The organism is Salinisphaera hydrothermalis C41B8, from assembly GCF_000732535.1.
In the GTDB taxonomy this organism is placed as follows: domain Bacteria; phylum Pseudomonadota; class Gammaproteobacteria; order Nevskiales; family Salinisphaeraceae; genus Salinisphaera; species Salinisphaera hydrothermalis.
In genome coordinates, this window is record NZ_APNK01000028.1 from 1 (window position 1) to 46,580 (window position 46,580).

At 63.9% G+C, this 46,580-nt stretch carries 37 protein-coding genes and 1 pseudogene; 6 read left to right on the forward strand and 32 right to left on the reverse strand.

Translation table 11 applies throughout. The annotated features are described in order from the left end of the window. Positions 1 to 76: 76 nt before the first annotated feature. The 3 genes and pseudogenes from C41B8_RS14615 to C41B8_RS21200 form a co-directional block, all read left to right on the forward strand. Positions 77 to 433, forward strand: a complete 357-nt coding sequence (locus C41B8_RS14615) for a hypothetical protein (protein WP_269634497.1) — start codon at positions 77 to 79, stop codon at positions 431 to 433. After that, positions 420 to 1,220: a thioesterase family protein gene (locus C41B8_RS14620; RefSeq protein ID WP_037339792.1), complete on the forward strand. Its 801-nt coding sequence runs from the start codon at positions 420 to 422 to the stop codon at positions 1,218 to 1,220. The genes C41B8_RS14615 and C41B8_RS14620 overlap by 14 nt, the downstream gene beginning before the upstream one ends. 36 nt (positions 1,221 to 1,256) lie before the next feature. Further along, positions 1,257 to 1,431 (forward strand): annotated as a pseudogene (locus C41B8_RS21200) (IS630 family transposase); the annotation flags it as partial. Positions 1,432 to 1,443: 12 nt separating this feature from the next. On the opposite strand, the gene C41B8_RS14625 reads toward C41B8_RS21200, so the two are convergent. From C41B8_RS14625 to C41B8_RS14660, 8 genes are all read right to left on the reverse strand, one after another. Then, entirely contained in the window at positions 1,444 to 2,349 is a 906-nt protein-coding gene (locus C41B8_RS14625) for a ribokinase (protein WP_037339795.1), read from the reverse strand. 96 nt (positions 2,350 to 2,445) lie between these two features. Then, a complete protein-coding gene (locus C41B8_RS14630) occupies positions 2,446 to 3,264 on the reverse strand; it encodes an ATP-binding cassette domain-containing protein (protein ID WP_037339798.1) in 819 nt (272 codons plus the stop codon). Next, positions 3,261 to 4,223: an ABC transporter permease gene (locus C41B8_RS14635; protein ID WP_037339801.1), complete on the reverse strand. Its 963-nt coding sequence runs from the start codon at positions 4,221 to 4,223 to the stop codon at positions 3,261 to 3,263. Before C41B8_RS14635 ends, C41B8_RS14630 begins: the two co-directional genes overlap by 4 nt. 6 nt (positions 4,224 to 4,229) lie before the next feature. Beyond that, complete coding sequence (locus tag C41B8_RS14640; RefSeq protein ID WP_198025224.1) at positions 4,230 to 5,231, reverse strand: sugar ABC transporter substrate-binding protein; 1,002 nt, start codon at positions 5,229 to 5,231, stop codon at positions 4,230 to 4,232. 181 nt (positions 5,232 to 5,412) lie between these two features. After that, positions 5,413 to 6,159: a DUF429 domain-containing protein gene (locus C41B8_RS19765; RefSeq protein WP_051883589.1), complete on the reverse strand. Its 747-nt coding sequence runs from the start codon at positions 6,157 to 6,159 to the stop codon at positions 5,413 to 5,415. Positions 6,160 to 6,206: 47 nt separating this feature from the next. Then, on the reverse strand, positions 6,207 to 7,460 hold the full coding sequence (gene ectB, locus C41B8_RS14650) for a diaminobutyrate--2-oxoglutarate transaminase (protein ID WP_037339803.1): 1,254 nt from the start codon (positions 7,458 to 7,460) through the stop codon (positions 6,207 to 6,209). Positions 7,461 to 7,483: 23 nt separating this feature from the next. After that, positions 7,484 to 8,941 carry an NAD-dependent succinate-semialdehyde dehydrogenase gene (locus C41B8_RS14655; RefSeq protein ID WP_037339805.1) on the reverse strand — a complete coding sequence of 486 codons (1,458 nt, stop codon included), beginning with the start codon at positions 8,939 to 8,941 and terminating at the stop codon, positions 7,484 to 7,486. Between the two features lie 684 nt (positions 8,942 to 9,625). Continuing rightward, positions 9,626 to 9,826: a hypothetical protein gene (locus tag C41B8_RS14660; protein WP_037339807.1), complete on the reverse strand. Its 201-nt coding sequence runs from the start codon at positions 9,824 to 9,826 to the stop codon at positions 9,626 to 9,628. A gap of 543 nt (positions 9,827 to 10,369) precedes the next feature. On the opposite strand from C41B8_RS14660, the gene C41B8_RS14665 reads away from it, so the two are divergent. Continuing rightward, positions 10,370 to 11,386, forward strand: a complete 1,017-nt coding sequence (locus tag C41B8_RS14665; protein WP_037339809.1) for an alcohol dehydrogenase — start codon at positions 10,370 to 10,372, stop codon at positions 11,384 to 11,386. A 189-nt stretch (positions 11,387 to 11,575) separates the two neighbouring features. On the opposite strand, the gene C41B8_RS14670 is transcribed toward C41B8_RS14665, so the two are convergent. The 5 genes from C41B8_RS14670 to ddlA form a co-directional block, all read right to left on the reverse strand. Further along, positions 11,576 to 14,641 (reverse strand): efflux RND transporter permease subunit, encoded by a 3,066-nt coding sequence (locus C41B8_RS14670; RefSeq protein ID WP_037339810.1) that lies wholly within the window; start codon positions 14,639 to 14,641, stop codon positions 11,576 to 11,578. Next, entirely contained in the window at positions 14,638 to 15,582 is a 945-nt protein-coding gene (locus C41B8_RS14675) for an efflux RND transporter periplasmic adaptor subunit (RefSeq protein WP_198025225.1), read from the reverse strand. Before C41B8_RS14675 ends, C41B8_RS14670 begins: the two co-directional genes overlap by 4 nt. Positions 15,583 to 15,660: 78 nt before the next feature. Further along, complete coding sequence (locus tag C41B8_RS14680; RefSeq protein WP_084189047.1) at positions 15,661 to 17,070, reverse strand: TolC family protein; 1,410 nt, start codon at positions 17,068 to 17,070, stop codon at positions 15,661 to 15,663. Positions 17,071 to 17,324: 254 nt separating this feature from the next. Then, positions 17,325 to 17,741 carry a hypothetical protein gene (locus C41B8_RS14685; RefSeq protein ID WP_037339812.1) on the reverse strand — a complete coding sequence of 139 codons (417 nt, stop codon included), beginning with the start codon at positions 17,739 to 17,741 and terminating at the stop codon, positions 17,325 to 17,327. 65 nt (positions 17,742 to 17,806) lie between these two features. After that, complete coding sequence (gene ddlA, locus C41B8_RS14690) at positions 17,807 to 18,898, reverse strand: D-alanine--D-alanine ligase (protein ID WP_037339852.1); 1,092 nt, start codon at positions 18,896 to 18,898, stop codon at positions 17,807 to 17,809. 173 nt (positions 18,899 to 19,071) lie between these two features. Between ddlA and htpG the strand changes: the two genes are divergently transcribed. Together htpG and C41B8_RS14700 are read left to right on the forward strand one after the other, a co-directional pair. Then, positions 19,072 to 21,021: a molecular chaperone HtpG gene (gene htpG, locus C41B8_RS14695; protein WP_084189049.1), complete on the forward strand. Its 1,950-nt coding sequence runs from the start codon at positions 19,072 to 19,074 to the stop codon at positions 21,019 to 21,021. Between the two features lie 71 nt (positions 21,022 to 21,092). Continuing rightward, complete coding sequence (locus C41B8_RS14700) at positions 21,093 to 21,695, forward strand: hypothetical protein (protein ID WP_037339815.1); 603 nt, start codon at positions 21,093 to 21,095, stop codon at positions 21,693 to 21,695. A 949-nt stretch (positions 21,696 to 22,644) separates the two neighbouring features. Here C41B8_RS14700 and coaD read toward each other — a convergent pair. The 19 genes from coaD to mobH all read right to left on the reverse strand — a co-directional run bounded on the left by coaD (position 22,645) and on the right by mobH (position 46,504). Next, positions 22,645 to 23,139 (reverse strand): pantetheine-phosphate adenylyltransferase, encoded by a 495-nt coding sequence (coaD, locus tag C41B8_RS14705; protein WP_037339817.1) that lies wholly within the window; start codon positions 23,137 to 23,139, stop codon positions 22,645 to 22,647. After that, positions 23,136 to 23,771 (reverse strand): 16S rRNA (guanine(966)-N(2))-methyltransferase RsmD, encoded by a 636-nt coding sequence (gene rsmD, locus C41B8_RS14710; RefSeq protein ID WP_037339820.1) that lies wholly within the window; start codon positions 23,769 to 23,771, stop codon positions 23,136 to 23,138. The genes coaD and rsmD overlap by 4 nt, the downstream gene beginning before the upstream one ends. Before the next feature lie 13 nt (positions 23,772 to 23,784). Beyond that, positions 23,785 to 25,239, reverse strand: coding sequence for a metalloprotease TldD (tldD, locus tag C41B8_RS14715; protein WP_051883592.1), 1,455 nt, complete (start codon positions 25,237 to 25,239; stop codon positions 23,785 to 23,787). Between the two features lie 165 nt (positions 25,240 to 25,404). Beyond that, a complete protein-coding gene (locus tag C41B8_RS14720; RefSeq protein WP_037339822.1) occupies positions 25,405 to 26,379 on the reverse strand; it encodes a quinone oxidoreductase family protein in 975 nt (324 codons plus the stop codon). 29 nt (positions 26,380 to 26,408) lie between these two features. Then, positions 26,409 to 27,254, reverse strand: a complete 846-nt coding sequence (locus C41B8_RS14725; RefSeq protein WP_051883593.1) for a carbon-nitrogen hydrolase family protein — start codon at positions 27,252 to 27,254, stop codon at positions 26,409 to 26,411. Positions 27,255 to 27,311: 57 nt separating this feature from the next. Continuing rightward, positions 27,312 to 31,283 carry a YhdP family protein gene (locus C41B8_RS14730; protein ID WP_037339825.1) on the reverse strand — a complete coding sequence of 1,324 codons (3,972 nt, stop codon included), beginning with the start codon at positions 31,281 to 31,283 and terminating at the stop codon, positions 27,312 to 27,314. Between the two features lie 145 nt (positions 31,284 to 31,428). Continuing rightward, positions 31,429 to 32,895 carry an Rne/Rng family ribonuclease gene (locus C41B8_RS14735; RefSeq protein WP_037339860.1) on the reverse strand — a complete coding sequence of 489 codons (1,467 nt, stop codon included), beginning with the start codon at positions 32,893 to 32,895 and terminating at the stop codon, positions 31,429 to 31,431. Positions 32,896 to 33,085: 190 nt separating this feature from the next. Further along, positions 33,086 to 33,556 carry a 23S rRNA (pseudouridine(1915)-N(3))-methyltransferase RlmH gene (gene rlmH, locus C41B8_RS14740; protein WP_037339828.1) on the reverse strand — a complete coding sequence of 157 codons (471 nt, stop codon included), beginning with the start codon at positions 33,554 to 33,556 and terminating at the stop codon, positions 33,086 to 33,088. Between the two features lie 22 nt (positions 33,557 to 33,578). Beyond that, positions 33,579 to 33,986, reverse strand: coding sequence for a ribosome silencing factor (rsfS, locus tag C41B8_RS14745; protein WP_232226087.1), 408 nt, complete (start codon positions 33,984 to 33,986; stop codon positions 33,579 to 33,581). Continuing rightward, positions 33,983 to 34,672 carry a nicotinate-nucleotide adenylyltransferase gene (gene nadD / locus C41B8_RS14750; RefSeq protein ID WP_051883594.1) on the reverse strand — a complete coding sequence of 230 codons (690 nt, stop codon included), beginning with the start codon at positions 34,670 to 34,672 and terminating at the stop codon, positions 33,983 to 33,985. Before nadD ends, rsfS begins: the two co-directional genes overlap by 4 nt. After that, the gene (locus C41B8_RS14755; RefSeq protein ID WP_037339831.1) at positions 34,662 to 35,954 is read right to left on the reverse strand and encodes a glutamate-5-semialdehyde dehydrogenase; all 1,293 of its coding nucleotides are present in this window, start codon (positions 35,952 to 35,954) and stop codon (positions 34,662 to 34,664) included. The genes nadD and C41B8_RS14755 overlap by 11 nt, the downstream gene beginning before the upstream one ends. After that, positions 35,951 to 37,006 carry a DNA polymerase III subunit delta gene (holA, locus tag C41B8_RS14760; protein ID WP_051883595.1) on the reverse strand — a complete coding sequence of 352 codons (1,056 nt, stop codon included), beginning with the start codon at positions 37,004 to 37,006 and terminating at the stop codon, positions 35,951 to 35,953. The genes C41B8_RS14755 and holA overlap by 4 nt, the downstream gene beginning before the upstream one ends. Continuing rightward, entirely contained in the window at positions 37,006 to 37,767 is a 762-nt protein-coding gene (speD, locus tag C41B8_RS14765) for an adenosylmethionine decarboxylase (protein ID WP_037339834.1), read from the reverse strand. The genes holA and speD overlap by 1 nt, the downstream gene beginning before the upstream one ends. A 77-nt stretch (positions 37,768 to 37,844) precedes the next feature. Beyond that, positions 37,845 to 38,264, reverse strand: coding sequence for an OsmC family protein (locus C41B8_RS14770; protein ID WP_037339836.1), 420 nt, complete (start codon positions 38,262 to 38,264; stop codon positions 37,845 to 37,847). Between the two features lie 503 nt (positions 38,265 to 38,767). Next, positions 38,768 to 41,008, reverse strand: a complete 2,241-nt coding sequence (locus tag C41B8_RS19770; RefSeq protein WP_084189051.1) for a thrombospondin type 3 repeat-containing protein — start codon at positions 41,006 to 41,008, stop codon at positions 38,768 to 38,770. A gap of 331 nt (positions 41,009 to 41,339) precedes the next feature. Beyond that, positions 41,340 to 42,137 carry an indole-3-glycerol phosphate synthase TrpC gene (gene trpC / locus C41B8_RS14780; RefSeq protein ID WP_037339838.1) on the reverse strand — a complete coding sequence of 266 codons (798 nt, stop codon included), beginning with the start codon at positions 42,135 to 42,137 and terminating at the stop codon, positions 41,340 to 41,342. Positions 42,138 to 42,206: 69 nt separating this feature from the next. Continuing rightward, complete coding sequence (gene trpD, locus C41B8_RS14785) at positions 42,207 to 43,244, reverse strand: anthranilate phosphoribosyltransferase (RefSeq protein WP_051883597.1); 1,038 nt, start codon at positions 43,242 to 43,244, stop codon at positions 42,207 to 42,209. Further along, a complete protein-coding gene (locus C41B8_RS14790) occupies positions 43,241 to 43,846 on the reverse strand; it encodes an anthranilate synthase component II (protein ID WP_037339840.1) in 606 nt (201 codons plus the stop codon). The genes trpD and C41B8_RS14790 overlap by 4 nt, the downstream gene beginning before the upstream one ends. An 870-nt stretch (positions 43,847 to 44,716) precedes the next feature. Next, positions 44,717 to 46,504: a MobH family relaxase gene (gene mobH, locus C41B8_RS14795; protein ID WP_084189053.1), complete on the reverse strand. Its 1,788-nt coding sequence runs from the start codon at positions 46,502 to 46,504 to the stop codon at positions 44,717 to 44,719. Positions 46,505 to 46,580 lie beyond the last annotated feature (76 nt).

Genomic DNA, 46,580 nt, shown 5'->3' on the forward strand with positions numbered 1-46,580 from the left:
CCCAGGGGGGGGGCAAAATTATGTCGGCGTCAGGGGGTCATTTTTACATCGGCGGTAACAAGTACGCCCCGGTTTCATTCAGACAACGCTCTATGGCCCCTATCTAGCCATCGTTCGGTTTCGCATTGCTGATCTCGCCGAGATGGTTTTCATCGATGCCGTTACCCCCATCGATCCCGGAAATGTCGCCGTAACCTTCAGTCTGACGGCCCGTTTAACCGATATCCAGGATCCGGATATGAGTCTTGAGCTCGTCGAGGAAGGTGTGCGCCAAGTTAGCGAAGATGTGCCGATCTGGAGTCACAAAACACGTTGGGACAGACCGAGCCTTGCACGCGGCGACGGGCCGATCATGAAATTCCGGCGATGGGCCGACCAGTTCTATATAAAGGACCACACTTCACGGCCTGCCGATACTCATGCCACAGCCTGATCCACCAAGCATCTTCAGGAGAGTCGGGTACCGCATCGAGCCCACCGGGCTGACGCGCGGCCCTTGGCATCCAAACGCCCAGCATGGCGGGGCTCCGGCCGGTCTGCTCGCACAGACCGCGATCGAGGCCGTCAACGACAACGCCTTTGTACTGCAGCGCGTAACGCTCGACATCCGCAAGCCGGTCCCAATCGAGCCTTTGACTGTACAGTGCTCGCGCGACGGTGGCCGCTCGACACAACGCGTCCGGCTCGAGCTGATTCATGACGGACAACCGCTTTGTGTGGCCCACGTTCTTTTCGGTCGCTCAGATGCGATAGGCGATTGGCGAGTGGATGCGCATGTGGCGCGGCTGAAGTCGGTAGCGGATTCGACCCCCGGCGCCGTATATATCCCTGGTACCGACCCTGATGCCGAGACGTTTCACTATCGTGCTCTGGAGTCGCGCCTAGCGGCCGGCAGTATCGAGAGCGAGGGACCGGCAGCGGCTTGGTTCCGGTTTCGCTATCCATTGATTGAAGATCACGAGCCCGCGCTGTCCGCGCAAGCGGTGGCTATAGCCGATCTGGGTAATGGCATTAGCTGGTCTGTCCCTCTTGAGACTTATTCTTTCGCGAGTACCGATCTGACCGTCAATCTCTGGCGCCAACCGACGACGGAGTGGATCGGTGTCGATAGCGGTACGCATATCTCGTCACTTGGCCACGGTTGCACGCTAAGCGATCTTTATGACGAAAACGGCCTGATCGGTGCGGCCTCACAGACGCTCCTAGTACGTAAACTCTGACAGAACACCCGCCGAATTTTCTACCGGGTTATTATTGCCCCCGACCTGAATCCAGCCGAGCTGGTATGGAGCTATACCAAGCTCTCCGCTGCGCCAGGGTGAAAAATTGGCAGATCGCGTGGAGGCCCAGCTGGCCGATATCGCTGTCTGGCCTGAGTTGGTGCGATCTTTCTTCAAGCATCCAAGTGTCGCCTATATTTCTGACTTATAGATAAATAACGCCTTACTCACCCATCGCGGCACGTACCGCAGACCGATCCGGCATGCCGGCCCGCGCACCAGCAGCGCCGACCGAGAGCGATGCGGCGACGCCGGCCATGCGAATGGCGTCTTCGACCGATTGCCCTTCAGCGCGGGCGGCGGCAAAGGCCCCGGCGAACGTGTCGCCGGCGCCGGTGGTGTCCACCACGGTCGTCGGCCGGCCCGGGACATGCCCTTGGCTGCCATCGCGGCCGATCCAGAGTGCACCGTCGGCGCCCAGCGTCACGATCACGCCGATGTCGTACTGCTTGGCCAGACGTCGCGCCTGATCGGCAGTTTCGTCGCGTGTGGCGCCCTCGCGCTCGCCGAGCACGAAGGCCGCTTCGCCGGCATTGACCATCAGCCAGTCGACGGCGTCCATGGCGAACGCCTTGAGCGGCGCGGCGGGCGCGGCGTTGAGAATCACTTCCGCGCCGGCGGCATGCCCGGCGGCCAGGGCCGCGTTGACGAAGGCCGTTGGGGTTTCGAGCTGAACGAGCAATGCGGTGGCGCCGCCCATGGCGCCCGCCAAATCCCGCGAGTCGTCCAGTTGCCCGTTGGCGCCCGGGACCACGACGATCCGGTTCTCGCCGTCGTTATCGACCGTGATCAGGGCGATGCCGCTGCTGCCCGGGAAGCGCTGCACGCCGTCGGCATCAATGCCCTCGGCGGTCAGATTGGCCACGATCTGGTTGCCGAAATCGTCGTCGCCGGCCGCGCCGAGAAACCGTACCGGCGCGCCGAGCCGCGCGGCCGCGACCGCCTGGTTGGCGCCCTTGCCGCCCTGGTGCACCGCATAGCCGGACGCCATCAGCGTCTCGCCGGGCTCGGGGTGATGCGATACGCGGGCCACCAGATCGATGTTTGCACTCCCGGCCACCACGATCATTGCGAGGCTCCGGTCGGGGTGAGCGCGGTCTGGGCCGGAATAGCGCGGGCGTGGAGTGTGGTCATGAAATGCGTGGGACGATAGGGAACGAGTCGACTATTCGACCACAGTTGTGGGCGCCTCGGCAGTAGTCGCGCGATGATTGCCGCCGTCCGCGCCGGTGATCGCCGCTACGATGCGTTCGCGGCTGACGTCGGCCACCCGCCAATGCGCAATGGTCGTGCCGCGCCGCATGATCCACACCGTGTCCGCCACGCGCATCACCTGCTCCAGATCGTGGCTGATGATCAGCTGGGCGATATGGTCGTCGCGCAGGCGGCCGATCAGTTGCTCCACCGATTCACGCTCGCGTACGCCCAGCGCGGCGGTCGGCTCGTCCATGATCACGAGCGTGGAGCCCCAGCTCGCGGCCCGGCCGATGGCAATCGACTGGCGTTGGCCGCCCGACAGGCGACGGACGCGCGAACGCACCGGCGGCATATTGACCAGCAATCGCTCCAGCCGGCTCTGGCTCTCGGCAATCATGCGGCGTCGGTCGAGCATGCCGAAGCGGCCGATACCGCGTTTGAGCTCGCGGTTGAGGAACATGTTTTGCCAGACCGTCAGATCCTCGACCAGGGCGAGATCCTGATACACCGTTTCGATGCCGCGAGCGCGCGCCTCGGTCGGTGACGACAGCCGCACGGGCTCGCCGTTGAAGCGGACCTCGCCGTCGTCGAACGGATGCACGCCGGTGATGCAGCGGATGAGCGTCGACTTGCCGGCGCCGTTGTCGCCCACCAGCGCCGTGACCTCGCCGCGCGGGCAGACCAGGTCGGCGCCGGACAACGCCTGGACGGCGCCGAAGGCTTTGGTGAGTCCCGTGACCTCCAGAACCGGTGCTTTCGTCTGGGTGTCGTGGTGGCGTGCACTCATTGCTGAAACCGGCTGAGAACGGCCGCCGCGATCACCACGACGCCGACCGCGATCGGCTGATAGAACGACGAGACCTGCAGCAGGGTAAAGCCGTTGAGCAGGGTGGTGAGCACCAGCGCGCCGGCGACCGTGCCGAGCATCGAGGCCCGCCCGCCGAACAGGCTGGAACCGCCGAGCACCACGGCCGCGATCGAGCTCAGCAGTTCGTCGGTGGCGATGGACGGATCGGCGCCGCCGGTACGCGAGACCAGCAGCACGGCCGCCACGCCGACCAATGCGCCGTTGATGGCATACACCGCCACCCGCATGCGATCGATCGGAATGCCCATGTTGCGCGCGGCTTCGCGATTGCCGCCGGTCGCCAGCACATGGGTGCCGAATGCGGTGTACTTGAACACGATATGGGCGGCGAGTACCACGACCAGCGCGATCAGGTAGAAATACCGGATCGGGCCGATCGAGCCCAGCGCCAGCGTCTGCAGAAACGTGCTGAATACCGAGAACGACTGGCCGTTGCTCGCGATCAGCGCCACGCCGCTCATCACGCCGAGCATGCCGAGGGTGGCGATGAAATCGTTGACCTTGAGCTTGGCGATGATCAGCCCGTTGAGCGTGCCCACCAGCGCGCCGGCCGCGATCGCCGCGACAATGGCGCCGGCCGTGCCCCAGCCGGCGTTATAGGTCAGGCCGAACACCACGGCCGACCACGGCAGGTTGGCCGCGATCGACAGATCGATGCCCGCGGCCACGATCGTGAACTGCTGTGCGGTGGCCAGCACGATCAGGATCGAGGCCGACACCAGCAGCGCCGTGATATTGCCCCAGGTCAGAAAATAAGGGGTAAGCAGCGAAAACGCCGCGCCGATCAGGATCAGCCCGATCAGCGCGGCATTGTCGCCCCAGAACGTCGGATCACGCAGCCGGGCACCGGGCCCGGCTGCCGTTGCGGTTTCAGCCATAAACGATTACGGCTGCCCGAACGGGTCGTTGAACGAGAAGAACGGCTTGGGGAACGCCTTGAGGGCCTGATCGGCGTTGTCCTGGGTGATCAGCTTGATCGGCGACGTGATATGCGCCGGCACCTGCTTGCCCTGCACCAGTTTCTGACAGGCCTGCACGGCCATCTCGCCCTCGGCATAGGGGTACTGCGAGATCGTGGCCGACAACGAGCCGTTCTTCACCGATTTGATCGCCTCGGTCACGCCGTCGATGCTGACCACGGTGATCTGCTTGGTCTTGCCGGCATTGAGCACCGCCCGGGCCGCGCCCAGGCCCATCATGTCGTTGGCGGCGAAAATGCCCTTGATGTTCGGATGGGCGCGCAGCATGGCTTCCGTTTTGGTGAGCGCCTTGTTGCGCTCGTAGTCGGCCGGCGTGGCCTGCACGATATCCAGCTTGCCCTTGACCGTGTTGCGGAACGCCGTTTCGCGGTTGATGCCGTTCTGCTCGCCCGGAATGCCTTCCAGAATCGCGACTTCGCCCTTGCCGTCGAGGGCCTTGAGCATGTGATGCGCGGCGATACGGCCGGCCTCGCTGTTATCCGAGCCGATGAACGACGTGATCTTCAGGCCGGATTGCTTGACCGCCTTGGCATCGAGAGCGGTATCGAGATTGATGATCGGCGTACCGCGTTTGGAAATCGGCAGCAAGGGCGTGATCACGTTGGTGCCGTTGACCGGCACCACGCCGTAGCAGTTGTACGGTTGGCTGGCCATGGTCGAGATCTTGTTGTTCTCGCCCACGGTGTCGGTTTCGTTGTTGCCGGCCTGGACCGTCACCGGAATGCCCAGCTTTTTGCCCTCGGCGATGGCACCGTCACGCAGGGCTTGCCAATACGGGTTGGAAAAATCGCGCACCACGATGGCCACGTTGGCCTGATCCGGCGCCGCGCTGGCGGCCCCGGCGGCCAGTACGCCGACGGCGGTGGCCGCCACGGCCACGGTGCGAAGCACGTTCGATGGTTTCACGGCATCTCCTCGGTGTTGTTCTTGTGATGTACGTCCGGTATCGGTCTCGGCCGATCCGAACGCATTTGCGCATTCCAGCATGCGGCGTGCGCGATGGTCTGTTAGCTATTGGGTTAAGCCGTGATCGGCCGGGATGCGTGTCGCGTTGTTGTGGCAACCCGCGGTCGGCGAAGGCGAACGGCTAGAAACAGATCCGCATGGGCAGCCCGGTTTCGTCGCGCGGCGCTGGGTGGTGCGGCAGAGTCACATGTGCGCCGCGGGCGATGCGCTCGGCCGAGTAGAGCGCGGCATAGGCATCGGCGATATCGTCGTCGGCGACCCGGGTCGTCGCATGATGCTGCCGTGTCTGCTCGAATGCGTCGCGGCCGTAGCGATCAAAAACTAGGCGAAGTCGATCGTAGGCGCCGAGGCCGGATTTCTTCGGATGCGGCATCGGGCGCAGCGTGTGTGGTGCTTCGGCGTTCCAGGCCGCGAAGGCCAGCTCGGGGTGCACCTCGAAGATCGCGCCCTGAAGTGCCGGACTGGTGGCCAGCAGTGCGTCCACCTCGCGGATCTTGGGGAACAGATTGAACGCCTGCGCCGACACGCCGCCGGCTGCGTTGGCGATATTGGCTCGGCTGGCTTCGGTATGCGCGGAACGCGGGTCGCGATCGTCGCCAGGGACGTAGACCGCACCGCGTGTCGCGGTCCAGAACACGCTGTTGCCGCGGGCCGTGCCCAGTCGGCGACGGGCCTCGGCATCGCAGGCGCGTTGGTCGGTGGCGGCGAGGCCGATCGGCATATCGATGGCGACCACGCTGGGCTGCGATAGCACATCGAGCTGTTCGAGCAGTGCGCCCAGTGCCTCGTGTACGGTTACGCCATCGCGGGTGGCTGCCACCCAGCCCGCGCGGCAGCCGTCGATGCCGATGCAGTTCAATTCCGCCATCGCACCAGCCTAGCTGATGCGATGGCGCTTCGGGCAGCCCGTGGTTTTCAGGCCGCGAGTGCGGCGCCGATGGCCTCGTCGATGATCGCCAGGCCTTCGTCGATATCCTCGGCGGTACTGATCAACGGCGGCATGACCTTGATCACGCGATCGCCGGGGCCGGTGGTTTCCATGATCAGGCCGCGCTCGAAGCATTGCTTGATCACGGCGTTGCCATGGTCCGGCTCGGCGCAGTCCAGGCCGATGAAGAAACCACGACCGCGGACTTCGCCGTCGAAACCATCGTGCTTGTCGATGATCTCCTGCAGCCGAGTCCGGATGCGCTCGCCCTGTTCGTCGACGTGCCGGGTGAGCTGGTCGTCGCGCCAGAACTTCTCGAGCGCGGTCGCGCCGGTCACGAAGGCGTGGTTGTTGCCGCGGAACGTACCGGTATGTTCGCCGGCGTCCCAGACGTCGATTTCCGGGCGCATCAGCACCAGCGACATCGGCGAGCCCATACCCGAAATCGATTTCGCGAGCGTGACGATATCGGGCTGGATATCGGCCGGCTCGAACGAGAAGAACGGGCCGGTGCGGCCGTAGCCGGCCTGGATGTCGTCGACGATGAACAGCAGATCGTGTTCGCGACAAACCCGGGCGACCTCGCGCAGCCAGTCGAAGCCGGCCGCATAAATGCCGCCTTCGCCCTGCACGGTTTCCACGATCACCGCGGCCGGCTTGTCGACGCCGGAAAACGAATCCGCGAGTAGCGCCTCGAGATCGGCGATCGTGTCGCGACCGTCGCGATAATAGCCGTCGAAGGCCGCGGTGGTGGTGTCCGACAAGCCCACGCCGGCACTGTTGCGGATCGCCGCGTTGCTGGTCACCGACGTGGAGCCCAGCGTCATGCCGTGGAAGCTGTGGGTGAAGTGGATCATGCCCGAGCGGCCGGTGTACTTGCGCGCGAGTTTGAGCGCCGCTTCTACCGCGTTGGTGCCTGTTGGCCCGGGAAACTGGAACTTGTAGTCCAGCTTGCGCGGTTTGAGGATGATCTCCTCGAAAGTTTCCATGAACCGGGTCTTGGCCTCGGTGGCCATGTCCAGGCCGTGGTTGATGCCGCCCGACTTGATGTAGTCGAGCAGGGTGGCCTCCATGTCCGGATCGTTATGGCCGTAGTTCAGCGCGCCGGCACCGGAAAAGAAATCCAGATACTCGTGGCCGTCCACGTCCGTCATGCGGTTGCCGCGGGCGGTCTTGAACTCGGTCGGAAACGAGCGAACGTAGCCGCGGACTTCCGATTCCAGGCGATTGATGATGTCCATGCTCATGACGTCGTTCCCTCGTTTCAGACCTTGGGCAGGTTGCCCATGCAGTAATATTTCGTCTCCAGGTATTCGGCCATGCCGACATGGCCGCCCTCGCGACCCAGGCCGGACTGTTTCACGCCGCCGAACGGCACATGCGGGCCGGTGATGTCCATGGTGTTGATGCCGACCATGCCGTACTCCAGTCCGCGCAGGTATTTGCGGATCCGGGCATCGCTCGGCGAGAACACGTACGACGCAAGGCCATAGATCGTGTCGTTGGCGGCCGCGAGTGCTTCGTCGTCGGTATCGAACGGCGTGATCGGCGCCACCGGGGCGAATTGTTCCTCGGCCGCCACGCGCATGGCCGATGTGAAGTCGGCGACCACCGTCGGCATGAAGAAATTTTCGCCGGGCGCCTCCGACTGCTCGCGCCCGATGATACGGGCGCCGCGCTCGCGCGCGTCGTCGACCAGCGACTGTGCTTTCTCGACCGCGTCGGCATGGATCAGCGGGCCGATCTTCGTATCTTCGTTCAGGCCGTGGCCCACCGGCATCGCGTTCATCTTCTCGACGAAGCGATCGACGAAATCCTCGTACATCGAGCGGTGGACGTAGATGCGATTCGCGGCCACGCAGTCCTGGCCGGTGGTCTGGAATTTGGCGGCGATGGCACCGTCCACGGCGGTTTCCAGATCGGCGTCCTCGCAGACGATGAAGGGCGCGTTGCCGCCGAGCTCCATGGCGTTCTTCTTGACCGTGGCCGCGCTCTGTTCGATCAGCTTGCGGCCGACCTCGGTGGAACCGGTGAACGACAGGGCGCGTACGCGATCATCAGCACAGACGCGTTCGCCGAACTGTTTGCCCGAGCCCGGCACGACATTGAATTCGCCGTTGGTCAGGCCGGCTTTCTCGGCCAGATCGGCGAGCGCCAGCGCACAGAACGCGGTTTCGGTGGCCGGGTTGACCAGCGTCGTGCAGCCGGCCGCGAGAGCCGCGCCGACCTTGCGGGTGATCATGGCCAGCGGGAAGTTCCACGGCGTGATGATGGCCGCCACGCCGACCGGCTCCTCGACCGTGCCGACGGCCATGGTCGGGTCTTCGGCCGGGATGGTCTTGCCACGGAAGCGACGCGCTTCCTCGGCGAACCACCGGAAAAAGCTCGACGCGTAGTCGACTTCGCCGCGCGCCTCGTTGATCGGCTTGCCCTGTTCGAGCGTCATCAGACGCGCCAACGCCTCGCGATTGTTCTGCATGCCTTCGTACCAGGCGTACAGACGATCGGCACGGGTCAACGGGGCGGTATGCCGCCACTCGTCGAACGCGGCGGATGCGGCATCGATCGCCGAATCCATCTGCTCGGCATCGAGCGCGGGGACATGCCCCAGCAGTTCGCCGTTGGCCGGGTCGCGGACGGGGTTCTTCTCATCCGGGCCGGCCTGAATCCACTGGCCGCCGATATAAGCGGCCTCGTGCATGAGTGCCTGATAGTCGGACATAAATTCGTGCTCATGGTCGAATGGTCCAGACCCAGCACGCTACCAATTTGACGGATTCAGCTACATCAGTAGTCGTTCGGACGGTGAAATACGGGCGTCCGGCTCGATTGGTATTTTGGGTTCGATTGGAAAACAACCGAGAAGCCGGAGCCGCGATGTCTTCAAGTGTGGAGAGAACACCCGCATGGCGTCTCGGAAATTTCGATATCGGGAAGCAGTCCGCTAATAAACACGAACCATGCTCACGACAGATTTAGTGTTGCGGCCTGACCGGCGCGTGCCGCCGTTGTGTTTTTTGGCCTCGTTATCAAGAAAAAGGTGCGTAGATGACGCAGATTACACAGATCGCGGTAGTATTTCGCCGTGGGAGAGGTTTGAGGTGCGAACGGCAGCCGTGTCTAACAAATCTGCAGCTCGAATGATGCGTTGGGAACAAAGCGCACACAGCCGTTCGCGCCACTTCAGAACCCGTGCCCACAGGGATTAACCGCGATCCGTGCGCATCCGCGTTGATCTGCGGACCAATGCCTCAAGGGAACGAAGAAATCAGGCGCGCAGCGCGTAATCCGAGGCACAATCGGCGAGCTCTGCAGCTTGTCTATCGGATCACGCTGCAAGCGCCCAATCCGCCCTACGCAACTAAGCGATGGCTGTCATGGCGTGTACGCTGTTCTGGCTGCGTTATTAGCGCTCCATCGGCATCATGCTGTTGACCATATAAGCCAGCAGCGCAGCTAGGAACACGACCGCCAGCGTCATCAGCGAGCGCCAGAGAAAGGCTTGATCAGCCACGACATGCCATATGGCCAGAATCGAGATGGTCGTGCCCGTGATGATGCAGAGGATGCAGACGACAAAACACAGCCAGTTGACGAATTTCTTCATATTGCCTCTCGAAGCCGGGGTTGCCGGCGCGGCCGGGCCGCCTCGAATACGCGCCGCGAGCCGCAGTATGGGCTCGCGCCGGGCCGCGGCCAAGTCGCGTGCGTCGGATTAGCGAAGCGTGCTCCGATAATGTGTTTGGGAACGCAGATCACAAAGCTGCTCTTGTCACTTTCGAACCAACGCGCCCAGGGATTCGCCGCTATCTGCGCGAATCTGTGTAGATCTGCGGATAAATGCCTTGACGAGCGAAGAGAAAGGCCACAAGGCGCCCCAAAATTATGGCGGTTGCAAACCCGGTCCGTCATTTGCGCTTTCTGTGTTCATTGGCGGACTGGAGACGTCAACCGCCGACGAGTCAGGCCCTGGAGACCAACGCCATCTGTGTAATCAGCGCAATCTGCGGATCAGCGCCTTAAGGAACGCAGCCAAAGGCCATGCGGCGTCCCGAACCGATATGAGCTTGCGCTGGGTCGGGGCCAAATGTGGTCGAGGCCCGTGGTTTCTTGTAGTTTCGACAGAACTTGCCAACCCACTGGATTTAACATGTCCCAGATGCGTGTAGCACAGATCAACAAGGCGGGCGCCGAGTTCGAGCTTGTCTCCCGCGGTATTCCCGATCCCGGCCCGGAGCAGGTTCGCATCCGCGTCGCGGCCTGCGGGATCTGCCATTCCGATGCCTTCGTCGTCGACGGCGGTTTCCCGGGATTGCAGTATCCCCGCGTGCCGGGGCACGAAGTCATCGGCACCATCGATGCGCTTGGCGACGATATCGACCACTGGCAGTCGGGCCAGCGGGTGGGCGTCGGCTGGCACGGCGGGCATTGTTTTTCCTGCGAGTCCTGTCGCTCGGGTGATTTCGTGACCTGCGAGAACCAGCAGATCTGCGGGATCTCCTATGACGGCGGCTATGCTGAGTACATGATCGCGCCGGTCGAGGCGCTGGTGGCGATTCCGGAGGCGCTGTCGTCGGTCGAAGCCGCGCCGCTGCTCTGTGCCGGGGTGACGACCTATAACGGCATGCGTCATACCGGCGCCAAGGCGGGCGATGTCGTCGCCATCCAGGGCATTGGCGGGCTCGGCCATCTGGCCATCCAGTATGCCCACGCCATGGGCTTTCATACGGTGGCGCTATCGCGCGGCACCGACAAGAAGGATCTGGCGCTCGAACTGGGGGCCGATACCTATATCGATACCGAGGCCGAGAACGCGGTCGAAGCGCTGCAGAAGCTTGGCGGTGCGCGCGTGATCGTGGCGACCGCGCCTAACCCGAAATTGATGAGTTCCGTCATCGACGGCCTGGGCGTGAACGGCCAGCTGCTGGTGCTCGGCGCTTCACCGGAGCCGATCGAAGTGTCGCCGTTTCAGCTGCTTATGGCCCGTCGCAGCGTGGCCGGGCATCCGAGCGGCGCGCCGCACGACTCCGAGGACACGCTCAACTTCTCGGCGCTGCGCGATATCAAGACGCGGATCGAGACGTATCCGCTCGACGAGGTCAACGCGGCCTACAAGCGCATGATCGAAAACGAAGCGCGCTTTCGCGTCGTGCTGACGATGGCGTGATGCCATCCGGCAACCCTGCGCAACCCGTCGCGCGGGGTCGCCGGGTTTGCAACGCCCGGCATAGCGAACCGGAGCGGCATGACCGCGCCGGGCTCAGGGTATGCTCAGGGCGGGCCGCCAGGCTCGCTACTCGAGGTCAACAGCCGCGGGATCGAAGTTGCCCACCGGCCGGCCATGAGCGCGCCGGCGTCAGCCGTTCGCGGGCGCTGCTGTACGTCGCTCGGCACGCCCGCTCAGCAATCGATACAACACGGGCATGACGATCAGCACCAGCGGGATCTGCACCAGTAGCCCCGTGATGATGGCGATCGCCAGTGGTTGCTGCATCGACGACCCTTGGCCGAGACCCAGCGCCAACGGCAACAACGCCAGCATGAAGGCCAGCGCGCTCATCACGATCGGGCGCATGCGATTGCGCCCTGCACGGATCAGGCTCCAGGCCAATGGCATGTTCTGATCGATCAATCGCAGTTCCGAGAAATAGAAAATAGCGATTTCGGTGACGATGCCGATGACCATCGTCATGCCCATCATGGCTGTGATGTTGAGTTCCACGCCGGTCAGCCACAGTCCGATGAACACCGCGCCGGCCGCCAGCAGCGGCTGCACCAGGATCGCCAGCGCGATCCGGAAGCGTTCATAAAGAAACAGCAACAGGAAGAAGACCAGAGCGACCGCCGCCACGAAGACCTCGATCAGGCCACGGAAGGCTTTTTGCTGCGTCTTGTATGTGCCGCCCAGCTGGTAGTAGACGTTTTTCGGTATCAGGCCCGGCTTGTTCAGCACCTGCTTGATATCGGCGATGGTGTTGCCCAACGAGCGGCCGCTGATACGGGCGGTGACTGCGACATCGCTCTTCAGGTTGTAGCGGGTCAGTTCCGGCTGCCCGGAGACGATTTTCACCGTGGCCACGCGCGATAGCGGTACCAGATGTCCATCGGGCGCTCGCAATAGCAGCTTGCTGATGGCGCCGGTGCGATCGCGCAGGCTTTGCGGGCCCCAGACGCGCACGCCGACAAACTTCACGCCTTTGCGCACCTGAGTCGTCAGCTTGCCGCCGATATCGGTTTGCAATTGCTGTGTGATGCTTTGTGGCGACAATCCTTCAATCGCAGCTTTGACGCGATTGACGTGCACGTCCAGCGAGTCCCCGGCGATGACCACGCCGTTCTGGATGCCGACCACCCCATGAACACTGCCGATCGCCTGGGCCACGTGGTTGGCGACCTGACGCAGCTTGGCGACATCGTTGCCGAACAGTCGAATATCGATGGGTTGGGGCACGGCGGTCAGATCGCCGATTTCATCCTCGATGGGCTGGGCGAATTCGACGTCCAGCCCCGGAATGCGGGCATTGACCTTCTTCCGTACCTGGGCCATCACGGCTTCGGTCGATGGTCGTGACGACTTCAAGCGGACGAAAAAGTCGCCGGTATTCGGTTCGGCCAAGCGTCCGCTGAGCTGTGCGCCGGTACGTCGAGACCAGGTGTCCACGTACGGGTTTTTCTTGAGAATCGTGGCGACCTGTTCCAGCAAACGATTGGTTTCGTCCAGCGATGTGCCGGGCGCGGAACGATAGTCGAGAATGAAATTGCCCTCGTCGAGATGCGGCAGGAACCCCGATCCTACCTGCCCGAAGGCGATGTAGGCCACCGCCACGAGCGGCACCAGACCGACCAGCAGCCAGGCCGGCCGCCGCATCAGGCGAACCATCAACCGGCTGTAGCCGCGATACACGCGACGCCCGATGCGGCCTATTTTTTCGCGTCCGACATCCTTGGGGCCGAGCATGAAATCCGCCAGCAGCGGGACCACCAGCCAGGCCACCAGGAACGAAATGAACAGGCTCACGGCCATGGTCAGCGACAGTTCCTTGAAAAACGCGCCGGTGATGCCGCTCAAAAACGCCAGCGGCAGGAAGATGATGATGGTCGAGGTCGACGAACCCACCTGGGGCTGGGTGAATTCGCGTGCCGAGGCGAGTACGCGCTGGATGCCGTGCTCTCCGGTTTCCTGCACTCGCCGCACGACCTGTTCGACCATGACGATGACGTCGTCGATGATCAGCCCGACAGCCGCGGCCATGCCCCCTAGCGTCATCATGTTCAGGCTCATGCCCAGGGCATAGAGCACCAGCATGGTGGCCGCCAGCACGGCGGGCACGGCGATCACCGCCACGAGGGTGATCTTCCAGCTGCGCAGGAACAGCAACAGCACCAGTGCGGCGAGGATGACGCCGATTACGATGGCATCGACCACGCCACTGCGGGATGCCTTGACCAGCACGCCCAGATTCCGCCACTGGTGGAGCTGGACCCCCTTGGGCATCTGCGACTGGAACTGCTTGAGCCGTGCCTTGAGGTCTTTCGACATCTGCAGCACGCTCGCGCCCGGCTGCTGGTATACGTTCAGAAGTACAGCACGTTGCCCGTCGGCAGTCATGCGCTGGTATTCCGGCGCCGTACCGAGCTTGACGCTGGCGACGTCCTCGAGCTGCACTTCGCCGTCGCTGCCGCTCTTGAGCACCGTGTGGCGGATCTGGTTGATGCTCTTGAAGCGGGTATCCGAGACGGTCAGGTACAGCTTGTAATGGTCCTGCACTTTGCCGACCGCGTTGAGCACGTTGGACGCCGATAGCGCCTTGGCCACATCGCGGATCGAAAGCCCCAGCGCCTGCAGCTGGTCGGGTTTCACCGTCACCTGATATTCGGCTTTTTCGCCGCCCTGGACGGTGACCTTGGCGACGCCTTTGACGCTGGAGAGGAACGGCACCATCTGGTACTGCGCCAGATCGTGCAGCTTGACCTGGCTCAGCTTGTGCGAGGTCAGGCTGTAGGCGATCACGCCGCTGTAATTGGCGGGATACATGCGCTTGGCGGTAAAGCGCGTCCCCGGCGGCAGATCGGGCTTGATCTGGTTGACTGCCGATTCGACCTGCAACAGCGCGTTGAGCATATCGTGGCCCCACGCGAAGTTGATCGAGATATCGGTCGAGCCGCGGCTGGTCGTCGAGCGCACCGAGTGCACGCCGGGTACGGCCCGTACCGCGCGCTCCACTGGCCGCGTGACCTGCAGCATCATCTCCTGGGCTGGTCGTGCCCCTGCGTTGAGCGACACCCGTACCCGCGGGAACTGGACTTGCGGAAACAACGATTCCGGCAGCTGAGTGAAGCTGGCAACGCCGCCCACAACAAGCAGCGCCAGCAAAAACAGGATCGAGCGACGATGATTCTGGACCCAGGCAGCGAAATTCACGACCGGCTCCGCACCGCCATGCCGTCCGACAGCTCGTAGTTGCCCTTGACCACCACCTGCTGGCCGGCCTTGAGCGCCCCGTTGACGCCGAGCCGTCCGTCATTTTCCGCACCGGTTTTCACGTTCACCCGATGCGCCGCGCCGTTGTGCACGATGAATACGTAATCGCCGTGGTTATCGTGCAGCACGGCAGAGCGCGGCACCGTGAGCTGGGACTGCGACGCCAGCGTCAAGACGCCCTTGACCCGCATGCCCGGTAGAAAAGGTTGGGCCTGTTGCCCGCTCAGGCGGACGACGATATTGACCAGCCGCGTACTCGGATCGACGACGGCATTCACGCGGGCCACCTGGGTGGCGACGCCGTTGCCGCCGGCGAACAGCGGAATCACCCGGATCGACATGCCTTTCTTGACCCGGCTCGCTTCGTCCGGCTCGATGCCGAGCGCGACTTGCAGGCTGTCGCGTTTGGCCAGCTGAAACAGGCGGGTGCCGGTTTGGACTTCGTTGCCCGGCTGCACCGGTAGCTGGCTGACGATGCCACTGAACGGCGCTTTGATCACCCGGGTTGGGTCGCCGGTGCCCAACGCCTTCTGGGTGGCGAGCGCGGTCTGCGCTGTGGCCAGCGCCTGCTCCGCGGCATCGACATCGGCGTGCGTGGCCAAGCGCTGCTTGAGCAGTTTTTTCTTACGCGCCAGGCTCTTTTGGGCGAAGCGAACCTGAGCCTTCGCGCTCAGATATTTGGCGCGCGCCGCAGGCGCCGTGCGCAGGGTCAGCAATGGGTCGCCCTTATGGACCGGCTGGCCGAGCGTGACGTCGAGCTGCTCCACGAAGGCCGCGTACGCCGCGTCCCGCGTAATCTGCGACTGCGGATCCGGGCGTACCTCGCCGAAGGCGTTGATGGTCTGGTTGACATGCTGGCGCTTGACTGCGACCGTTTGCACCAGCGCGCTGGGCTGCGTCGCGGCCCACAGCGCCGACGACACGCACAAAAGAGCTATCCCGATCGTTATTCGCATCACTTAACTGGTTCCGGCGGCTTGGTTGGCAGACGGTGTATCGAGCGTCATGCCCAGCAGGGTTTCCAGGTTGGCCTGGGCTTGCTGCAGCGAACTCTTGAGTCGAATCGCTTCGATCTGCTTCGAAAGCAGACTCGTACGCAGATTGATATAAGTCCCGGCGCTCATGTTGCCCTCGGCGAAGCTGCGCTCGGCGGCATCGGTGGTCTGCTCCAGGGCCGGTAGATGGCTTTGAAGCTGACGCAGCTGCCGGCTGCGGATATGGACTTCGCGCCACAGCTTGTGCGCCTGGTTGGCAGCCTGGTCCAGACGGGCCTGATAGGTCTGACGCAGGGCCGCGCGCGTCGCCCGGGCAACGGCGATGCCGCCCTGGTTATGGTTGAACAGCGGCAGGGTCAGATTGATGCCAACGCCTAGTGTCTTGACTTGACTGGTATCGCTGCCACGCGAGGGGCCAACGGACAGCGCTGGAAACTGCTTGAGAATGGCCTTGCGGACCTTGGCTTCCTGGCTCTTGTAGCCGGCGCGCAGGGCCAGCAGATCGGGGCGGCGTTTGGGCAGCTTCGCCAGTGCCGCTTCGAACGCCGGCCGCGACAGCGTCTGCAAATGAATGGCGCCGGTGAGCTTGGGATGCACGCCCGGTTTCAGGCCGAGCAGGGCATCCAGCGCATGCCAGGTCTGATTGCGCTGACGCTGGAGCTGACGCAGCTGGGTATTGGCGTTGACCAGCGTGACCAGGTCGGCCGATGTGGTCGACAGCGTGGTATTGCCCTGCTTCAGGGCCTGGCGATCGCGTTGATAATGGCGGGCGTCGAGCCGGTGCTGTTTTTCCAGCAGATCGGCGAGTGTGGCCTGGGCCCGGGCCTGAATGAACAGCTGGCGTGCCTTCTGGGCGACTTGCCATTCCTGCCAGAGGATATTCAGATTGACCTTGGCCTGATTTGAACGGGCAGCGTCCTGTGATGCACCCCGGGTGACCAGGCTGGTCAGGTCTTCCATCAAACTCACGCTGTAACCGTTGTACAACGGCGGTGGCCCACCCGTGGGGTGGATGAAATTCGCGCTCACCTGCGGATTCGGCAACAGCCCGGCCTGTAGCAATTGCGCCTTGGCAACGCCCGCCTGGGCTCGTTTGGCCTTGAGATCCGGGTTATCGAGAACGGCCAGGATGACCACGTCGGTCATGTCCAGGCCGTGAGCCGGCTGGACGACATGCGGTTGCAGCCCGGGGATCTCGAGTTGCTGGGCCGGTATCTCGAGATCCGGTGTATTCGCAAGGTCCGGTTCGTCCGGCAGCGGCTTGGCATGGTAGGTGGCGCAGGCCGAGACCAGCATCACCGGGGCGACGACAAGCGCCAGACGAATTGTGCGAACCCAGGAGCGGCCCGGGCCCGTGACGGGAGACTGGATCATCAGAGCGCCATGCCGCTAACGGCATTAAAGCCATATGTGGGATCGCAGTCTAATCAGGCCGATGTAATGGCCATGTTAGTTATAAGCGCCGGCATTATGGGGCTCGTATGCGGCATGTCGCGCCACTAAAAAGCCCGGGCGACGGCACGCCGGTGCGCCAAGCCGTCGCCCGCCATGCGATGCGTCGGGCGGGATCGAGTCCCGGGCGTGGCCCCGGTTTCGAACCAGTGCTTAGAGCCTATTCCAATAGGTTCTTAGAACAAGGGCTGCTGCGGATCGGGTGTGCGAGCACCGAAACGACGCAGCTGTTCGCAGGCCTGGCTCAGATAACTGGCGATGCTCGACAGCGCCGTGATGTCTGCGAACGACTGCTCGGCGATTAGGGCGGCGCCGGTCTCGCGGTCGTTTTCCGAGGCGGCCTGCAACAGTTGCGTGAGGACCTCGGTATCAATCGGCGTGAAGGTTTCGGGATATTTCCAGGCCAGAAGTTCGTCCGGCCGCTCGAGCTGGGCGGCGAATGCCAGATCGTGAATCAGCGCGGCCGCGGTTGCTAGATCCGGCCCGTAGCCGGCGACGTGCTGACGACGGGCGAATTCGTGGCAGGCGTCGGCATCGACCGACGCCATGCCGGCCAGCAGCGCCTTCATCGGGGTGTCGTCGGTGTAGGCCATGAGCGCGTGCAAAGCTGAATGGATCGCGCATCATCCGGACCCGATGCGCGCGGTGCAAGACCCGGCTACATGGATGTCGCCAGGGCCCGGTCTGCCGTGTGCTGCTCGAGCGCCAGTCCCACCAGCCGCGCAACGAGGGCGGGATAGGCGATGCCGGACTCGGCCCACAGCTTGGGATACATCGAGATCCGCGTGAACCCGGGCAATGTATTGATTTCGTTGACCACGACATGGTCGTCGGGGGTGACGAAAACATCCACCCGCGCCAGACCTCGACAGTCGAGCGCGCGGTAGGTCGCCAACGCCACGCGCCGAACCGCGTCGATGGTGTCGGCATCGAGCTCCGCCGGGATCACCACGCGGGCCGTGTCATCGACGTATTTTGTGTCGTAGGCATAGAAGCCGCCCTCGGCGACCACCACTTCGCCCACCGTGCTGGCCTCCGGTTCGGCGTTGCCCAGCACTGCGCATTCGATCTCGCGTCCGGTCACCGCGGACTCGATCAGCACCTTGTGATCGAACGTGAGGGCGAGATCGACCGCCGCCGCCAGTTCATCCGCGCTGGCCGCGCGGCTCACGCCGACCGACGAGCCCAGATTGGCCGGTTTGACGAACAGCGGGCTGCCCAGACGCGCGGTCAGCGCGGCATGATCCAGCGGCAGGTCGGTGGCGGTAACCACCTCGAACGGCGCGATGGCGAGCCCGGCATCCCGGAGCAGGCGCTTGGTGATGTCCTTGTCCATGGCCGCAGCCGAGGCGAGCACGCCGGCGCCTACACAAGCGATGTTCGCGGCCCGCAGCATTCCCTGGAGCGTGCCGTCCTCGCCGGTCGGGCCGTGCACGATGGGGAAGGCGACATCGATCTCGAGCGCTACGCGCCCGGTCTCGGCGTCGATGATCTGGCCGGACTCGCGGCCGGGCACGATCGCCAGCGCGGCGTCACTCGCCTTGAGCGCGATGCGTTTCGGGTCGTCCGGGTGATGCACGAAATCGTCCGGATCGGCGGCATGCCAGACGCCGGCCTTGTCGATGCCAATCACCGACACCTCGAAGCGTTCGCGATCCAGCGCAGCGACGATATTGCGCGCCGATTGCAGCGATACCTCGTGTTCGGCCGAGGCGCCGCCACAGATCACGGCCACTCGCGTTCGGGCCATCGTCTTCTCCATTCACAGGGTGGTCGTTTCGAACGCTGCCAAGGATGCCACGAAAGCGCCTCGCGCTCACCGGCGACGCGGCTGCGCTTGAAAATCGCCCTGTCGGGCCGCATTCAAGGCAATCAAGCGGCTCGGCCGCATTGATTTGTCATCCACCATCGATCGAACACGCCATGAGCGACGAGAACACGAACACACAGGGGGCCGCACAGGCCGGCACCAACGCCGAGAAGCACGGGTTCCAGGCCGAGGTGAAGCAGCTGCTCCAGCTGATGATTCACTCGATGTATTCCAACAAGGAGGTCTTTGCCCGTGAGCTGATCTCCAACGCCTCGGACGCGCTGGATACGCTGCGCTTCGAAGGCCTGAAGGACGACTCGCTGTTTGAAGGCGACTCTGATCTGCAGATCTGGATCGAGCAGGACAAGGGCAATCGCACCGTCTCGATCTCGGACAACGGCATCGGCATGACGCGCGACCAGGTCATGGAGCGCATCGGCACCATCGCCAAGTCCGGTACCCGCGCGTTTCTCGACTCGCTCTCCGGCGACGAGAAGAAGGACGCCAAGCTCATCGGCCAGTTCGGCGTCGGGTTCTACTCGGCCTTTATCGTGGCCGATCAGGTCGTCGTCGATACCCGCCGTGGCGGCGAATCAACCGGCGTGCGCTGGATTTCCGACGGCGGCGGTGAATATACGCTGGAAGAGATCGATAAGCCCCGGCGCGGCACCACCGTCACGCTGCATCTGCGCGAAGACGAGGATGAGTTCCTCGAGCCGTATCGCATGCGGCATCTGGTCAAGACCTATTCCGACCACATCGCCTTCCCGATCAAGATGCGCGAGCAGCTGTCGGAAGAGGACGAGAAAGAAGGCAAGGAAGCCGGCTGGGAACAGGTCAACCGCGGCGCGCCGCTGTGGGCTGAGCCGAAATCGAGTCTGTCCGACGAGGACTACGTCGAGTTCTACAAGCACACGTCCCACGACTTCGAGGACCCGCTGACCTGGACCCACAACAAGGTCGAGGGCTCGCAGGAATACACCAACCTGCTTTTCATCCCGAAGCGGGCGCCGTTCGATCTGTTCGATCCGAACGGCAAGGCGCACGGCGTGAAGCTGTACGTGCAGCGCGTGTTCATCATGGACGACGCCGACAAGCTCATGCCGCGCTATCTGCGCTTCGTGAAGGGCGTGATCGATTCCAACGATCTGCCGCTCAACGTCTCGCGCGAGATCCTTCAGAACAATCGCTTGCTGGACAAGATCCGCGCCGGTTCGGTGAAGAAGGTGCTAGGCCTGATCGAGTCCATGGCCAACGACGAGGACGATCCGGAGAAATTCAAGACGTTCTCCAACGAGTTCGGCACGGTGCTCAAGGAAGGCATCGTCGAGGACTACGAGAACCAGGCCCGAATCGCCAAGCTCCTGCGCTTCAAGACCACGACCGACGAGACGGCCGATCCCGGCGTGTCGCTCGATGAGTACATCGCACGCATGCAGCCGGGGCAGGAGAAGATCTACTACATCACCGCCGATACGCTGGCCGAGGCCAAGCACAGCCCGCATCTCGAGATCTTCAAGAAGAAGAACATCGAGGTGCTGCTGCTGACCGACCGCGTCGACGAGTGGGTGATGGCCCACATGACCGAATACGAGGGCAAGGAATTCTCGTCGGTCGCCAAGGGCGCGCTCGATCTCGGCGACGCCGAATCCGAGGAAGAAAAAGAGCAGCAGAAGAAGCTCGAGGAAGAATCCAAGGATCTGGTCGAGCGCATCAAGGAAGCCCTGGGCGAGCGGGTCAACGAAGTGCGGGTCACGCATCGTCTGACCGATTCGCCGGCCTGCCTCGTGGCCGACGAGCACGGCATGTCGGCGCATCTGGAGCGCATCCTCAAGGAAGCCGGCCAGGCCATGCCCAACTCGGCGCCGCATCTGGAGATCAACCCGACTCATCCGCTGGTGGAGAAGTTGGCCAGCGAGCAGGGCGAGGACGAGTTCAACTCGTTCTCCCAGATGCTGTTCGAGCAGGCCGTGCTGGCCGAAGGTGGCGAACTGGAGGATCCGGCATCGTTCGTGCGACGCATGAACCAGATGCTGCTGGCCGTCTCTCGCGGAGCGGCGTAGCGTGGTCCCGGGGCCGGCGCCCGGCCGTCGGCCCCATTGCCATGCGGCAAGAACGAACAAGGAGAACACGCATGAATCTGGATCGACTGAAAAAAACGGCCCCCTGGGCGCTGGCGTTGATGATCGCGACGGCGACTCCGGCGGCGTTCGCCGAGCAGCAGCATCACGAGAGCGTCAGCATCGGCAGCACCACGCTGCAGCTCGGGACCAATCAGACGGCGGCGCTCGGCGAAGCCCGATCTGTATTCAACGTATCTCCCGGTAGCCGCAACGGCGAGTATTTCCTGTATCCCAAAGCGGTCCCGCTGGGCAAGAACGGCGAATCGAAACAGCCGGACGCGGTCGGTTCGATCACCTTCGCCAACGGACGTCTGGTGCGCGTGACGCGCAATCTGGGCTCTTTCCGCAGTGCCGATGGACAGGCTGCGATCCAGAACATGATCCAAGCCTTCTCCGATGCACCGAGCCAGGGACAGCGCCCGGCCGTGCATACCGACTCCAGCATGTCCGGTGATGCCAGCACCACGCGGGTCTATTTCAGCTACCCGGACCGCGTGATCCAGGTCCTGGTATTCCAGCCGGCCGATACGTCGGAACTGGCCACGGTGGACATTACCGAGCAGTACGCGCTGTCGGGTAACCCGGCGCCGAATAACCAGACCATGTCGCAATAAGAGCTTCGAGCCGCGCGACGATCGACCGTCGGCCCGCTGACTGTGGGTCGGCGGTTTTTTTGGTTCATCGCAGGTTAGCGGGGGCCATGATTCCGGCGAGTCCCGGGGGTTCAGGCATGGGTAGATCCGACTAAGCGATGCACTGGGTCAGCACCGCCGACCTCGCACTCGAACAGTCTAGCCTGCGGGTCTTGGCCGGCCTCTGGTTTCGCGCTGCAGCGCGAGTCACTTCTCTTGCTTGCTCGGCAGATGTAACCAAGAGAAGAGCACCCGGCACGGCGCCGGCTTCGCCGGTTCACGGAGAGGCGCGGTGCCGGCGGGATGCGCCCACCTAGTCGATGACAATGGCGCATCGCTTTGGCGATGCTCAAACAGGCTGGCCGCACCGGCGCTGTGCGAGGACACCCGCCGACACCACGCCTCGCCGTCGCCGCACAACGGGACTGGAATACAGACGCGGCGCATTAGGGCGTGTTGAGGTTTCGTGCGAGCGCCGCGTTGGCGTCCGCAAATCGTGACCGGCAAGGCGCGAGTCGCCGCGTCGTGGCGTGCCACGACCCAGACTCGCAACGCCGCCGGGCGGCCCTGGTTAATTTTTTATGGGCGGCCCAACCCGAAGGGACAAGCGCTGTTTTGCGGCAATCCAGCGTTGTTGCTCTCTCGCGTAGGCCCACTACGCCGCGTTCGCTACGCCTCGTCTTGCCGCAAAACAGCGCTTGGCGCGGACTCGGACGAAACCTCAACACGCCCTATGGCTTGGCGCATTCCGTGAACCGTGGCACCGCAGTCCACCTAACCATCCAGCCGAGACTATGATCCGGTTTTGCATCGGCCCCGCTAATATGCGAAGAGCCTTTTCTTTTGCCCGACGCCGGCAGCATTCAGCGCCCCGGTGCGCCGGTTCCTCGCATCGTATCCGCCGTAGAACGGCGGTGGCGGGCAGCGGCGGTCAGCCGCTGGTTTTCTCGTGAAGGCGCTTGGCGACCACTTCGGGCACCAGCCCGGTAATTCGGCCGTCTAGGAAAGCGATCTCGCGCACGAGCGTCGACGAGATGTGCGCATATTCGGGTGAGGGCGCCAGCAGCACGGTCTCGATTTCCGGCGCCAGATGTCGGTTCATCACCGCCATCTGTTTTTCGTATTCGTAGTCGCCTACACCGCGCACGCCGCGCACCAGCACGGCGACCCCATGTTTGCGTGCGAAATCCACAATCAGGCCTTGCGCCGACATCACCGTGACGTTGTCCACGTCGGCCAGCGCCAGCTGGGCCAGCTCGACCCGTTCGGCATGGTCGAAGATCGATTTCTTCGAGGAATTGCTGGCCACCGCCACGATCAGTTCGCTGAACATGCCGGCCGCGCGGCGGATCACGTCGGCATGGCCGTTGGTGATGGGGTCGAACGTGCCGGTATAGGCCGCGCGTACGTGTTTTGCCTCGCTCATGACGCGCCATGGTCGCCCGCGGGGCGAACGCGCGCAAGACAATACCCCACACCGGCCGAGCGCGACTGGCGCAGAATCTGATAGCGGGCGGCCAACTGTTCGCCGATCGCGGCTTCGTCATACGCCGGATATTCCACGTAGACGCGCGATTGGGGGTGGACCAAGTCGTCGATCCCGGCCAGCGCGGCGGCGTGCAGATTCGCGTCGAAGGGCGGGTCGACGAACACGATATCGGCACGCTCGCCGGCCAGGTGGCGGGCCGGCTGGGTGCCGTCGGCGATCAGCACCCGGCCGCGATCGGTCGCGCCCAGCGTAGCCAGCGCGGCGTCGATCGCCGCGGCAGCGCGACGATCGCGTTCGATGAATACGGCATGGGCCGCGCCGCGCGACAACGCTTCGATGCCCAGTGCCCCGGTGCCGGCGAACAAGTCGACACAGCGTGCCCCGGCGAGCATCGGGGTCAGCCAGTTGAACAGCGTTTCGCGGACCCGGTTGGGTGTCGGGCGCAGGCCGGGGCGGTCGGCGACCGGTAGCACGCGGCTGCGCCACTCGCCGCCGATCACGCGGAGATGATGTTCGCGTTCGTGACGGGCCGGGCGCTTGCCCCGTCGTTTAGGTTGCCGACCAGCCATGGCGAAGCGGCGCTCAGGCGCCTTCGGTGCCGCCGACGGTGATCGAATCCACCTTGAGCGTCGGCTGGCCCACGCCCACCGGTACGCTCTGGCCGTTCTTGCCGCAGACCCCGACACCGGTATCCAGCGCCCAGTCGTTACCGACCATGGAGACCCGCCCGAGCACATCCGGGCCGTTGCCGATCAGGGTGGCGCCCTTGATCGGCGCGCCGAGCTTGCCGTTTTCGATCCGATAGGCCTCGTCGCAGGAGAACACGAAGTTGCCGGACGTGATATCCACCGAACCGCCGGAGAAATGCGCGGCATAGATGCCGGACTCGACCGAGGCGATAATGTCGGCCGGGTCGGACTCGCCGCCGCGCATGTAGGTGTTGGTCATGCGCGGCATCACGGTGTGCGCATAGGATTCGCGGCGTGCGTTGCCGGTGGGCGCGACACCCATCAGCCGGGCATTGTGCTTGTCCTGCATATAACCGACCAGTACGCCGTTTTCAATCAGTGTGTTGACGGCTGCGGGGGAGCCTTCGTCGTCGATCGCGAGCGAACCGCGCCGGCCTTCGAGCGTGCCGTCGTCGACCACCGTGCACAGTTCGGAGGCGACTTTCTGGCCGATCTTGCCGGAATAATTCGAGGCGTCGCGACGATTGAAGTCGCCTTCCAGCCCGTGGCCGACCGCTTCGTGCAACAACACGCCCGACCAGCCGGCACTCATCACCACTGGCATGGCGCCGGCCGGCGCGGCTTCGGCCTTGAGCCGGACCAGCGCGCGACGGACGGCTTCTCGGGCGTATTCGGCCACGACGTCGTCCGGGCCGGTGAAGATGTCGTAGCCCAGCCGCCCGCCGCCGCCGGCCGTGGCCGACTCGCGTACGCCGTTTTCCTCGACCTGTACTGAAACATTAAATCGAACCATCGGGCGGATGTCGCCGGCCAGGGTGCCGTCGGAGGCCGCGACCAGCATGGTGTCGGACGAGCCGGCCAGCGACACCGTCACGCGCACCACGCGAGGGTCGGTTTCGCGCGCGATTTTGTCGGCATGATGCAGCAGGGCGACCTTCGCCTCGGCCTCGAGCGTAGCTGCGGGGTCGATCGGCTGGTAGCGCACGGCCGGCCCGTTGTCGCGCCGCGTGAGGGCGTTCATGCGTGCGCTCTTGCCGTCGCGGGCGATCGCGGCGGCGGACTTCGAGGCCTGGGCCAGCGCCGGAAACGCGAGCTCGTCGGCATAGGCGAAGCCGGTCTGCTCGCCGGCCAGCGCGCGAACCCCCACGCCCTGCGCGGTCGAGGCGCCTGCGCTGCGGACCACGCTGTCCTCCAGCATCCAGCTTTCGCTCTTCAGAATCTGGAAATACAGATCGGCATAGTCCACACCCGGCACCATGAGGCCCGACAGCGTGGTTTCGAGTTGATGCGCGTCGATATTGGCGCGCCCGAGCAGGGCGTCGCGGGCGAGATCGAGAGTATTTTGCATGGGCTCAGATTAACAGCAGGCTGCTCTATGTATGAGGCCTGGGCCGCGTTTTTTTCGAGGTATGCGCGTTCACGGGTCGAGCATCGTGTCGCGTTCGTCTCGACCACCAGGGGCCTGGTGAACGACGCGTCGTGCGTCGCCGTCCACCGGGCCACTCGCCGCGGGTTACGGCAACAGAATCGTCGACCCGGTGGTCTTGCGATCGGCGATCGCCTGTTGTGCGGCGCCGGCATCGGCCAGGTCGTAGCGCTGGCCGATATGCACCTTCACATCGCCCGACTCGAGCACGGCAAACAGATCGGCGCACATCATCTCGAAACGCTCGGGCGTATCGGCATAGCCGCCCAGGCTCGGACGGGTGACGAACAACGAACCGCCGCGGTTGAGCTCGACCAGGTTGACGCCCTCGACCGGCCCCGAGGCATTGCCGAACGACACCATCAGGCCGCGTTTGCGCAGACACTTGAGCGAATCGTGCCAGGTGTCGCGGCCGACCGAGTCGTAGACCACCGGCACACCGGCGCCGTCGGTGAGTTCCATGACACGCTCGGGGACCGATTCGCGAGTGTAGTCGATCGTCATCCAGGCGCCGTTGGCCTTGGCGATGTCGGCTTTTTCGTCGGACGATACGGTGCCGATCACATGCGCACCGAGCGCACGCGCCCACTGGCAGGCGATGGTGCCCACGCCGCCGGCGGCGGCATGAAACAGGATAGTGTCGTCTTCGGCGATAGCGTACGTCTGGCGCAGCAGATACTGCACGGTCAGGCCCTTGAGCAGCGAGGCCGCGGCCGTCTCGAAATCGATCGCCTCGGGTAGTGCGACGACATGATCGGCCGATAACGTGATTGCATCCGCATAGGCGCCCTTGGGGCCCAGTACATAAGCCACGCGATCGCCCACGGCGAACTCCTCGACGCCATCCCCTACGGCATCGATCACGCCGGCGCCTTCGGTCCCCATCGCGCTCGGCAGGTCCGCCGGATACAGCCCGGTGCGGAAATAGATGTCGATGAAGTTCACGCCGATCGCGTGATTGGTGACGCGCACTTCGCCCGGCCCCGGATCGCGAATCTCGGTGTCGACGAGTTCGAGGACGTCGGGCCCGCCGGTTTGCTGAAACTGGATCTGTCGTGCCATGAAAGGCTCCTTGAAGGAATGGGCCGGGGTTAGTCGAGCCGCCGATGGGTGAGGCAGGGAAAGCCCTCGCGCAGCTGGGCCGCGCGCGTGCGATCGATGTCGGCGATGACCACTTCGTTGGCTTCGCTGCGGGCCTCGGCCTGCACCTGGCCCCACGGGCCGCAGATCAGGCTGTGGCCGTAAGTCCGGCGACCGCTGGCATGATGCCCGGCCTGATTCGGCGCGATCACCGTGGCCAGATTCTCCACCGCGCGGGCGCGCACCAGAATATGCCAGTGGGCGGTGCCGGTCGTATACGTGAACGCGGACGGTGCCACGATGATTTCGGCGCCCTGGGCCGCCAGCTGGCGATATAGCTCGGGAAAGCGCAGGTCGTAGCAGATCGACAGGCCGATGCGTCCGAACGGCGAATCGATGACCGTGGGCGCGTTGCTGCCGGGCATGAAAGTGGCCGACTCCCGGTAAGCCTCGGCCGAATCGGGCAGGCCCACGTCGAACAGATGGATCTTGTCGTAGCGGGCGACGCGCGCGCCGGTGTCGTCGTACACGCACAGCGCCGGATAGACACGATCCGCCTCGGGGCTGGCGATTGGGATCGTGCCGGCCGCGATCCAGAGTCCGGTCTCGGCCGCGGTACGAGCGAGGAAATCCTGGATCGGGCCGTCGCCATCGGTCTCGGCGACGCGTAGTTTATCGGTCTCGTGCGCGCCCATGAGCGCGAAGTTCTCGGGCAACACGGCGAGTCGTGCGCCGCGCCGGGCGGCGTCGCGCAGCAGATCGTGGGCGCGGGCGAGATTGGGATCGACCTCGCCGAGCGAGTTCATCTGGATGGCGGCCACACGGGCGATTTCCGGTGTCGGTCGGTCTGCGCTCATGCGCTCGATGTTCTGGGGCTCGTGCGCCGAGCATACGCCGAACGCCCGACGCGATCACTACCGCCCGCCGGGCGTGTCGGGCGACGGTTTCGCGGAAGAGGCTTTGCTATCCGACGGCTTCGATGGCTGCGGGGCCGCGTTCTTTGGCGCGTCGCCGGACGCCGCCGAGTCCGCCCGCGGGTTGACGATCTGCGGGTCGTCCCAGCTGCCCTTGAGGTTGTAGCCGACCGAGGAGAAATGCTGGATCGGTTTCTTGAGCAATTGTTGCACCGCAAAAACTGCCGCACCCACGATCGGTCCGCCGAGCACGGCGCTCGCGATCGCGACGCCGCTGCTGACCTTCGGCGTAATCGTGACGTACTCGTCGTAATCCCGGGTCGCCAGCCCGATCCGGCCGGTGATACTGATCTTGGCCGAGGGCGTCCGGATGCTGGCGTTGTGGCTATAGGCCTGCCCCTGCCGGATATTGAAGTCCGCGCGCACCTTGTCGAAGGCCATGCCCTTATCGACCACATCGCTGAAATCGAGTCGCAGACGACGGGGCAGCACGTACAGATTGAACAGCCCCAGCAGGCGGCCGGGGCCGGGCTCGACAGTCAGCAAAGAGCCATTATCGAGCGCGAGATGAACATTGCCGTCGAGATAGCGCAGATCGAGGCCGTTCGGGTTGGGCTGGACGGTCAGATCGCTTTTGATACGAGCACGCTTGGCGCGAACCGGCGAGACATAGCCGAAACTGCGGAGCAGCCGCGACAGGCCGTGGCCGTCGAAATCGGCGTGGGCGCTGGCTTGGTTGACGCCCTGGTCCCGTTGCCAGTGTGCGCTGGCGTGACCGGTCAGCGCCCCGTGGGCGAGTTCGAAACGATCGAGGCTCCAGCCATCGGGCGTGGTTTGGGCATCGACGTGGGTCTGGCCGAAGGAGGTGCCGTCGACCACGAAGTTCTGGACGAACAGCTTCATGGCCGGCAGGTCGGTCGGCACCAGGCCCGGCCATAGGACGGTGGAATCGTCGTCGCCGGCACTCGTCTTCTGGCCCGGCTTTGCCGGCTCGGTATGCAGGGCGATCCGCTTCAGGTTGCCGGCAATGCGGGTGGCTTGGCCGGTAGGCGTGGTCCAGGTGATCTGCCCCTGGCTGTCGTTGCCTTCGAAGTCCACGCGCCAGCCCGTTTTATTGCTCATCGGCTGTGCCCGAACATGCGGATTGGCGATATAGCGGTCGCCGAAATTCAGCCGGCCGATGGTCAGATCCCCGCCCAGGAAGGTCAGCTTCGAGGCGCTGGCCGCGGTTTTTTTCGAGGTGCTCGCTGCAGTCACGGTATCCGGCGCCCCCGGGATATCGGCCGGGGCGCCGTAAAGAACATGCCGCACGACGTAGAACCAGCCCAGACCGTCGACCTGAGCGGCATGACCGCCGATCCACAGCCCGTTGGCATCGGGCGGCGTCAGATTGCGATTGCCCATCAGAGCCTGAATACGTTTGGGCTGGCCTTGCGAGTCCAGATCGACGGTCAGCTGCAGCCGGTGATCGTACTCGGCGTCGATGTGCCCTTTATCGGGATCGATCGTGACCGTCAGCGGGGCGCTGGTGCTGGCCGGCTTGGTCAGCGGCGCCGGCAGACGGACCGCCATGCCGACCAGCTCGCTGTCGACCTGGATCGGACTGATCTGGCCCGAATGCTTGACCGTAAAGCCGACCGTGATCGGCGTTTGTCCTTTGCCGTAAATCAGCCAGCGATCGGGCAGGTAGTGCGCGAGTGCGTTGCGGTTGGCGGGCAGGCTGGGCCTGGCATGCGCGGTGATGCGCTCGCCGCCGTCCTTAGCGGCGGTGATATCCGCCGAAATCGGCACGCCCATCAGCGTCCCGGTCAGGCCCGCTGCCTTCACACCATGATCGCTGAACGCCAGACGCCCGCGGATGCCGGTGATCGGCCCGGGCAGGGTGTGCTGGCGCAGCGTCGCGCCCTTGGCGTCGACGGTGCCCTTGACCTCGACATGACCAAGGCCCGGCTTGAGCGGGATGCGCAGCGTGACGCCGAGATCGGCCGGGCCGCTGACGTCGAGCGCGTCCGCCAGCTTGCCGAATTTCTTGCGCAGCGGCGATTCGGACAGAAACGACAACAGCTTGTCCGCCGGCGCGCCGTTGGCCTGGCCGGTCAGATGCATGACTGGCTCGCGGACATCGTCGACGTGGGCCTTGGCCGAATCGATGGGTACGCCCAGCATCTTCGCGCCGTCGAGGTCGAGTGCGAGGGTATCGCCGTCCAGCGACAAGGTGCCCTTGGCATCGGTGACTTTCGGCCACTCGGGTTTGTAGCGGACATCCACCGCGTGTCCCTTGAGCGTCATATGAAAGCCGTCGCCGTTTTTAGCCTCGGCGAAGGGAAAGCGATTCATCGGCCCCTTGACCGTGACGTGGCCCTGGTCGAGCGATCCGCTCAGGATCGACTTCGGCAGCCAGTCGCGCAGCCGCGGATTCGGTAGATCCTTGGCCTGGGGGATATGCGCCAGCAGGCGCGCGACATGCGGCGCGACCACATCGGCGCTGACGTCGACGACCGGCGCGCCCTTTGCAGGCAGACGTACATGGCCGGATGTGCTGACATGCGCCTTGCGACTGGCCAAGCGGAGTTTGTCCAGATCGATCGACCAGCCGCCGTTGTCGGCCGGCTGCCAGCTCACGCGACCGCCCAGGTCGGTGATGTCGACCGCGCCGTCGATATAGCGTCGCGCCCTGAGCTGGCCGCCGGCGCCGTCGAAGCGCAGGGTATGGCGGGTCCCCTGCTGGTGATAGCGCCCGGTGATGGGGCCGAAGGCGATGCGCGGATCGTTCACGGTCAGGCCGTGAAAACCGACGGTCGCCGCCAGGGGCTGGTCGGGTTGCCAGTGCATGTCGAGCGTATCGATCGAGCCGTCGACGGCGGTATCGGCCAGCTTGGGTTCGGCCAGACGAGCAAGCCGCATCGCCAGCGCCCCGGGCAGCTGATGCGCGGTCACGCTCAGCGCATGACTGCGGGTATCGAACCGGGCTGCGGCCTGTAGCGCGCCGGATTGCTTCGGGCCGCCGGTCAGCCGGGCCAGCTTGATATCGACGCGATGCGCCTCAGGGTCGCTCGTGGCCGTGAATACGGCATGGAAGGCCGGTACCAGCGGATGCGTATCGCCGCGCCGAGCCACGGGCTCGCCGTCGAGCGTGATCCGGGTGTCGGCCAGGCGATTCTGCTGCCAGCGACCATCAACGGCGAAAGACACGCGCCCGCCGCGCAGCCGGCCGGCGATCTTCGTTTGATTGTGACGGGCCACGGCCAGCGGATGGATATTGTCGCCGTGTAGTGAAAACCGGGCCGTGTCGGGGTGGCGCAGCGAGCCCTCGACGGTTGCGCTCGCGGTCAGTCTCGGCCACCACGCCGGGCCGTCGGCCGAGACACTCGCCTGTAAGCGGTGATGGTCTTGATTGTCGAGCGCCAGATTCAGGTTCGACCATTGCATGCGCCCGCTGGGCAGGCGGTCGGAGACAATCGACAGCCGCCCGTCATTGATACGCACGTGTGCGATCTGGCGCCGCACGGCCGCCAGCTTGGACCAATCCATACCGCCGCCCGTGGACGTGCCCCAGTGCGCCAGTCGGAGCTTGCCGTCGGCCTGCACCAGTGCGGCCTGCGGCTGATCGACGATGATGCCGTCGGGTAAGCGCGAGCCGCCGAGCAGGTCGGTCAGCGAGAATTCCAGGCCGAGCCGGTTTGCGGTCAGGGCCGGCTGTTCGGCGCCATGACGTGTGATGCGCGGATGGTCGAGATACAGAATCGGGCCGTGCCAGCCGAGGCCGATTTCCAGGCCTGACACCGAGACCTGAGCGTTGATGCGCTGGCCGATACGGTCGGCCAGGGCCGTGCGATATTGCGGCGCGAAATGATCGAGTAGCCGGACGCCGCCGACCAAGAGGCCGGCCAGTACGACCACGCTCGCCAGAGCGATGATCAGACTGCGCTTGATCCAGCCGCGACGGCGGCGCGCGCGAGGTTTTTCGCTCATGGACCGCCTGACTCCGGCGCGTTGCCTGGCCCGATATCGCGCGGGAGATTGTCGTGATACAGGCCGGACATGGGCAGTTCGACGGGCCGCTTCATACCGGCGCGTGGACGGTGGACGGCACGTTACGGGCGATCATCGCGCCAGCTTACATGACGACCACGTCAAATTGTTCGGGGCCATACAGTGCTTCGGCCTGTAGCCGGACCGTCACGCCGGCATCGGCACAGACCTGACGGAACGCGTCGGCCTGACTGTCGAGCAACTGATCGATCGTGTCCGGCGGCGCCAGCACCAGCAGTTCGGCGTCGTCGTGCGGGCGCAGGCGGGCACGGCGCGTGATCTCGCGAAACAGCTCGAAGGTAATGGTTTCCGGGGTTTTGACATAGCCGCGTCCACCACAGGCCTCGCACGGGGCGCACAGCAGATGCTCCAGCGACTCGCGCGTGCGTTTGCGGGTGATCTCGACCAGGCCGAGGTTGGATAACTGACCGATCGAGGTCTTGGCCGGGTCGGCCGCGAGCGCGGCGGCCAGCTGTGCCAGCACCTGCTGTTTGTGATCGGCGTCTACCATGTCGATGAAATCGATCACGATGATGCCGCCGAGATTGCGCAGGCGCAGCTGGCGCGCGACGGTCTGGGCGGCTTCCAGATTGGTGCGCAGCACGGTCTGTTCCAGGCTGCGTGTGCCGACGAAGCCGCCGGTGTTCACGTCCACCGTCACCATGGCTTCGGTTTGCTCGATAATGAGGAATCCGCCGGATTTCAGCGGCACCTTGGGTTGCAGCGCGCGCTGGATCGCGTCCTCGATGCCGTATTGCGCGAACAGCGGTGTTGCCTCGTCGTGCAACAGCAGGCGATCGGTGAATTCCGGCGCGAAACGGCGGGTGAAGCCGATCATCTCCTGCCAGGCGCGGGCATCGTCGATGATGACGGCCGAGACATCCGGCGTCAGCAGATCGCGCAGCATGCGGATCGCCAGCGGCAGGTCGCCGTAGACCAGGGTTTCGCCCGGCACGTGCTGCGCCTGTTCCTGGATGTCGGCCCAGACGGTCGCCAGAAACCGCATGTCGGCGGCGAGTGCGGCGGCGGGCGCGCCATCGGCCACGGTGCGCACGATGAATCCGCCGGGCAGATCCAGCGCGCGTTTGAGATCGGTGACGGCATCGAACAAGCGGGAGCGTTCCTCTTCGCTTTCGATGCGCGCGGATACGCCGATACGCGGCGTATGCGGCATATAAACCAGAAACCGGGACGGGATGGCCAGATCGGTGGTCAGGCGCGCGCCCTTGGTGCCCATTGCATCGCGCGTGACCTGCACCAGAATGCGATCGCCGGCGCGCAGCCGTTTTTCGATACGGGGCGTGTCGCGATCGTCGCCCGCTTCGGCCCGGACCATGTCCGAAACCTGCAGGAACGCCGCGCGTTCCAGCCCGATATCGACGAACGCGGCCTGCATGCCGGCGAGCACGCGCTGGACCACGCCCAGGTAGATATTGCTGACCGCGCTGGCCGTGGCGTCGCGCTGGATATGGATGTCCTGCAATACGCCGCGCTCGATCTGGGCCGCGCGTGTCTCGCCGGGCCCGGCGTTGACCAGGATCTCGACGCGCAGCGTATCGGCGTCGGCTAGAGGTTCGGCGGTACTCACGAGGATCGACCGTCTGCGCGGCCGTCGGCGATCGGCATGATGGAAATCGAACGTTTCATGGTTCGATTGTCGTCACGACGCTCGTAACCCCGCAACTCAACAATGATCGTAGCCAGGGCGCGGCGTCCCGCAATACGCACTCGCTGACGACCGCTCAGGCGCGGTGGTAGGGATGACCGATTAAAATGCTGTGGGCACGAAACAATTGCTCGGCCACGATCACCCGCACCAGCGGATGCGGTAGCGTCAACGCCGACAGCGAACGGCGTTGCTGGGCCGCTGCCAGAGCTTGCGGTCCGAGCCCGTCCGGGCCGCCGACGAGAATGGCGCGGTCGCGACCGTCGTTCATCCAGGATTTCAGATCCTCGGCCAGGCCTTCCGTGGACCAGGCGCGCCCGTCGACGGTGAGCGCGATGACCTCGTCGTCGCGGCCGATGGCCTTGACCATGCGTTCATCCTCGGCGGCGATGGCGCGCGCCGTATCGCCGCCGTCGTGGCGCTTGGCCAGCGGGATTTCGACCAGTTCAAGCCGGCATTCGCGCGGCAGACGGCGGGCATAGTCGTCGTACGCCGTGGTGACCCATTTAGGCATGCGTTTGCCCACGGCAATCAGCCGAATGCGCATCGCCGATGTTAGTGGGTCGGAGTCAGTGCGCCGCGCTGGTGGTGTCCGGCCCGGCAACGTCCACGTCCCAGAGTTTCTCGATCTGGTAGTAGGCGCGGGTGACCGGCTGCATGATATGCACGAGCACGCCGTTGAGGTCGATCAGCACCCATTCGGACTGTTCCAGGCCTTCCACGCGCGGCGATAGGCCGGCCTGCTTGGCGTTGGCGATCACGGTCTCGCCGATGCGCTTGACGTGGCGCCCCGAGCGGCCGGTGCAGATCACCATGTGTTCGGCGATGGTCGTGAGCTGCGTGATATCGAGCACCTTGATCGACTCGCCCTTGAGCTCCTCGACCGCGTCGAGTGCCAGACGCAGGGTGGCGTTGTCGCTGGCCGCATTGGCGGTCGTGTGGGGCATGTCGGTCGGCGTTTCGTCTGCTGCCATCATTCCTTGGCCTCGCTCGTCGGCGAGCGATAAATCTCAGAATCCATAATGTCGTCGAGGATCGCTGCCGGCAAGAGGTAACGCGGGCTGGCGCCCGATGCGATCAGCTGCCGGATGCGGCTGGCCGAGATCGCCAGCGGCGGTGGTGCGTAGTTGTAGATCACGCCCGCGAGGTTGTGGTGCAAATCGTCCACGTTCTCGCTCGAGCGTTGTTCGAGTTCGGCGGCGGCCTCCGGCGCGTATGTCGCGGACAGGCCCGGCCGTTCGATCAGCACGATATGCGCATAGTCGAAAAGCTGGCGCCATTCGTGCCAGCTGGGCAGTTTGGCGAACACGTCGCGGCCCATGATCAGACACAGCGGGTTGTCGGGAAAGTCCGCGCGGAGCGACGCCAGGGTATCGACCGTGTAGGACGCCCCCTTGCGCATCAGTTCGCGATCGTCGAGCGCGAGCCGGGGTTCGTCGGCGATGGCCACGCGAATCCACTTCGCGCGCTGGCCCGGCGTGGCGCCCGGCTGCTCGCGATGCGGCGGGCGCCCGTTCGGGATCAAGCGCACCTGGGCCAACTTGAGATCCGTGGCCAGTTCCATGGCCAGACGCAGATGACCATGATGTACGGGATCGAAGGTGCCCCCGAGAATGCCGATCGGGGCTTTACTGTCGTTCATCAGAACCTGTTTAGCGGACATGGCCGTCGCCGAAGACCACGTATTTCTGGGACGTCAGGCCTTCCAGGCCAACCGGGCCGCGCGCATGCAGCTTGTCGGTGGAAATGCCGATCTCCGCACCCAGGCCGTATTCGAAGCCGTCGGCGAAGCGGGTCGAGGCGTTGACCATGACCGAGGCGGAATCCACCGCCCGAATGAAGGCCCGTGCCCGCGTGACGTTCTCGGTCACGATGGCATCGGTATGGTGCGAGCCCCAGCGCTCGATATGATCGATGGCTGCATGCATGTCGGGCACGATGCGCACGGCGAGCGTCGGCGCGAGATACTCGGCCGCCCAGTCCTCGTCGGTCGCCGGCTGGATCTCGGGGCCGAGCAATTTGCGCGTGGCTTCGCAGCCGCGCAGCGTCACGCCGGCCTGGAGCAGGTCGTGGGCCAGGGGCTCGAGGATCGAACGCGCGACCGATTCAGCCACCAGCAGCGTTTCCATCGTGTTGCAGGTGCCGTAGCGCTGGGTCTTGGCGTTGACGGCGATGGCAATGGCCTTGTCGCGATCGGCCGATTCGTCGATATAGACGTGGCAGACGCCGTCCAGATGCTTGATCACCGGCATGCGCGCGTTGTCGGCCACGAATTCGATCAGGCCCTTGCCGCCGCGGGGTACGATCACGTCGATGTACTGCGGCATCGCGAGCATGGCGCCGACGGCTTCGCGATCGGTGGTTTCGACCACCTGCACGGCCTCGCGCGGCAGGCCGGCGTCGGTCAGCCCGCGCGCGACCGCGGCGGCGATGGCCTGGTTGGAATGTGCCGACTCGGAGCCTCCCCGGAGGATGGCCGCGTTACCGGATTTAAGACACAGAGCGGCGGCGTCCGCGGTCACGTTCGGGCGCGATTCGTAGATGATGCCGACCACGCCCAGCGGCACGCGCATGCGCCCGACCTGGATGCCTGACGGCCGGAAATTCAGATCGGTGATGCTGCCGATCGGATCGGCCAGCGCGGCCACCTGGCGCACGCCCTCGGCCATGCGCTCGATACGCGCGGCGTTGAGCTCCAGGCGCTCGATCGCCGCGGCGTCGAGCTTGCCGCGGGCCTCGCGGATATCGCGGGCGTTGGCGGCCAGGATGGCGTCCTGCTGCTCGGTCAGGGCTTCGGCGATCGCGAACAGGGCCGCGTTCTTCTCGCCCGGTTCGGCGGCGGCCATGCGCCGGGCCGCGCGCCGGGCGGCTTCGCCCATGACGTGCATTTGACGGGTAACGCGGGAGGAAGCCTCGCCGCCGGGTTCGCGTAGGTTCGCGCTCATGGCGATCGTGTCGTGGCAAATGAAGGGTGCGTCGTCTGCGCGGCCGGGGTTCGACCGGAGAGCGCAATCGTCAATGTTATCAGTTCGTCCCAGGCCCGGCCCGATGCGGCTCCCTTGTTGATGGCATCCGCACGTGCCGCCTGGCGCAGAAGCGTCGCCAGATGAGCTGGATCGGCGGCCCGGGCGGCCTGGGAAATCTGGCGTTTGCGGGCGACGGGCATGAAAATCTTGTTCATGAAGGCGTCGAGCCGATTGGCGCGGGCGGCGAGTGCGGCCTGGTAGAGCGTGCGCAGATCGTTGACCAGCGCCCAGGTGATCGGGACCGCGTCCACCCCCTCGGCGCGCAGGCGATACAGGCTCTTGATCGCGCCGGCGGCATTGCCGTCGAGCGCCTTGGCCGGCAGATCGAAGATATCGAATCGGGCGTGATCGCTGGCGGCGGCGGCAACCTCGTCGTGGTCGACCGTCGCGTCCGGATAGAGCAGCGCCAGTCGGTCGATTTCCTGGGCTGCGGCCAGGAGGTTACCTTCGTTCTGCGTGGCCAGCAGCTGCGCGGCCTCGCGGGTGATGGCGAGGTGTCGTTTTTCCGCGCGGCGTTCGATCCAGGCGACCATGCGCGAGGCCGGCAGCGGCCAGGCATAGCTGACGGCGCCGGCTTTGGCGATCGCCTTATACCAGGCGCTCTTGCGGGCCGAGGCCGCCAGTCCCGGCGCCACCACGAGCAACAGGGTGTCCGGCGCGTCTTTTTTGAGAAAATCGGCGATCGCGGCCGAGCCGGGCTTGCCCGGGCCCTTGTCGGGCAGATGCAGCTCGATGATGCGACGGGCCGCGAACAGCGACTGGTTGGCGCCGGCCGAGGCGAGCTGGCCCCAGTCGAAACCCGGTTCCGCATGCAGGATGTCGCGCTCGTCGAAGCCTTCGTCACGCGCGCGTCGGCGCACGGCGTCGGCGGCTTCGACCACCTGCAACGGCTCCATGCCGGCTACGACGTAGGCGCGAGCCAGCGGGTGGCGGGCGAACTCGGCCTCGAAGTCCTCGGCGCGGATATCCATCAGCCGAAATTACGCCCGTAGAAGATATCCGTGATCTCACCGGCGATGCGCTGACTGAGTTCCTCGGCTTCCGGGGCAGGGAGGTCGGCCGCGTTTTCGGCGAACAGATAATCGTCGAGATCGAACTCCGTCAGCCGCATCTTGGTATGAAAGATGCGCTCGGAGAGCATGTTGACGTCGACCATCTGATAGCGCTCGCGAATATCGGGCGCGATGTAGTCCTGGATCGAATGGATCGTGTGGTCGATGAAATGCTTGGCGCCGTCCACGTCGCGTGTGAAACCGCGCACGCGATAGTCGAGCGTGACCACGTCCGATTCGAAGCTGTGGATGAGATGGTTCAGCGCCTTGAGCGGCGAGATCAGGCCACAGGTCGAGACATCGATATCGGCGCGGAAGGTCGAAATGCCGTCGTCCGGATGGAACTCCGGATAGGTATGCACCGTAATGTGGCTCTTGTCGAGATGGCCGACTACGGCCTCGGACATCGGCCCTTCGTAGGCATACTCCTCGGCGATCAGAATGGTCACGCTCGCGCCCTCGGGCTCGTAGTCCTGACGCGCCACGTTGAGGATCTGTGCGCCGATGATGTTCGAGACCTCGGTCAGGATCTGGGTCAGCCGGTCGGCGTTGAACACCTCGTCGATATACGCGATATAGGCCTGCTTCTGCTCGCGTGTGCGGGCATAGCAGATATCGTAGATATTGAACGAGAGCGACTTCGTGAGGTTGTTGAAACCGTGCAGTCGAAGTTTATCCATGGTGTTCGGAAAGGCCGGTTGCGAAGGCGAAGTATCCGGCAGCGGCGCCCGGCGTCAAGGCCGTCCGCTCGACCGGGTCAGGCGGTTTCTTCAATCGTGTAACCGTGCGTCATATTTACGGCCTTGGCCAGCATGATCGAGGCCGAGCAGTATTTCTCGGCCGACAGCTCGACCGCGCGGGCGACATGCTTTTCGCTGAGGTTGCGCCCGGTGATGATGAACTGAACATGGATGTCGGTGAACACCTTGGGTTCGGTCTCGGCCCGGGTGCCGTCTACCTCGATGCGGCAATCGGTTACGTCCTGGCGCGATTTCTTGAGGATATGCATCACGTCCATGGCGCTGCAGCCGCCCACCGACAGCAGCATCATTTCCATCGGCCGGAAGCCGGCATTCTTGCCGCCCAGGTCCGGCGGGCCATCAATGGTGACATGGTGATTGCTGTCGGCCTGGCCGTCGAATTCCAGCCCGTCCTTCCAGTTCAGGGTCGCTTTCATCGCATCGCGCTCGTGATTAGGTCTTCGTCATGATGTAAGGCATCCCCACCAAAATAAAAGAGCAGGCATGGCTAGGGTCTGTTGAGGTCTCGTTCGAGCGCCGCGTTGGCGTCCGCAAATCGTGACCGGCAAGGCGCGAGTCGCCGGCTCTGGGCGTGCCACGACCCAGACGCGCAACGTCGCCGGGCGCCCCTGGTTAATTTTTTATGGGCGGCCCAACCCGAAGGGACAAGCGCCCTTAAATTAACGACACGACGGCAATCCAGCGTTATAGCTCTCTCGCGTAGAACGACTACGCCACGTTCGCTACGCCTCGTCTTGCCGCCCCTGGTTAATTTTCAGGGAGCGCTTGGCGCGGACTCGCAGACCCTAGTGCGGCGGTTGCCCGGTGCTGACAGGGCATCGGGTTTCTTGCTGGCAATAAAAAAAGCGCGGCCGAATGGCCGCGCTGCTGGCGTGAATGAACCGCCCGGCTGCGGCACCGGGCGGCGGTCAGGCTGCTCTTAGAGTCCCAGCGTCGACGTCAGTCCGCCCAGAAGACCGCCGAGGAGGCTGTTCAGCGTGGTCTGCAGACCTTGCAGCGAAGAGACGAGCGCGTTGGTTGCGTCGCTGTTGCTGCTACTGGACAGACCGCTCAGCGACAGGTTGCTGAGGGTGGTTTGCAGTGAGTCGAGTGCGTTGTTCACCTGCGTGGAGTTATCCAGGTTGGTCACGTCGATCTGGCTCAGCGAATTGTCGAGCTTCGTGAGCACGTCGGTGACGTCCGTCGGCAGGCCGCTGGTGCCCGAGCCGACGTTCAGCGCATCCAGGGCACTACGCAGATTGGTCACCGAGCTTTGCAGGACATTTGGATCGACCTGGCCCGAGGTGCTCTGGAGCGTGCTCTGCAGCTGGTCCAGGGCATTGGTCAGCAGCATGGTCGGGTCGGCAGTGCCGCCGAGGACCGATTGCAGCTGCGTATTCAACTGGGTCAGGGCATCGGTGATTCCGGTGCTGCCAAGTCCGGACAGATTGCCGCCCGAGAGTGACGATGTGAGCGACTGCAGCACCGATTGCAGCTGATCGCCGCCGGTACTGAGATCCAGCCCGTCGATGGTGCCTTTCAGGTTGGTCAGCACGCTGGTCAGCTGGTCCGATATACCGCTGTTGCCGCCGGTTGGATCAAGCTGGCCGAGGGTCGAATCCAGCTGCGAAAGCGCATTTTGCAGCTGGTCGGTCACCTGGCCGGAGCCGCCGGCACTGTTGACCGCATCGCTCACCTGGGTCAGCGCGGACTGAATCGCCGACGACAAGTCGCTGGAACTGCCCGACGTCACCAGACCGTTGACGGCGCCCTGCAGACTGTTCAGCGCCTGATCCAACGGCTGATTGTCGCCACTGCTCGGTGCGAAGCCGGTCAACGCGGTGGACAGATCGGTGGCGAGGCTGTCGATCGACGTACTGCCACCGGCTGTCGTGACGGTCGACAGCTGGCTTTGCAGGTTGGTGAGTGCCGTATTGACCTGGCTGGACAGGCCACTCGTGCCACTATCGCCCAGTAGCGTGCCGATCTGGTCGGTAAGCTGGGTGAGCGTGGTATTGAGTGCGTCGGAGACCTGATTATCGGTGCCCAGGTTGGTCAGTTGCTGCGTGGTCTGATCAAGCAACGATGTCACCTGGCTGGTCAGTGTAGGCGTCGTGCTGCCGCCCGTGGAACCGCCGGTGCTGCCGCCCGTGCTGCCACTGCTCGATGTCGTGTTTTGCACGCAGGCCGAGTACACGTCGACCGAGGACAACACGTTGGCGCCACCATTGAGCCGCAGGCGGACCGAGTCGAACGTCTGATCGGTCTGTATCAAGACGAGCTTGCGGCTGTTGTCGCCGATCAGGCCCAGCAGGTCGAGATTGATCGCACTCGACGAGTTGGAGTCGGCCACTTGCTGTCCCTTGTCGAACAGCGTGATGTCCAGATTGCGAATGACATCCAGCGTCAACACGTTGTCCGGACGCGAGATCACGAAACCGACCCGGCGCGTGCCACTGAATTGCTGACTGTTATCGGTGACCTGGATCTGCGCGGCGCCACCGGCCACGCCGAGCGTCGTGTTCATGCGAGCCGCGTTGTCGAGGTTCGCGTCGATCACGTTGTTCGGATTCTGTACCCCGCACAAGACACACGTGCCGCTGGTGCCGGAATCGACCGTGACGTCGGTCGACGAGCTGTCGGCGTTGATGATGGGTGTGTAAGGCGCATTATCCCCGGTATTGCAGGCTGTGGCTGAAACCTGAGAACTGTTGTCGCAGACATCGCCGATGCCGTTGTTGTTCGAATCGGTCTGATCGGGGTTCGGCGTCGTCGGACAGTTGTCCTGGCTGTCGGGAACGCCGTCGCCATCGGCGTCATTGCTGTCGCCGCTGCCGCCGTTGGGCGTGCCGTCGCATTTATCGCCGATACCGTCGCCGTCCGTGTCTACCTGGTCCGGGTTCTTGGTCAACGGGCAATTGTCGCTGGCGTTGGCCACGCCGTCACCGTCCTTGTCACTGTCACAGGCATCGCCGATGCCATCGCCGTCGGTGTCTTTCTGGTCCGGATTGGCCGTGGCCGGGCAGTTATCGGACTTGTCCGGTACGCCGTCGCCATCGCTGTCGGTCTGGGAACTGTTGCTGCCGTTGCCGAGATCGACATTCTTATTGTCGCTGCAACCCACGATGAGCATCGTGCTCGTCAGTAGTATTACGCACAATAGAAGTAACTTGCTTCTCATTGCGATTTCTCCCTGAATTTTTATAAAAGCGGTCACCCCGAGCTCACCGGCGCGTACGCGCACGGATTAGAACAGCACGCTTTTCAATGCTTGGACAGGAGAAATAAGCTGGAAAGTATTCTTTTCAGATCGATATAAAAAATAAGAAAATACAAATTTTCTTTATGTATGAAGGGTTGCCCGAGGCCCGCTTTATAGCGGGCATGGTAATGTCGGCTACCTATCAGCCAAAAGTAGAATGATGGAATAGCGGCGAGGATGCCGCCCGCGCCGAAGCTGGCGATCAGGCGATCAGGCGATCAGGCGATCAGGCGATCAGGCGATCAGGCGATCAGGCGATCAGGCGGGAGAGTGCTTCGCCGGGGTCGGGTTGCCGCATGAAGGATTCGCCCACGAGGAAAGCCCCGAACCCGGCCTCGGCCAGGTGAACACGGTCATCGCGAGTGAAGATGCCGCTTTCACTGACCAGCAGGCGATTGCCGGTGATCTGCTTGCGCAGCTGCAGGCTGACGTCGAGCGTGGTATCGAAGGTATGCAGATCGCGGTTGTTGATGCCGAGGATCGTGCCCTCGGGCAGGGTCAGCGCCCGCGATAGTTCTTCGGCGTTATGTACTTCGGCCAGCACGTCCATGCCGAGCTCGAAAGCACGCCCGGCGAGCTCGTGCATGAGGTCGGTGGACAGGGCGGCCGCAATGAGCAGGATGCAGTCGGCACCCAGCGCTCGCGATTGATCGATCTGAATAGGGTCGATCATGAAATCCTTGCGCAACACCGGCAGGCCGCAGGCACCGCGAGCCCGGCCCAGAAAAGCGTCGTCGCCCTGAAAATAGTCGCGATCGGTGAGCACCGACAGACAGGCCGCGCCGCCGGCGGCATAGCGCTCGGCCAGCCAGGCTACATCGAAATCTTCGCGGATCAGACCCTTGCTCGGCGAGGCTTTCTTGATCTCGGCGATCACCGACTGCGGGCGTTTGGCTTCCAGAGCCGTGGCAAACCCACGCGGCGCGTCGGCGGTGGCGACCGCGTCGGCCAGCGCCTGGTCATCCGTGCTCGCGCGAAAGGCGGCGATTTCTTCACGCTTGCGCGCCAGAATGCGATCGAGAATGGTATGCGTGGTCTGAATGCTCATGGTCGCAATCGGGTTAGAAAACGAATCGGTCGCGCATTACGGGCCGAGGCCGGTGCAAGCGTAACGCGATCAGGCGCCTTCGGGGCGCGCCTGCGTAAACGCGGCGACCTCTGCCATCCGCCGTGCGGCGGCGCCGCTGGCAATGGTCTCGCGGGCCAGGGTGACACCGGCTGCCAGGTTCGGGCATTGCCCGCCGACATAGAGCGCTGCTCCCGCGTTGAAGGCAATGATATCCGCCGCCAGATCGAACTGGCCGGCAAAGGCTTTTTCGATCAGCGCCAGTGATTCGGCGGCGCTGCCGACACGCAAGGTGTCGAGCGAGCCGCGCTCCAGGCCGACGTCCTCGGGCGCGATCTTGTAGGTCACGACCAGACCGTCGCGCAGCTCGGCGACCTTGGTCGGCGCGTTGATCGACAGTTCGTCGAGCCCGTCCTCACCGTGCACGATCATCACATGCCGGCTGCCCAGCTTGCCGAGCACTTCCGCCAGCGGCGCACAGAGATGGCCGTTGAACACGCCCATGATCTGGTTTTTTGCACCGGCCGGGTTGGTCAGCGGCCCGAGCAGGTTGAACAGCGTGCGGATGCCGAGCTCGCGGCGCACGCCCACGGCATGCTTCATGGCGCCGTGATGGGCCGGGGCAAACATGAAACCGACGCCGAACTCGCGAATGCAGGCCGCGACTTCGTCGGCCGAGGTCTCGAGGTTCAGGCCGGCGGCTTCCAGCAGGTCGGCGCTACCGGACTTGCTCGATACCGAGCGGTTGCCGTGCTTGGCCACGTGGCCGCCGGCCGCCGCCGTTACGAACGCCGCCGCGGTGGAGACGTTGAACAGACCGGAGCCGTCGCCGCCGGTGCCGCAGGTATCGACCAGCGTTTCGGCGAGTTCGGCTTCGATGGGTACGTCGGTGGCCAGTTCACGCATGACTCCGGCGGCGGCGGCGATCTCGTCGATCGATTCGCCCTTCATCCGCAGGCCCATGAGAAACGCGCCGATCTGGGCCGGCGTCGCGCCGCCGGTCATGATCGTACGCATGGCAGCGGCCATGCGTACGGGGTCTAGATCGCGGCCGCGGGCGATATCGTCCAGTACAGCAGCGTCGATCATACGGCGTCGGTCTCGAGTTCGCCACAGCGCTTGAGGAATGTGCGCAGCATTTCGTGGCCGTGATCCGACAGGATCGATTCGGGATGGAACTGCACGCCCTCGGCGCCAGTGGGCTTGTGGATCAGCCCCATGATCTCGTCCATCTCGCCGTCTTCGGTCTCGGTCCAGGCCGTGATCTCGAAATCCGCCGGCAGGCCGTCGCGTGCCACGATCAGCGAGTGGTAGCGGGTCGCGGTGAGCGGATCGGCGAGGTTTTCGAACACGCCGCGCCCGGTATGGCGGATGCTCGAAGTCTTGCCGTGCATGACCTGGCGCGCGCGGGTCACGGTTGCGCCGAACGCCTGACCCAGCGCCTGATGGCCGAGGCAGACGCCGAAGATCGGCAGCCGATGCGCCATGCGCTGGATCAGCTCGATCGAGACGCCGGCCTCCTCGGGGCCGCAGGGTCCGGGCGAGACGACCACGCCGGCCGGCTTGAGGCGCTCGATGTCCTCGACCGTGATCTCGTCGTTGCGCACGACGTGCACCTCGGCCTCGAGCTCGCCGAGATACTGCACGAGGTTGTAGGTAAACGAATCGTAGTTGTCGAGCATCAGGATCATTTCGCTAATAACCTATTGAATTATAAGAACTAAAACTTATGATCCATCGCTTTTTATACACATTGTTATACACATCTGCCTTGGAGCGCCCTAGAAACATGCCGCCAGATCGACAGGCATAGCGTACCGAGGCGTCGCGATGATCGCTCCGCCGCCCAACTGGCGATAGGGTGAAGCAACATTCCGCCACGCTCCGAAACACCCGATCTGGCTTGTGCTGGGCTAGGCATATAAGATCGTCCGACCGGCGTCGAGACTGACGCGTCACTCTGCCTTGAACGGGACGCAAGAGCATAGCGGCCTCTTGTTCGCGGTCGCCACGTTAGCGGAAGGGTGAGGAATTTGGGTCGCACTGGCGAATTTCCTTAAACGGGAGCCGCCATGCCGGAGAGCCATCTAAACTACCGCCTCGCCGACCGGTCACGGCGGCAAGATGCAGTTCTAAACCGCAACAATATGCCGCTCCTACTGGAAGCGCCACCACAAAGCTGTGCCTGTTGATACGGTATAGGTCACGATAGTTAGCTGATCAGGTTGAGGTCTTGGCCCACCGGGGAACCCATTACACGTTCACGTTAAAAGCCCAATGTTACCCTAATCATAACGTGTGATAGGAACCTCTGTCGACGACCAGCCTCGTCCATGCGGCCAGTGCATACGGCCGCGACAGAGGTTGCGCCAATGCGGAATACGCGCGACCGATTAAGTTTCGTGTGGACTGCCTACGCCCAGTTTGTGGATTGCCAAGGCGCTGCTGAAATAACACCTAAATTTTCGTGTGCGGCTTGGCTATTCATTGCCCAGCGCCTGCCTGGAGGCGGCTGGCTCAAGGCGACATGCGGTCGTGTTGATTCTTTCGCCGCTTGGTACCTACCCGCAGCTCTTCCTCACGGTAGAGTCGATACGTGCACTTGGCGTTGAAGTCGCGTCTAATAGGGTAATGGCCGGATTGGGCTCCGGCAAATTGATGCCCAACGTCGCAACAGGATCCGGGATCAGGATCACTTTCAGGAGTGATTGTTTCCGGCTGCCTGTTGCCTGGCAGGTCCAGATGTTCTCGTCTTTGGGCGTCTTGCGATGTAGCTTGAGCTTCTGAAATCGCTTCTGTGCATGACTCCAATTCGCCGAATCGAAGTCACGGAATATCCGCGGGGAGACAAGGGCGAGACCTTCGGGCAGGATGTGAATACGGGCCTGGACTGTGTTGATCGGTACCGTGTCGTCCTCGATAGACTGTTTCAGCCACGCCACGAATCGCTCGCCGGCGTCGCTTTCAGCATCCATGCTCTCGACCTGACCGTCCGCGTGGTGTTCTCTGTTCGGTTTCTTCTTGACAGGCGAGGGCGTAGCTGTTCCAGCACTTGATTCGTCCGCCGGCCCTGGTTCATCGGCCGTTGCAGCCTCATCAACCGCTGTCGGCTGGGCCGTAATGTCGAACGGCAGTGGCAACCCGTCGACCGAGTTGTGGTCGAAGCCCGCTGTTTCAGACCCCGAATCCGGTGCCGGCGGCTCGGTCGGTGCTGTGGTCTGCGGCTTGGTTTCTGCGTCGACAGTCCGGGCCGTGGCCGCAGACGCTGAGTCGGCATCGTCTGTCTCAGTTTCAATCGGCTCGACATGTCCATCCATCGAATCCGGGCGTCGTGTAGGATCCGACCAGATCCGGCTCGCATCCATGCGCAGGCATGTCAGCTGGTGCTGCCAGTCACCGATCGTGATCTGACACATCCATACGGCACGATCCCGGTCGTTGGCGACCAACAGGCCATGCTGTTGCAGTTCATCCATCAACCGATCATTGCGCGTTGGAATGCCGGGTTGTCCTTCCTCGATTAGGTGCGTGCGGAGCTTGTCGAGCGTGGTCTTGGACACCAGCCAAAGTGTGTCGCCGTCGAGATACGCCGCAGCGCCGCGTCGGTTCATTGGCAACTCGCCGTTATCCAACAGATAGCGCAGTCCAGTAAGCAAGCGCTCGACAAGCGGTTTGGCCTTGGCTGTCGGCAGTTGCACATTCTTGCTGCCGCTGAGATTGCGCGCGACCGACAAGCCATCGGCCTTACCCACGATTTCACCGATCGCGCCGGCATCCGGCAAATCACCCTGGATCGCCGCGAGCCAGTTATGTAGCGCGCTTTGGTCGCTTGCAATCCATTGTAAGCCTTTGATCGGAATCAGATGGTGCGCCAGCAACGGCGGTATGCGCTCGTGGTGACGGTAAATACGTTTTGGATTGAACTCGATACCATACGTCGCACCGACCGGCATTGGACCGTGGACGGGCGACCAGACAGTACAACGTCCGCCTGGATCGCCATAGAGCGTGATGCACTGATCCGTGATTGGTTTGCCGAGGTCGTGGAGCAGGGCTGCGGTAACGCAGGCATAAGTCCACAGGTCCTGGACTCGAGATTGAACTTCGGGCGCTTCTCCTCGTGGCAGGATGATGCCTTGTTTCAGATCCAGGGTATGGCGCGCGACTTCAATGCCATGCTGTAGCAGGCCACCGACGCCCGCGTGATGATGGGATTCCGACGCAGGAAGACGCTGAACCAGCGCCGCGTAATTATCGAAGACCGCCTGGTACAGTGATCGCCAATGCTGGGCCGGCACGCCAGCGCGGGCGCGAATTGCTGCGATCTCGCTTTCAAACGGGGCGAGCAACTCCGATGAGGCTAGATGTTACCGCCGATGTAAAAATGACCCCCTGACGCCGACATAATTTTGCCCCCCCCCTGGG

Excerpts from the sequence above, each read along its gene's own strand:
- C41B8_RS14620 (WP_037339792.1), top strand. The coding sequence starts at position 420 with ATGCCACAGCCTGATCCACCAAGCATCTTCAGGAGAGTCGGGTACCGC.
- C41B8_RS14625 (WP_037339795.1), bottom strand. The coding sequence starts at position 2,349 with ATGATCGTGGTGGCCGGGAGTGCAAACATCGATCTGGTGGCCCGCGTA.
- C41B8_RS14630 (WP_037339798.1), bottom strand. The coding sequence starts at position 3,264 with ATGAGTGCACGCCACCACGACACCCAGACGAAAGCACCGGTTCTGGAG.
- C41B8_RS14635 (WP_037339801.1), bottom strand. The coding sequence starts at position 4,223 with ATGGCTGAAACCGCAACGGCAGCCGGGCCCGGTGCCCGGCTGCGTGAT.
- C41B8_RS19765 (WP_051883589.1), bottom strand. The coding sequence starts at position 6,159 with ATGGCGGAATTGAACTGCATCGGCATCGACGGCTGCCGCGCGGGCTGG.
- ectB (WP_037339803.1), bottom strand. The coding sequence starts at position 7,460 with ATGGACATCATCAATCGCCTGGAATCGGAAGTCCGCGGCTACGTTCGC.
- C41B8_RS14655 (WP_037339805.1), bottom strand. The coding sequence starts at position 8,941 with ATGTCCGACTATCAGGCACTCATGCACGAGGCCGCTTATATCGGCGGC.
- C41B8_RS14660 (WP_037339807.1), bottom strand. The coding sequence starts at position 9,826 with ATGAAGAAATTCGTCAACTGGCTGTGTTTTGTCGTCTGCATCCTCTGC.
- C41B8_RS14665 (WP_037339809.1), top strand. The coding sequence starts at position 10,370 with ATGTCCCAGATGCGTGTAGCACAGATCAACAAGGCGGGCGCCGAGTTC.
- C41B8_RS14680 (WP_084189047.1), bottom strand. The coding sequence starts at position 17,070 with ATGATCCAGTCTCCCGTCACGGGCCCGGGCCGCTCCTGGGTTCGCACA.
- C41B8_RS14685 (WP_037339812.1), bottom strand. The coding sequence starts at position 17,741 with ATGGCCTACACCGACGACACCCCGATGAAGGCGCTGCTGGCCGGCATG.
- ddlA (WP_037339852.1), bottom strand. The coding sequence starts at position 18,898 with ATGGCCCGAACGCGAGTGGCCGTGATCTGTGGCGGCGCCTCGGCCGAA.
- htpG (WP_084189049.1), top strand. The coding sequence starts at position 19,072 with ATGAGCGACGAGAACACGAACACACAGGGGGCCGCACAGGCCGGCACC.
- C41B8_RS14700 (WP_037339815.1), top strand. The coding sequence starts at position 21,093 with ATGAATCTGGATCGACTGAAAAAAACGGCCCCCTGGGCGCTGGCGTTG.
- coaD (WP_037339817.1), bottom strand. The coding sequence starts at position 23,139 with ATGAGCGAGGCAAAACACGTACGCGCGGCCTATACCGGCACGTTCGAC.
- rsmD (WP_037339820.1), bottom strand. The coding sequence starts at position 23,771 with ATGGCTGGTCGGCAACCTAAACGACGGGGCAAGCGCCCGGCCCGTCAC.
- tldD (WP_051883592.1), bottom strand. The coding sequence starts at position 25,239 with ATGCAAAATACTCTCGATCTCGCCCGCGACGCCCTGCTCGGGCGCGCC.
- C41B8_RS14720 (WP_037339822.1), bottom strand. The coding sequence starts at position 26,379 with ATGGCACGACAGATCCAGTTTCAGCAAACCGGCGGGCCCGACGTCCTC.
- C41B8_RS14725 (WP_051883593.1), bottom strand. The coding sequence starts at position 27,254 with ATGAGCGCAGACCGACCGACACCGGAAATCGCCCGTGTGGCCGCCATC.
- C41B8_RS14730 (WP_037339825.1), bottom strand. The coding sequence starts at position 31,283 with ATGAGCGAAAAACCTCGCGCGCGCCGCCGTCGCGGCTGGATCAAGCGC.
- rlmH (WP_037339828.1), bottom strand. The coding sequence starts at position 33,556 with ATGCGCATTCGGCTGATTGCCGTGGGCAAACGCATGCCTAAATGGGTC.
- rsfS (WP_232226087.1), bottom strand. The coding sequence starts at position 33,986 with ATGATGGCAGCAGACGAAACGCCGACCGACATGCCCCACACGACCGCC.
- nadD (WP_051883594.1), bottom strand. The coding sequence starts at position 34,672 with ATGTCCGCTAAACAGGTTCTGATGAACGACAGTAAAGCCCCGATCGGC.
- C41B8_RS14755 (WP_037339831.1), bottom strand. The coding sequence starts at position 35,954 with ATGAGCGCGAACCTACGCGAACCCGGCGGCGAGGCTTCCTCCCGCGTT.
- holA (WP_051883595.1), bottom strand. The coding sequence starts at position 37,006 with ATGGATATCCGCGCCGAGGACTTCGAGGCCGAGTTCGCCCGCCACCCG.
- speD (WP_037339834.1), bottom strand. The coding sequence starts at position 37,767 with ATGGATAAACTTCGACTGCACGGTTTCAACAACCTCACGAAGTCGCTC.
- C41B8_RS14770 (WP_037339836.1), bottom strand. The coding sequence starts at position 38,264 with ATGAAAGCGACCCTGAACTGGAAGGACGGGCTGGAATTCGACGGCCAG.
- C41B8_RS19770 (WP_084189051.1), bottom strand. The coding sequence starts at position 41,008 with ATGAGAAGCAAGTTACTTCTATTGTGCGTAATACTACTGACGAGCACG.
- trpC (WP_037339838.1), bottom strand. The coding sequence starts at position 42,137 with ATGAGCATTCAGACCACGCATACCATTCTCGATCGCATTCTGGCGCGC.
- trpD (WP_051883597.1), bottom strand. The coding sequence starts at position 43,244 with ATGATCGACGCTGCTGTACTGGACGATATCGCCCGCGGCCGCGATCTA.
- C41B8_RS14790 (WP_037339840.1), bottom strand. The coding sequence starts at position 43,846 with ATGATCCTGATGCTCGACAACTACGATTCGTTTACCTACAACCTCGTG.